55 protein-coding genes and 1 pseudogene (2 of these 56 only partly in view) are annotated in these 56,681 nt (G+C 58.8%); 21 read left to right on the top strand and 35 right to left on the bottom strand.

Annotation, left to right across the window (positions count from 1 at the left end):
* From recJ to ffh, 10 genes are all read right to left on the bottom strand, one after another.
* Nucleotides 1–99 carry the 5' portion of a single-stranded-DNA-specific exonuclease RecJ gene (gene recJ / locus KZO34_RS13975; protein WP_219477462.1) on the bottom strand. The gene continues 1,635 nt to the left of window position 1, outside the view, so only the first 99 of its 1,734 coding nucleotides appear in the window; the start codon lies at nucleotides 97–99; its stop codon lies off the left edge, out of view.
* A 6-nt stretch (nucleotides 100–105) separates the two neighbouring features.
* On the bottom strand, nucleotides 106–1,506 hold the full coding sequence (gene thrC, locus KZO34_RS13970; RefSeq protein WP_219477461.1) for a threonine synthase: 1,401 nt from the start codon (nucleotides 1,504–1,506) through the stop codon (nucleotides 106–108).
* A gap of 11 nt (nucleotides 1,507–1,517) precedes the next feature.
* Nucleotides 1,518–2,819 (bottom strand): homoserine dehydrogenase, encoded by a 1,302-nt coding sequence (locus KZO34_RS13965; RefSeq protein ID WP_219477460.1) that lies wholly within the window; start codon nucleotides 2,817–2,819, stop codon nucleotides 1,518–1,520.
* A gap of 147 nt (nucleotides 2,820–2,966) precedes the next feature.
* Nucleotides 2,967–3,680 (bottom strand): DsbC family protein, encoded by a 714-nt coding sequence (locus KZO34_RS13960; protein WP_374706536.1) that lies wholly within the window; start codon nucleotides 3,678–3,680, stop codon nucleotides 2,967–2,969.
* Nucleotides 3,681–3,837: 157 nt separating this feature from the next.
* A complete protein-coding gene (gene xerD, locus KZO34_RS13955; protein ID WP_219477458.1) occupies nucleotides 3,838–4,740 on the bottom strand; it encodes a site-specific tyrosine recombinase XerD in 903 nt (300 codons plus the stop codon).
* A 117-nt stretch (nucleotides 4,741–4,857) separates the two neighbouring features.
* Complete coding sequence (gene rplS / locus KZO34_RS13950) at nucleotides 4,858–5,214, bottom strand: 50S ribosomal protein L19 (protein ID WP_072677905.1); 357 nt, start codon at nucleotides 5,212–5,214, stop codon at nucleotides 4,858–4,860.
* Nucleotides 5,215–5,239: 25 nt separating this feature from the next.
* Nucleotides 5,240–5,998 carry a tRNA (guanosine(37)-N1)-methyltransferase TrmD gene (gene trmD / locus KZO34_RS13945; protein WP_219477457.1) on the bottom strand — a complete coding sequence of 253 codons (759 nt, stop codon included), beginning with the start codon at nucleotides 5,996–5,998 and terminating at the stop codon, nucleotides 5,240–5,242.
* 3 nt (nucleotides 5,999–6,001) lie between these two features.
* The gene (gene rimM, locus KZO34_RS13940) at nucleotides 6,002–6,529 is read right to left on the bottom strand and encodes a ribosome maturation factor RimM (protein WP_219477456.1); all 528 of its coding nucleotides are present in this window, start codon (nucleotides 6,527–6,529) and stop codon (nucleotides 6,002–6,004) included.
* A gap of 26 nt (nucleotides 6,530–6,555) precedes the next feature.
* The gene (gene rpsP, locus KZO34_RS13935; RefSeq protein ID WP_219477455.1) at nucleotides 6,556–6,795 is read right to left on the bottom strand and encodes a 30S ribosomal protein S16; all 240 of its coding nucleotides are present in this window, start codon (nucleotides 6,793–6,795) and stop codon (nucleotides 6,556–6,558) included.
* A gap of 162 nt (nucleotides 6,796–6,957) precedes the next feature.
* Nucleotides 6,958–8,346 (bottom strand): signal recognition particle protein, encoded by a 1,389-nt coding sequence (gene ffh / locus KZO34_RS13930; RefSeq protein ID WP_219477454.1) that lies wholly within the window; start codon nucleotides 8,344–8,346, stop codon nucleotides 6,958–6,960.
* 181 nt (nucleotides 8,347–8,527) lie between these two features.
* Between ffh and KZO34_RS13925 the strand changes: the two genes are divergently transcribed.
* From KZO34_RS13925 to KZO34_RS13905, 5 genes are all read left to right on the top strand, one after another.
* Nucleotides 8,528–9,334 (top strand): cytochrome C assembly family protein, encoded by an 807-nt coding sequence (locus KZO34_RS13925; protein ID WP_219477453.1) that lies wholly within the window; start codon nucleotides 8,528–8,530, stop codon nucleotides 9,332–9,334.
* An 81-nt stretch (nucleotides 9,335–9,415) separates the two neighbouring features.
* Nucleotides 9,416–10,696, top strand: a complete 1,281-nt coding sequence (locus tag KZO34_RS13920; RefSeq protein WP_219477452.1) for an HlyC/CorC family transporter — start codon at nucleotides 9,416–9,418, stop codon at nucleotides 10,694–10,696.
* A gap of 150 nt (nucleotides 10,697–10,846) precedes the next feature.
* Nucleotides 10,847–11,449, top strand: a complete 603-nt coding sequence (locus KZO34_RS13915; protein ID WP_219477451.1) for a Yip1 family protein — start codon at nucleotides 10,847–10,849, stop codon at nucleotides 11,447–11,449.
* Nucleotides 11,450–11,644: 195 nt separating this feature from the next.
* A complete protein-coding gene (locus KZO34_RS13910; RefSeq protein WP_219477450.1) occupies nucleotides 11,645–13,852 on the top strand; it encodes a DUF1631 domain-containing protein in 2,208 nt (735 codons plus the stop codon).
* A 5-nt stretch (nucleotides 13,853–13,857) separates the two neighbouring features.
* On the top strand, nucleotides 13,858–14,673 hold the full coding sequence (locus KZO34_RS13905) for an energy transducer TonB (RefSeq protein WP_219477449.1): 816 nt from the start codon (nucleotides 13,858–13,860) through the stop codon (nucleotides 14,671–14,673).
* A 10-nt stretch (nucleotides 14,674–14,683) separates the two neighbouring features.
* On the opposite strand, the gene grxD is transcribed toward KZO34_RS13905, so the two are convergent.
* The gene (grxD, locus tag KZO34_RS13900; RefSeq protein ID WP_219477448.1) at nucleotides 14,684–15,010 is read right to left on the bottom strand and encodes a Grx4 family monothiol glutaredoxin; all 327 of its coding nucleotides are present in this window, start codon (nucleotides 15,008–15,010) and stop codon (nucleotides 14,684–14,686) included.
* A gap of 240 nt (nucleotides 15,011–15,250) precedes the next feature.
* Here grxD and argF point away from each other — a divergent pair, with 240 nt between their 5' ends.
* Nucleotides 15,251–16,165, top strand: coding sequence for an ornithine carbamoyltransferase (gene argF, locus KZO34_RS13895; RefSeq protein WP_219477447.1), 915 nt, complete (start codon nucleotides 15,251–15,253; stop codon nucleotides 16,163–16,165).
* 4 nt (nucleotides 16,166–16,169) lie between these two features.
* The gene (locus KZO34_RS13890; protein WP_219477446.1) at nucleotides 16,170–17,243 is read left to right on the top strand and encodes an ABC transporter ATP-binding protein; all 1,074 of its coding nucleotides are present in this window, start codon (nucleotides 16,170–16,172) and stop codon (nucleotides 17,241–17,243) included.
* Between the two features lie 7 nt (nucleotides 17,244–17,250).
* Here the strand turns inward: KZO34_RS13890 and glpK are convergent, their stop codons facing one another.
* From glpK to KZO34_RS13875, 3 genes are all read right to left on the bottom strand, one after another.
* Entirely contained in the window at nucleotides 17,251–18,732 is a 1,482-nt protein-coding gene (gene glpK / locus KZO34_RS13885) for a glycerol kinase GlpK (RefSeq protein ID WP_219477445.1), read from the bottom strand.
* Nucleotides 18,733–18,993: 261 nt separating this feature from the next.
* Nucleotides 18,994–20,571 carry an ATP-binding protein gene (locus KZO34_RS13880; protein ID WP_219477444.1) on the bottom strand — a complete coding sequence of 526 codons (1,578 nt, stop codon included), beginning with the start codon at nucleotides 20,569–20,571 and terminating at the stop codon, nucleotides 18,994–18,996.
* Between the two features lie 68 nt (nucleotides 20,572–20,639).
* Nucleotides 20,640–21,377 carry a response regulator gene (locus KZO34_RS13875; protein ID WP_219477838.1) on the bottom strand — a complete coding sequence of 246 codons (738 nt, stop codon included), beginning with the start codon at nucleotides 21,375–21,377 and terminating at the stop codon, nucleotides 20,640–20,642.
* Nucleotides 21,378–21,624: 247 nt separating this feature from the next.
* On the opposite strand from KZO34_RS13875, the gene KZO34_RS13870 reads away from it, so the two are divergent.
* Together KZO34_RS13870 and KZO34_RS18875 are read left to right on the top strand one after the other, a co-directional pair.
* On the top strand, nucleotides 21,625–22,386 hold the full coding sequence (locus KZO34_RS13870; RefSeq protein ID WP_219477443.1) for a GNAT family N-acetyltransferase: 762 nt from the start codon (nucleotides 21,625–21,627) through the stop codon (nucleotides 22,384–22,386).
* A 24-nt stretch (nucleotides 22,387–22,410) separates the two neighbouring features.
* Complete coding sequence (locus KZO34_RS18875; protein ID WP_219477442.1) at nucleotides 22,411–23,229, top strand: lysophospholipid acyltransferase family protein; 819 nt, start codon at nucleotides 22,411–22,413, stop codon at nucleotides 23,227–23,229.
* Here the strand turns inward: KZO34_RS18875 and KZO34_RS13860 are convergent.
* The 4 genes from KZO34_RS13860 to KZO34_RS13845 all read right to left on the bottom strand — a co-directional run bounded on the left by KZO34_RS13860 (nucleotide 23,189) and on the right by KZO34_RS13845 (nucleotide 27,594).
* Complete coding sequence (locus tag KZO34_RS13860) at nucleotides 23,189–23,659, bottom strand: FKBP-type peptidyl-prolyl cis-trans isomerase (RefSeq protein WP_219477441.1); 471 nt, start codon at nucleotides 23,657–23,659, stop codon at nucleotides 23,189–23,191. The genes KZO34_RS18875 and KZO34_RS13860 overlap by 41 nt on opposite strands.
* Complete coding sequence (locus KZO34_RS13855; RefSeq protein ID WP_219477440.1) at nucleotides 23,659–25,869, bottom strand: acetyl-CoA hydrolase/transferase C-terminal domain-containing protein; 2,211 nt, start codon at nucleotides 25,867–25,869, stop codon at nucleotides 23,659–23,661. Before KZO34_RS13855 ends, KZO34_RS13860 begins: the two co-directional genes overlap by 1 nt.
* A 144-nt stretch (nucleotides 25,870–26,013) precedes the next feature.
* Complete coding sequence (locus KZO34_RS13850) at nucleotides 26,014–26,337, bottom strand: hypothetical protein (protein ID WP_219477439.1); 324 nt, start codon at nucleotides 26,335–26,337, stop codon at nucleotides 26,014–26,016.
* 219 nt (nucleotides 26,338–26,556) lie between these two features.
* Nucleotides 26,557–27,594, bottom strand: a complete 1,038-nt coding sequence (locus KZO34_RS13845; RefSeq protein WP_219477438.1) for an NADP(H)-dependent aldo-keto reductase — start codon at nucleotides 27,592–27,594, stop codon at nucleotides 26,557–26,559.
* 114 nt (nucleotides 27,595–27,708) lie between these two features.
* On the opposite strand from KZO34_RS13845, the gene KZO34_RS13840 reads away from it, so the two are divergent.
* Together KZO34_RS13840 and KZO34_RS13835 are read left to right on the top strand one after the other, a co-directional pair.
* Nucleotides 27,709–28,929, top strand: coding sequence for a glycosyltransferase family 4 protein (locus KZO34_RS13840; RefSeq protein ID WP_219477437.1), 1,221 nt, complete (start codon nucleotides 27,709–27,711; stop codon nucleotides 28,927–28,929).
* Nucleotides 28,895–29,467: a phosphatase PAP2 family protein gene (locus KZO34_RS13835; RefSeq protein ID WP_219477436.1), complete on the top strand. Its 573-nt coding sequence runs from the start codon at nucleotides 28,895–28,897 to the stop codon at nucleotides 29,465–29,467. Before KZO34_RS13840 ends, KZO34_RS13835 begins: the two co-directional genes overlap by 35 nt.
* 2 nt (nucleotides 29,468–29,469) lie before the next feature.
* Here KZO34_RS13835 and dinB read toward each other — a convergent pair whose 3' ends face one another.
* Entirely contained in the window at nucleotides 29,470–30,534 is a 1,065-nt protein-coding gene (gene dinB / locus KZO34_RS13830; protein WP_219477435.1) for a DNA polymerase IV, read from the bottom strand.
* Between the two features lie 117 nt (nucleotides 30,535–30,651).
* Here dinB and KZO34_RS13825 point away from each other — a divergent pair, with 117 nt between their 5' ends.
* The 5 genes from KZO34_RS13825 to minE all read left to right on the top strand — a co-directional run bounded on the left by KZO34_RS13825 (nucleotide 30,652) and on the right by minE (nucleotide 33,221).
* Nucleotides 30,652–30,930, top strand: a complete 279-nt coding sequence (locus KZO34_RS13825; protein ID WP_219477434.1) for a DUF1244 domain-containing protein — start codon at nucleotides 30,652–30,654, stop codon at nucleotides 30,928–30,930.
* A complete protein-coding gene (locus KZO34_RS13820) occupies nucleotides 30,930–31,310 on the top strand; it encodes a HopJ type III effector protein (RefSeq protein ID WP_219477433.1) in 381 nt (126 codons plus the stop codon). Before KZO34_RS13825 ends, KZO34_RS13820 begins: the two co-directional genes overlap by 1 nt.
* Nucleotides 31,307–32,077 (top strand): septum site-determining protein MinC, encoded by a 771-nt coding sequence (gene minC, locus KZO34_RS13815; protein ID WP_219477432.1) that lies wholly within the window; start codon nucleotides 31,307–31,309, stop codon nucleotides 32,075–32,077. Before KZO34_RS13820 ends, minC begins: the two co-directional genes overlap by 4 nt.
* 76 nt (nucleotides 32,078–32,153) lie before the next feature.
* Entirely contained in the window at nucleotides 32,154–32,966 is an 813-nt protein-coding gene (minD, locus tag KZO34_RS13810; RefSeq protein WP_219477431.1) for a septum site-determining protein MinD, read from the top strand.
* A 3-nt stretch (nucleotides 32,967–32,969) separates the two neighbouring features.
* Nucleotides 32,970–33,221: a cell division topological specificity factor MinE gene (minE, locus tag KZO34_RS13805; RefSeq protein ID WP_219477430.1), complete on the top strand. Its 252-nt coding sequence runs from the start codon at nucleotides 32,970–32,972 to the stop codon at nucleotides 33,219–33,221.
* 31 nt (nucleotides 33,222–33,252) lie between these two features.
* On the opposite strand, the gene KZO34_RS13800 is transcribed toward minE, so the two are convergent.
* Nucleotides 33,253–34,260 carry a DUF2804 domain-containing protein gene (locus KZO34_RS13800; RefSeq protein ID WP_219477429.1) on the bottom strand — a complete coding sequence of 336 codons (1,008 nt, stop codon included), beginning with the start codon at nucleotides 34,258–34,260 and terminating at the stop codon, nucleotides 33,253–33,255.
* A gap of 137 nt (nucleotides 34,261–34,397) precedes the next feature.
* Here KZO34_RS13800 and KZO34_RS13795 point away from each other — a divergent pair, with 137 nt between their 5' ends.
* From KZO34_RS13795 to KZO34_RS13785, 3 genes are all read left to right on the top strand, one after another.
* The gene (locus KZO34_RS13795; RefSeq protein ID WP_219477428.1) at nucleotides 34,398–35,135 is read left to right on the top strand and encodes an START domain-containing protein; all 738 of its coding nucleotides are present in this window, start codon (nucleotides 34,398–34,400) and stop codon (nucleotides 35,133–35,135) included.
* Nucleotides 35,136–35,204: 69 nt separating this feature from the next.
* Nucleotides 35,205–35,696: a CBS domain-containing protein gene (locus KZO34_RS13790; protein WP_219477427.1), complete on the top strand. Its 492-nt coding sequence runs from the start codon at nucleotides 35,205–35,207 to the stop codon at nucleotides 35,694–35,696.
* 24 nt (nucleotides 35,697–35,720) lie between these two features.
* Nucleotides 35,721–37,106 (top strand): PhoH family protein, encoded by a 1,386-nt coding sequence (locus KZO34_RS13785; RefSeq protein ID WP_374706534.1) that lies wholly within the window; start codon nucleotides 35,721–35,723, stop codon nucleotides 37,104–37,106.
* A gap of 43 nt (nucleotides 37,107–37,149) precedes the next feature.
* On the opposite strand, the gene KZO34_RS13780 is transcribed toward KZO34_RS13785, so the two are convergent.
* The 11 genes and pseudogenes from KZO34_RS13780 to KZO34_RS13730 all read right to left on the bottom strand — a co-directional run bounded on the left by KZO34_RS13780 (nucleotide 37,150) and on the right by KZO34_RS13730 (nucleotide 50,409).
* On the bottom strand, nucleotides 37,150–38,844 hold the full coding sequence (locus KZO34_RS13780) for a methyl-accepting chemotaxis protein (protein WP_219477426.1): 1,695 nt from the start codon (nucleotides 38,842–38,844) through the stop codon (nucleotides 37,150–37,152).
* 165 nt (nucleotides 38,845–39,009) lie between these two features.
* A complete protein-coding gene (locus KZO34_RS13775; RefSeq protein WP_219477425.1) occupies nucleotides 39,010–40,362 on the bottom strand; it encodes a sigma-54-dependent transcriptional regulator in 1,353 nt (450 codons plus the stop codon).
* Nucleotides 40,359–42,173 (bottom strand): sensor histidine kinase, encoded by a 1,815-nt coding sequence (locus KZO34_RS13770; RefSeq protein ID WP_219477424.1) that lies wholly within the window; start codon nucleotides 42,171–42,173, stop codon nucleotides 40,359–40,361. The genes KZO34_RS13775 and KZO34_RS13770 overlap by 4 nt, the downstream gene beginning before the upstream one ends.
* 95 nt (nucleotides 42,174–42,268) lie before the next feature.
* On the bottom strand, nucleotides 42,269–44,464 hold the full coding sequence (locus KZO34_RS13765) for a TRAP transporter permease (protein WP_219477423.1): 2,196 nt from the start codon (nucleotides 44,462–44,464) through the stop codon (nucleotides 42,269–42,271).
* A gap of 92 nt (nucleotides 44,465–44,556) precedes the next feature.
* Complete coding sequence (locus tag KZO34_RS13760) at nucleotides 44,557–45,534, bottom strand: TAXI family TRAP transporter solute-binding subunit (RefSeq protein WP_219477422.1); 978 nt, start codon at nucleotides 45,532–45,534, stop codon at nucleotides 44,557–44,559.
* Nucleotides 45,535–45,795: 261 nt separating this feature from the next.
* Nucleotides 45,796–46,220, bottom strand: a pseudogene (locus KZO34_RS13755) (secondary thiamine-phosphate synthase enzyme YjbQ).
* Between the two features lie 14 nt (nucleotides 46,221–46,234).
* Nucleotides 46,235–47,302 carry a succinylglutamate desuccinylase/aspartoacylase family protein gene (locus KZO34_RS13750; protein WP_219477421.1) on the bottom strand — a complete coding sequence of 356 codons (1,068 nt, stop codon included), beginning with the start codon at nucleotides 47,300–47,302 and terminating at the stop codon, nucleotides 46,235–46,237.
* A gap of 1 nt (nucleotide 47,303) precedes the next feature.
* Nucleotides 47,304–48,212, bottom strand: a complete 909-nt coding sequence (rimK, locus tag KZO34_RS13745; RefSeq protein WP_219477420.1) for a 30S ribosomal protein S6--L-glutamate ligase — start codon at nucleotides 48,210–48,212, stop codon at nucleotides 47,304–47,306.
* Entirely contained in the window at nucleotides 48,209–48,706 is a 498-nt protein-coding gene (locus KZO34_RS13740) for an ATP-dependent zinc protease family protein (protein ID WP_219477419.1), read from the bottom strand. Before KZO34_RS13740 ends, rimK begins: the two co-directional genes overlap by 4 nt.
* Entirely contained in the window at nucleotides 48,687–49,574 is an 888-nt protein-coding gene (locus KZO34_RS13735) for a mechanosensitive ion channel family protein (protein ID WP_219477418.1), read from the bottom strand. Before KZO34_RS13735 ends, KZO34_RS13740 begins: the two co-directional genes overlap by 20 nt.
* Nucleotides 49,575–49,599: 25 nt before the next feature.
* On the bottom strand, nucleotides 49,600–50,409 hold the full coding sequence (locus KZO34_RS13730; protein WP_219477417.1) for a hypothetical protein: 810 nt from the start codon (nucleotides 50,407–50,409) through the stop codon (nucleotides 49,600–49,602).
* Between the two features lie 154 nt (nucleotides 50,410–50,563).
* On the opposite strand from KZO34_RS13730, the gene phrB reads away from it, so the two are divergent.
* Nucleotides 50,564–51,964, top strand: a complete 1,401-nt coding sequence (gene phrB / locus KZO34_RS13725) for a deoxyribodipyrimidine photo-lyase (protein ID WP_219477416.1) — start codon at nucleotides 50,564–50,566, stop codon at nucleotides 51,962–51,964.
* Nucleotides 51,965–52,010: 46 nt separating this feature from the next.
* Here the strand turns inward: phrB and KZO34_RS13720 are convergent, their stop codons facing one another.
* Genes KZO34_RS13720 through hemA form a run of 4 tightly spaced genes read right to left on the bottom strand, consistent with a single transcriptional unit; the run spans nucleotide 52,011 to nucleotide 56,004 of the window.
* Nucleotides 52,011–52,760, bottom strand: coding sequence for a HesA/MoeB/ThiF family protein (locus KZO34_RS13720; protein ID WP_219477415.1), 750 nt, complete (start codon nucleotides 52,758–52,760; stop codon nucleotides 52,011–52,013).
* Nucleotides 52,750–53,640, bottom strand: coding sequence for a peptide chain release factor N(5)-glutamine methyltransferase (gene prmC / locus KZO34_RS13715; RefSeq protein WP_219477414.1), 891 nt, complete (start codon nucleotides 53,638–53,640; stop codon nucleotides 52,750–52,752). Before prmC ends, KZO34_RS13720 begins: the two co-directional genes overlap by 11 nt.
* Nucleotides 53,630–54,718 (bottom strand): peptide chain release factor 1, encoded by a 1,089-nt coding sequence (gene prfA, locus KZO34_RS13710; RefSeq protein ID WP_219477413.1) that lies wholly within the window; start codon nucleotides 54,716–54,718, stop codon nucleotides 53,630–53,632. Before prfA ends, prmC begins: the two co-directional genes overlap by 11 nt.
* The gene (hemA, locus tag KZO34_RS13705; RefSeq protein ID WP_219477412.1) at nucleotides 54,715–56,004 is read right to left on the bottom strand and encodes a glutamyl-tRNA reductase; all 1,290 of its coding nucleotides are present in this window, start codon (nucleotides 56,002–56,004) and stop codon (nucleotides 54,715–54,717) included. The genes prfA and hemA overlap by 4 nt, the downstream gene beginning before the upstream one ends.
* Nucleotides 56,005–56,240: 236 nt before the next feature.
* On the opposite strand from hemA, the gene KZO34_RS13700 reads away from it, so the two are divergent.
* Nucleotides 56,241–56,681, top strand: partial view of a tetratricopeptide repeat protein gene (locus tag KZO34_RS13700; RefSeq protein ID WP_219477411.1) — the start only. It continues 1,305 nt past the right edge of the window; 441 of the gene's 1,746 nt are visible here — the first part of the coding sequence; its start codon is at nucleotides 56,241–56,243; its stop codon lies beyond the right edge, outside the window.

The raw sequence follows: 56,681 nt of genomic DNA, 5'->3' as shown, positions 1-56,681 counted from the left end.
CCTGGCCGCGTAGAGGCGACGGAGCAGTGGCGGTAGCTGTTGCCCCCAGGCCGGTGCATTATCCGGCTGGGGGCGGCGCAGGATCTTTTTCGGTGTCATACCGGATCAGGCATTTTTCCAGTGCTTGCTTATGAACTCCTGAACACCGGCAATGTTGTTGTCCAGAACGGTGTAACGCTCTTCCCGTTCAAACAGATCCGCCATATGGGCTGGCAGCTGGGGCTTGACCGTCACTCCGGATTCGGCCACCGCATCCGGGAACTTCGCCGGATGAGCAGTCCCCAGGGTGATCATCGGCACCGAGCTGTCTCGCCGGCAATTGCGAGCCGCGCGAACACCAATGGCGGTGTGCGGGTCGAGCAGGTATTCATTCTGCTCATGGATTTCGCGGATGGTGTCGCAGGTCGACTTGTCATCAACCGCATCACTGTCAAACAGCTTGCGCGCATGCCGCCAACGATAATCCTCGATACTCACCGGCCCCTTGGCAGCATCTTCCAGCAGTTTTTTCACCGCTTGGCCATCACGACCATGCAGATCGAACAGCAAACGTTCGAAGTTGCTGGAGACCATGATATCCATGCTCGGCGACAGGGTATGCTCGAGCTGGTGCTGCTCGTATTTATTGCCACTCATGAATCGATGAAGAATGTCGTTGCGATTGGTGGCGATCACTAGCTGAGAGATCGGCAGGCCCATCTTTTTTGCCAGATATCCGGCGAAAATGTCGCCAAAGTTGCCGGTCGGCACCGAAAACGCCATGCTTCGATCAGGGCCACCCAGTGCCAGGGAAGCCTGGAAGTAGTACACAATCTGGGCCATGATCCGGGCCCAGTTAATGGAATTCACCGCCGCCAACTGGGTTTTGCCGCCGAGAAAACTCTGATTACCAAAGCTTTCCTTCACCATGCGCTGGCAATCATCGAAATTGCCCCGCACCGCAATGTTATGGATGTTCTCACCCTTCACCGTCGTCATCTGGCGACGCTGCACCTCCGAGACACGCTCATAGGGATGCAGGATAAAGATATCCACGTGCTCGCATCGCCGACAACCTTCAATGGCGGCCGACCCGGTGTCGCCGGAGGTGGCACCCATGATCACAACGTGCTGCTTACGCTTTTCCAGCACATAATCCAGCAACCGACCCAACAACTGCAGGGCGAAATCCTTGAACGCCAGTGTCGGCCCGCGAAACAGTTCCATGACCCACTCATTGGTGTCCAGTTGCACCAGTGGCGCGACCGCCTTGTGACTGAACACCGAGTAAGTTTCATCGAGCATTTTGCGGAAATCGTCCGCCGGAATGGCATCATCGACGAACGGATACATCACGTTGAACGCGAGCTCGCTGTACGACAATCCACGCCAGCTGCGGATCTCTTCAAGGCTGAAGTGGGGCAACGATTCCGGAACGTACAAGCCACCGTCGGCGGCCAGACCGGTCAGCAGAACATCCTCAAAGCCCAGTGCGGGCGCTTCACCCCGCGTACTGATATATCTCACGAGCGTACCTGTTAGTTAAAGTTTTCGGCGCGGATGCGAACGACCTGACCGTCGGTGTCAGTCAGGGCTTCCAGCTCCTCGATAGCGCGATTGACCTGCCGCTCCTGAACCGTGTGGGTCAGGATGATCACCGGGATACGGCCATCCTTCAGCTCGGATTCCTTCTGCATGATCGACTCGATGTTGATGCCATGCTCGCTCAGGATGGACGCAATCTTCGCCAGCACGCCCGGGCGATCCAGTGCCGTAATCCGCAAATAATAGGCGGACTGGACATCTTCCATGGGCAGAACATCCAGGTCCTCCAGAGCTTCTGGCTCGAAGCCGAGGTAGGGCACGCGCTGCTGGCTACCACTGGCAACAGCGCGAGCCACGTCGACGATATCGGCGATGACCGCGGAGGCTGTCGCCTCATCACCGGCACCCGGACCGTAGTACATGGTCTGACCGACGGCATCACCGTCAACCAACACCGCATTCAGGACACCGTCAACCTGGGCGATGAGGTGACTCTGGGGCACCAGGGTCGGATGCACGCGAAGCTCGATGCCGTCGTCGCGACGACGGGCGATGCCCAGGTGCTTGATGCGATAGCCCAGCAGTTCGGCATGGGCGATGTCGTACGGCGTGATTTTTGAAATGCCTTCGGTGAAGGCCTTTTCAAACTGCAGGGGCACGCCGAAACCGGCGGCGGCCAGAATGGTCAGTTTGTGGGCCGCATCAATGCCTTCTACATCGAACGTCGGGTCGGCTTCCGCATACCCCAGGTCCTGGGCTTCCTTAAGGACTTCTGAGAATTCACGACCGGCCCGCATCTCGGTAAGGATGTAGTTACCGGTGCCGTTGATGATGCCGGCAATCCAGTCAATACGGTTTGCGGCCATCCCCTCACGGATCGCTTTCATGACCGGGATACCACCCGCAACGCCGGCCTCGTAGGCAACCACCACACCGGCCTTTTCCGCCGCTTCAAAAATCTCGTTGCCGTGAACCGCAATCAGGGCCTTGTTGGCCGTAACCACGTGCTTGCCGTTCCGGATCGCTGCCAGCACCAATTCTTTCGCCGTTTCGTAACCGCCGATCAATTCGACGACGACATCCACAGCGGGGTCGTTCACCACGTCAAAAATGTCGGTGGAAAAAGGCACATCCCCGAGATCCATGTCATTCCGGGGACGACGACTGGCAATCCGAGTAATTCGGATGTTGCACCCGGCCCGGCCGGCAATGAGCCTGGCATTGCGGGTCAAGACATTGAACGTACCGCCGCCAACGGTACCCAGTCCGCAGATTCCGACACTGACGTCTTTCAAACTCTCACCTCTGAACCCGAAAGGGTGCTGATGAATTGCAATAAGGGAGGCATAGTATACCGATTCAGGTGCTCGTGAATAAGCCCTGAACCGGAAGGATGTCAAATCCGTGAGCGGTCCGGCAAAGGCACCGGACTCTCAAGACAGTCAGAGCAGACCGAGACCCTTGGCAAGGTTATCGGCAGGAACGTAGCCGCGCACCATGTTGCCGTCCTCCAACACAATAGCCGGCGTCCCGGTTACACCCACTCGACCACCCAACTGGTACTGCTCGAGCACGGGATTCTCGCAGCTTGCCGACTCCACAGAACGCCCGGCTTTGGCTGCATCCATGGCGGCCTGCTGATCCTCTGCGCACCAAACCGAAACATACTTTTTGAACGACGGAGTGCCCGGACCGGAACGCGGGAAGGCATAGTAGTTAACCGTAATGCCGTAGGCGTTGAGCTTTGGCACTTCGTCATGCAACTTCCGGCAATAGGGGCAATCGATGTCGGTGAAAACATCGATCACGGCTTTTTCCTCGCCGTCGGCCGGGAACCGGATCACGCCATCGCCACCAAACGCCGCCATGACCTTTTCACGCTGGCCGGCTCGCGCTTGTTCGGTCACATTGGCAATGCCGTTATCGGTGATTTTCAAAAGGTCGCCAGTCAGCAGATACTGCCCGTCTGCCGTGGTGTAAATCGTGTCGCCATTGTTGCTCTGCACTTCGTACAGGCCCTTGGCTTCGGATTCCGTCACCGACTGCACCTTAAGTCCGGGTACGGCATTGGTCAGACGCTTGGCAATCCCATCCTCAACCTCGCCGGCCGTGGCCGGTAACGCGATCACAGCGCCAACCGCCAGGCCAACCACCATTGCAACTTTCTTCACACTTTCTCTGGCAGACATAGCTACATCCAGTCAGACAATTTTGAGACCCTCGCCGAACGTGGCCGGGCCATAGAAACACGATACTGCGACACAGGACTGCCGCAAAAGTTCAAACCCGACACCTTACCCAAAAAAACCGGGATCAGCCACGAGGATGGTGCGACTGATGCAAGGACTGCAGGCGCTGTCGAGCGACGTGGGTGTAGATTTGTGTGGTGGAAAGATCGGAATGCCCCAACAACATCTGTACCACGCGCAAGTCCGCCCCATGATTCAGCAGGTGAGTCGCAAATGCATGGCGCAGGGTATGCGGCGAGAGATGCTTCCGAATACCGACCCGTGAGGCATAGTGCTTGATGCGATGCCAGAAGGTCTGCCGGGTCATCGCAGCCGGCCGGTTACCCGGAAACAGCGCATCACAGGAACGCCCCCTGAGGAGCTCGGGGCGGGCCTCCTTCATATACTGCAACAGCCAGTCGACCGCCTCTTCCCCCAACGGTACCAGGCGCTCCTTGTCACCCTTGCCGGTGATCCGGACCACGCCCTGGCGCAGATTTACCTGATCAACCCGCAAACCGGTGAGTTCTGAAACCCGCAGACCACAGCCGTACAGGATCTCGAGCATCGCCCGGTCCCTGAGCTCAATCGGCACTTCCGGGTCCGGCTCGGCGAGGAGGGCATCGACCTCTTCTTCAGTCAGCGAATCCGGTAACCGCCGCGGCAGGCGCGGGCTGTCAATTCGCAGGGTAGGGTCCTCAACAATCAGACCTTCCCGCAGCAGGAATCGGAAAAACCGGCGCACTCCCGACAGGCGCCGCGCAGCGGTGGACGTTTTCACACCGTCCGCCAAGCCTCGGGACATCCATGCCAGCAGGTCTGTCCTGCGCGCCGCCAAGAGCAGCGGCTTTCCCGGCTGCTCCTCAAGCCAGGCCGAAAGGCGAGCGAGATCACTGCGATACGCCTGGCGTGTTTTCTCACCCAACCCGTCTTCAAGCCAGATGGCATCGGTAAAACGGGTGATAACGGCCTCATCTTCCGGTCTCACATTATCACTCTCATAGGTTCAGTCTGACTGGAGCATGCCCTAGCGGGGGCGCAGACACAAAAAAAGGCAGCCCCAGGGCTGCCCTTTTTTTGCGTGCACCGTTCAGCGAATAGCTGATCAGCCCAGCTTCTCCTTGATACGAGCTGCCTTACCAGACAGGTCGCGCAGGTAGTAAAGCTTAGCCTGACGCACGTCGCCACGACGCTTCACGCTGACACTGTCGATCAGCTTGGAGAAGGTCTGGAAGGTACGCTCAACACCAACACCGTAGGAGATCTTGCGCACGGTGAAAGAGGAGTTCATGCCACGGTTGCGCTTGCCGATGACAACACCCTCGAACGCCTGCAGACGCTCACGGTTACCCTCGGTTACGCGAACCTGAACGACCACAGTGTCACCCGGCGCAAAGGCAGGGATTTCCTTGGTCATCTGTTCTGCTTCAAGTTGACTGATGATGTTGTTCTTGCCGCTCATCGTAATGCTCCTGATACCCAATCTTTTAATGCCCTGATGATTCAGAGGCACCCGGTTCGTTCAAAATCTCTTCCAGCAGCCGGCGCTCTTCGTCCGTAAACACCCGCTGCTCCAGCAGGTCGGGGCGCCGCTCCAGGGTTCGCCTCAGCGACTGCTTCAGTCGCCAACGCCGGATCTGATCATGGTGACCGCCCAATAAAACATCCGGCACCGCCTGACCTTCGTAAACTTCGGGCCGGGTATAGTGCGGACAATCCAGCAAACCGTCAGCAAAGGAATCCTGCTCTGCCGACTGCGCATGACCCAGCGCTCCGGGGATGAGGCGTGTTACCGCATCAATGACAGCCATGGCTGCCAATTCGCCACCGGACAACACGAAGTCCCCCAGTGACACTTCCCGATCGACTTCCGTCGATATCAGGCGCTCATCCACACCCTCATATCGGCCTGCCACGAGAATCAACCGTTCCTCCGCCGCAAGGGACTCGACAACAGTTTGATTCAGCGTTTCACCCTGGGGCGAAAGATACACCACGCAGGCTTTACCGGGTGCCGACTCCCGCGCCGCATGTATGGCATCCCTGAGAGGCTGAATTTTCATCAACATCCCTGGGCCACCACCATAAGGCCGGTCGTCCACGGTGCGGTGCCGATCCTGGGTAAACTCACGGGGATTCCAACTCTGGAACGTCAGAAGACCATCCCGAACCGCCCTACCCGTAATCCCGTAATCCGTTACCGCACCGAACATCTCCGGGAACAGACTGACTGCGCCAATCCACACCCGTTAAAACTCCGGATCCCAATCAACGACCATGCGAGCCGCGGCAAGATCCACTTCCCTTACCACCTGATCCGGCAGATAGGGAATCAGCCGTTCTCGCTGATCGATAGAGCTTGCCGAGGCGTGCACCACGAGAACGTCGTTGGAACCCGTCTCAATCAGGTGATGCACTGTCCCCAGGCACTCACCGTCGACCGTCAGGACCTCAAGACCCTCGAGCTGGAACCAGTAAAACTCCCCTTCCGGGAGCTCCGGCAGCTCGTCGGTGCCGACTTTGACGTCCGCGCCGCAATACTTGAGAGCGACATCCCGGTCATCAATACCTTTAAGCCTGACGACAATCCCCTGCCCCTGGCGACGACCCTCCTCAAGCTTGGCCGGAATACGCTTGCCGTCCAGATCCAGCGTCCAGTCACGGTAGTTCAGTATTCCTTCCTTGGGGTCAGTGTAGGAGTAGACCTTGAGCCATCCCTTAACCCCAAACACCGAGGTAATTCGGCCGATCACAGTTTCCTGCGAATGCTGTGTCATGCCATAAACCCCGGGTTAAAACGTGATTACTCAGCAGCCTTCAGCAGCTGGGCAACGCGCTCGCTCGGCTGGGCGCCCTGGCCCATCCAGAATTCAACGCGCTCACGATCTACACGCAGACGCTCTTCCTGACCGCGGGCGACCGGGTTGAAGAAACCAACTCGCTCAATAAAACGACCGTCGCGAGATTTGCGGCTGTCGGTAACTGTCAGATGATAGAACGGGCGCTTCTTGGAGCCACCACGAGCCAAACGGATGCTTACCATTTAACCAATATCCTGTTCTGTTGTACGAACTTTGTACGATTCACGCCACCGGAACACGGCTGACGCGAAGACCCATACTCGAAAGGGGCGCTATTCTATGCTAATTGAGCGCCAAAGAAAACAGGGAAACACACTGTTTCCCTGTTTTTGGTGTAAGGCATTTTACATACGGCCAAACGGAGGCATTCCGCCACCACCGCCGCCGGGCGGCATCATACCACCAAGGCCGCGCATCATATTCGCCATACCGCCCTTTTTGCCAAATTTTTTCATCATCTTCTGCATTTGCTTGTGCTGTTTGAGCAGACGATTGACGTCCTGGATCTGGGTACCGGAACCGCCAGCGATACGACGCTTACGGGAGTTATTGATGCTGTCAGGATAGCGGCGCTCCTTCGGCGTCATGGAGCAGATAATCGCCTCCATCTGCCCCATGGACTTGTCGTTGACCTGTTGCTGCGCCATCTGGGCCATCTGCCCCATACCCGGCAACTTGTCCATCAAGCCACCGATGCCACCCATACTCTTCATCTGCTGGAGCTGATCGCGGAAATCCTCCAGATCAAAGCTCTTGCCCTTCTTGATCTTCTTGGTGAGCTTCTGGGCCTTCTTCTGGTCCAGCTTGCGCTCGGCCTCCTCTATAAGGGAGAGCACATCGCCCATACCCAGAATGCGCGAGGCCACGCGGTCGGGATAGAAGGGCTCGAGGGCGTCTGATTTCTCACCGACACCGAGGAACTTGATCGGTTTGCCGGTAATGTGCCGGACAGACAGTGCCGCACCACCACGGGCATCACCGTCAGTCTTGGTGAGGACCACCCCCGTCAGTGGCAGCGCATCGTTGAACGCCTTGGCTGTATTCGCCGCATCCTGACCGGTCATGGCATCCACCACGAACAGGGTTTCAACCGGATTGACCGCTTTATGCAGGCGCCCGATTTCCCCCATCATCTGCTCATCAATGTGCAGACGGCCTGCGGTGTCCAGAATCACAACGTCGACATGTTTCTTTCGGGCCGCGGAAATCGCGCCTTCCGCGATGTCCACCGGGTCCTGATCGGCCGTACTGGGGAAGAATTCGACGCCTACTTCACCGGCCAGGGTCTCGAGCTGCCTGATAGCTGCCGGACGATAGATGTCAGCGCTGACCACCATGACCGACTTTTTCTGACGCTCTTTCAGGAAACGGGAGAGCTTGGCCACTGTGGTGGTTTTACCCGCACCCTGCAGACCAGCCATCATGATGACCGCCGGCGGCTGCACCGACAGGTTGAGGGATTCGTTGCCCTCGCCCATCACCCGTTCCAGCTCCTGCTGGACCACCTTTACAAATACCTGGCCCGGCGTCAGGCTGCGCTGCACTTCCTGTCCGATGGCACGCTTGCGAACACCTTCCACGAAATCCTTCACCACCGGCAGGGCGACGTCCGCTTCCAGCAGCGCCATCCGCACTTCGCGCAGCGTGTCCTTGATGTTGTCGTCGGTTAGCCGCGCCTGACCGGAAATCTTGCGCAGGCTACCGGAAAGTCGGTCTTGGAGGTTCTCAAACATGTTGCTCTTCCGTACCCCGGATAAATTGAGTGCATGGTCCGCAGAGCCGGCCCCGGCTCCTTGATTCCAGTTGCATAATCGCGACATTATAACCAGACTATCGCCCTGAAACGACCAGCCCGGTCAAATCGGTGATTCGAGCCACCGATCCCCAGTAAGAACAGTGGTATATAAGGAAGTCATGGGAACGCTGATTCTCGCGGTCACCTCACTTTTTCTGTACAGCATCGGCACCGCGCTGCAAGCACTCCATTTCAGAGGCCGTGTCACCAGCAATCTTGCCATCACCACCCTGATCGGCGTTCTCGCCCTGACCAGCCATGGCCTGCTCATTGCCCAGAGCGTCCATCACGATGGCGGTTTTGACTTCGGCTTCTTCAAGAGCTCGGTTCTGATCTCCTGGCTGATCGTGCTGCTACTGCTGGGCCTCAACCTGAGAAAACCGGTCCAGAACCTGTTCCTCGGCGTTTACCCACTTGCAGCACTGACCATCATTCTGGCCCTGGTGACCCACACCCCCTCAAGGCTGGTGTCCGATGAAAGCTACGGCATGCTGTCACACATTGCCCTGTCAATAACAGCCTACAGCCTGTTTACCCTTGCCGCCATCCAGGCCACGCTGCTCTATTTCCAGAATCGCCAACTCAAGCACAACTACAACAGCCTGCTGGTGCGCAACCTGCCGCCGCTCCAGACCATGGAGTCGCTGCTGTTCGAGATGGTCTGGGCCGGCGTCGTCATGCTGATCCTTGCGATCGTCACCGGCGCGCTGTTCGTGGAAGACCTGTTCGCCCAGGACCTGGCTCACAAGACCGTCTTTTCACTGCTGTCCCTCGCGGTGTTCGTTGCGCTGTTGATTGGCCGTTACACCAAGGGATGGCGCGGCATGACTGCCAGCCGCTGGACCCTGGCCGGCTGCGCCCTGCTGATGCTGGCATTCTACGGCAGTAAGTTCGTCCTGGAGCTGCTGTTCCAGAAAGGTGGCTGACTGCCCGGACCGCATAACTTGACACCGGGCTCAACCACACCCTATTTTCCCCACTTGTCGGTAATATAAGGACACCTTCTCTTGAACGAAACATCGCTTACCGCGCTGTTTATCCTCCTTGTCGGTCTGATCTTCCTGTCCGGTTTCTTTTCGAGTTCCGAAACCGGGATGATGTCGCTGAACCGGTATCGCCTGAAACACCTCGCAAAGACTGGCCACAAAGGCGCCAAACGGGCCCAGAACCTGCTTCAGAGAACCGACCAGCTGATCGGGGTGATCCTGATCGGCAACAACTTCGTCAACATCTTTGCCTCGTCCATCGCCACGGTCATTGCGATTGAAATCTGGGGCGATGCCGGCATCGCGATCGCGACCATCCTGCTGACGGTGGTCATCCTTATTTTCGCCGAGGTCACCCCGAAGACCCTGGCCGCCCTGTTCCCGGAAAAAATTGCCTTCCCGGCAAGCTACATCCTTGGACCGCTGCTGAAAATCCTTTACCCCATTGTCTGGGCGGTCAACCTGCTTACCGGAGGGATTCTGAAGCTGCTGCGCGTTTCACCCGAAGACGCGGCCAGCGACCACCTCAGCCGCGAGGAACTGAGAACCCTGGTGAATGAGGCCGGCGCCCTGATTCCGGCCAAGCACAAGGACATGCTGGTCAGCATCCTTGACCTGGAAAAGGTTACCGTTAACGACATCATGGTGCCGCGAAACGAAGTAGTAGGCATCGACCTCGACGATGACACCGACACCATTCTCCGGCAGCTCCGGAGCAGCCAGCACACCCGACTGCCGGTTTTCAAAGGTGACATCAACAGCATCCAGGGCATTTTGCACCTGCGCAGCGCCTCCAAACTTCTCCAGCAGGAGGAGATCAACAAGGCGATGATCATGCAGTTGTGCCAGGAACCTTATTTCATTCCGGAAAGCACACCGCTGAACACACAGCTGATCAACTTCCAGAAAGGCAAGCGGCGATTCGGCATTGTCGTGGACGAGTATGGCGATGTACTCGGACTGGCGACGCTCGAAGACATCCTTGAAGAGATCGTCGGCGACTTCACAACGGACTACGCAGCCACGAGCCCCGACATCATCCCCCAGGACGACGGCACGTTTATCATCGACGGCACTGCTGCCGTGCGCACCATCAACAAGACTCTGGGCTGGAAGCTACCCATCGATGGCCCGAAGACCCTGAACGGCCTGATCACGGAAACCCTGGAAAACATCCCCGACACCAACGTATGTCTCAAGGTGGATGGTCACCGGGTTGAGGTCCTGCAAATCAAGGACAACGTGGTAAAAGCCGCCATCGTCCATCCCCGAAAGCGCCGCAAACGCACGCTCGGCCGCTGAAGAATCCTGTCTCAGCTCCGCTATAGACCCCAAAGTTATAGCGGAGCACTTTCTAGAAAGATCACAATTTAACCACTTCCTTGACCCTTATCGAATCGCCACCAACACTCAAGACGGTGCGAGACAAAAACAATGATAAGGAGTACGTCCATGAGCCTGACGCACAGCTTTGGTCTTCTGACCCACCCGGATCAGGAGTGGGAAGCCATTCGCAATGAGTCCGAAACCACCACCCGGCTGTACCTTGGCCACATTCTTCTGCTTGCCCTGATTCCGGCGGCTGCCGGCTTCTACGGCACCACCCAGGTGGGCTGGCAAATCGGGGATGGCCAGATCACGCGACTGTCGAGCGGAAGTGCGCTACAGCTTTCCGTGCTGTTCTATGCCGCCATGCTGGCGGGAATTTTCGTGCTTGGTAAGTTTATCGACTTCTTTGCGGCCACTTACGATGCCGTGGAGCGCGTCCCGAGAGGCGTTGCACTTGCAGCCTACACAGCCACGCCGGTCTTCCTGATTGGTGTGATCGCGGCCTATCCGAACATCTGGGTTAACATGCTCGCGGGACTGGTTGCCATCTCCTACGCCGTCTACCTCTTGTACGAAGGCCTTCCCATACTGATGAAGATCCCGGAAGATCGTGGCTTCATGTTTGCCTCGGCAGTGCTGACCGTTGGCCTGGTGATGTTCGTCGCACTCATGGCAATCAGCGTGGTCATCTGGAGCATGGGCGTTGGTCCTGTTTATGTAAGCTGAACTCGAGCTATCAGCACCAACGCGCTGAAATAACGAAGGGTGCCCGCGCGGGCACCCTTCGTTTTTTGAAGGCGATCCCAGCTTTGATTTTATTCATGTTAAGTTTGCTGAAAATGCGGTAAATTTGACCAATAATTAAAATATAGGATTGTAAGCTCGGTCATGTATCCGGTTGAGGCGTAAAAGGAGTCTGCCATGAACAAGCAGTCCGGCATACATTACCTCCGTGAGCACAGGGAAGCGGGCAACGGTAAACCGGTTCCTGCGGAGGTTACCCGCATCCGTGACACCGTTGTCGCCGGACTGGGCGATCTGATGCAGGGCGCATTTGACGCCGTTGATGATTCGTTGTTCGAGCTGGCCAATAATGCCCGCAGCAACAACGAACAGAACCGCTATTTCGAAGCCATGCGGGAGATCCGCATCAAGCGGAAAGGTGTTGAACGGCATTTCCAGAATGCTGTCGCGCGTTTTTTCTCTCAGCCCCCGCACACCGGGCACAGTCAGGAAGAATCCCTGAACCAGCAGACTGGCGTCGACAGCCTGTCCCTTGTGGGCGACGAGGACCTGGAAGAACAGGTCGCGCTCAACGCCATGATCACCAAAGCCAAAGCGCACTTTCAGGGCCCACTACTGCAATTGCAGGCCCGTTTCAGCCAGGTCTACCCGGAAGCTACTGACGAATCGCCGGTTAACCCGATGGCGCCGGAACACCTGTGCAGCGCCTTTATCGAAGCCATCCAGGCACTTGAAATCCAGATCCGCGAGCGCCTCATCCTACTCAAACAGTTTGACCGTTACGTCGTCTCCAACCTGGGCATGCTGCTGGATGAAGCCAACCGGATACTGATTCAGGCCGGTGTCATTCCCAATTTCCGTTACCACGGAAAATCCGGCAAGCAACACTCATCCGAGGCCGACAGGAGCGCCGGGACTCCTCCGTCCGGGACCGCAGCCAGTCATACCACGGAAGATCTCAGCAACAGTGCAGTCTTCGACCAGATCCGGCAAATGCTGGCACTGCAACGGGCCAATGCCGGCATGCCTCCCCGCACCTCCGATCCCAACATTCGTGTTGTCGGGGATTCGGAGCTCGCCGATCTGCTCAACGCGCTGCCACTACCGGATACCCGCCCGATCAGCGGTAATCTGAGCGATGGCGAACCGATCACCATCGACCTCCGGTATGTGGTGCAGCAGATCCTGGCGAAGGCAGACGCCGGCGATGGCCGCAAACCGGCGCTGAATGAGGCCGACGAGGACCTCATCAACCTGGTATCCATGCTGTTTGAGTTCATCCTTGACGATTACAATCTCTCGGCCCCGATTCAGGTGCTCATCAGCCGGCTTCAGATTCCCATTCTCAAGGTGGTGATCCGGGACAAGACTTTTTTCAGCCAGGCGACCCACCCTGCCCGCCGATTGCTGAACTCATTAGCTCGCGCCGGCATAGGCTGGAGCTCGAGTGATGAAAAGGCCAAGGACAAGCTGTACAGTCAGATCCACAACATCGTTCAACGGATTCTCAATGAATTCAATGGCGATATTTCCCTGTTCGAAACCCTCAACCAGGAGTTCGAACAGTTTCTCGAGAAGGAAAACCGCAAGGCCTCTCTCGTTGAACAACGCACACGTGAATCGGAGCGCGGCCGCATCAAGTCCCAGAAAGCACAGGAAACCGTCGATAACCTGCTGAAGCAGAAAATTGCCCGATATAAGTTACCCGATCCGGTTCACGACATCCTGATGAACGGCTGGAGCCGGGTCATGTTCCTGGCCTATCTTCGGGATGATGTGGAGCACCGCTGGCAGGAAACCGTGCGAGTCGTTGACGACCTGATCTGGTGCCTGCACCCTCACCAGGAAGATGAAGAGCGGGACCAGTGGGTACGAGTGGTCCCGAGCCTGCTGAAATCCCTTCGAACCGGGCTTGAGGAGGTTTCCTACAACTCATCCAAACTGGATGAAATGATGGGCCACCTCAAGCATGAACTGGCTGAAGCGTTTCGAACCAACGCCGCCATCGAGGCGCGCCAGGATTCACCAACTGACCCAGAAGAAGAAATCGCAACGCTCCATCAGACTGCCGTGGAACGACAACAGCAACTGGAAGAAGCGGCGATCTCCGAGTACGTTGCCCAGATTGACAGCATCGAGATCGGAAACTGGGTGGAGTTCCGGCTGGTGAACGGTGCCAGCTTCCGTTGCAAACTATCGGCGATCATCGAAGATGCCGACTGCTTCGTCTTTGTGAACCGAATGGGCCTGAAGGTGATCGAAAAGAACCGGATTGAACTGGCGCACGAGATGCGTCGGGGTCGCCTGACACTGCTCGAGCAAGGTGCCCTGATTGATCGGGCCATGGACGCGGTTGTGGGCAGCTTGCGGAGCAAGACAGCCTGATATTGATGCAGGAGTTACAACGGACGACGCACCACACGCCGGCAAACTACAGGATCGGCCTGGCCCTATCCGCGGCGGTCCTGGTGCATACGCTCCTGCTGTCCGGGTTCCCGTCGCCAATCCAGCAGCCAGACGACACTCGCCATAGCGTTCGTTTTGAACTGGTCTCGCCCGGGGCAACAGTCAGCCCCGCCCTGGCGGCCTCAACCTCGTCGGAAGCTCCCAGCAGTCGCAACCCCAGATTCGAGATGCCCCCCACGACAAACCAGAGCGCCCCTTCAACCTCCGAAACCATCGTCACGAAGTCTGAGAGAAAAATAACCGAATCGGAGCCACCGGCTCGGGAAAAAATCTCTCAGCCGCAGAGAGAACAGGTGCCGGCCGAACCGACGACCTCACCTTCAACCCAGGAGTCACAGGCCCGGCAATCCCCCGCCAGTGTGGCGACTCGATCGGGGAGCCAGGCTCCCAGGATTGAGGCCGAACCTCAAGCCAACGTCACCCAAGTTACCGAATCGCCCAGCGAACAGGATCCCTACCTGATCAGACTGGCCGTCCACCTGAGCCACGAACTACAAAGACTGAGAGTGCCGGCAATCAACCAACTGTCGGAGACGGTGGCGATGGAGATTGAGCTGCAGCTACTGGAAAATGGCGCCCTGACCCGGGCAAGAATTCTGAAATCGACGGGAATCAAGATAATAGACGATGCCGCCTATCGGGCATCGCTGGCGGCCAGCCCCTATCCGGAGCCGCCGGCCAACGACGAGAACCAGAACCGGTTCGAGGTGGAACTGGTGTTCTCCCCGAAACGGCTCTGAAAACTCTAATTCAGGCTTCGGCCTGCTTCGCAGCTTCCTTGACCACTTTGGCCAGTTCGCCGCTTTCGGACATCTCCAGAATGATGTCGCAACCGCCGACGAGCTCGCCATTGATGTAAAGCTGCGGGTAGGTAGGCCAGCTGGAGTAGACTTTCAAGGCCTCGCGAAGCTCCTGGTTGTCCAGAATATTAACGAACGCAAAACGCTCGCCACAGGCCATCAGTGCTTGGACCGTCTTGGCAGAAAACCCGCATTGAGGAGCCTGGGGGCTGCCCTTCATGTACAGAATGATGGGGTTATCTTCGAGCTGGCTCTTGATGGTTTCGTTGATGTCCATGAACACTCACCTCTGAAAGGAAACAAAATTGCCAAAGGGCAACGGACTTGCCGCTATTGTACACGTCACCTGAACACCGCACCAAACCTCTGATCATGACCACCCTTGGCGCCCCGGCCGGCGGCGTTGTCATCCCTGCCCCGAAGGGCTAGACTTGTTGGCCCTTTTTCAGGCAACTTTTTAGCCATCTTTTTCGCCAACCCCGCCTATCCCGGGGTTCGTTGACATAAGGGCCATTGCATGGCGGCAAGACATTTTCTGACATTGAACGACTTGAACACCACCGAGCTCGAAAGCCTGGTGGATCACGCCACCAGACTCCGTAACGAGTGGCGTCAGGGAACGGTGCGGGACTCTCTCAAGAATCGCGTTCTGGCGATGATTTTCGAGAAGTCCTCCACCCGGACCCGGGTATCGTTCGAAGCCGGCATGGCCCAACTTGGCGGTTCAGCCCTGTTCCTGTCGCCGCGGGACACCCAACTGGGCCGCGGCGAGCCGATCGAAGATTCGGCCATTGTGATTTCGAGCATGGTCGACGCCGTGATGATCCGGACCTTTGCCCACGACACGGTCGAGCGCTTCGCCGCGGCATCGAGGGTGCCTGTGATCAACGCCCTGACGGACGATTTTCATCCCTGCCAGTTGCTCGCGGACATGCAAACCTACCGCGAACATCGTGGCAGCATTCGCGGCGCCACCGTGGCGTGGATTGGCGACGGCAATAATATGTGCCATTCCTACGTGAACGCCGCCTCACAGTTCGACTTCCACCTGAACGTCGCCTGTCCGGAAGGTTACGAGCCCGATGCCTCGCTACTCGAAGCCCATGGCGACCGGGTCACGGTATTCCGTGAGCCCGCGGAGGCCGCCCGCCATGCCAATCTGCTGGTTACCGATGTCTGGGCATCAATGGGCCAGGAAGAAGAACAGAAAACCCGTGAGCGGGCCTTCCGGGATTACCAGATCAACCCGGATCTGATGAAAGTCGCGGACAAAGACGCCCTGTTCATGCACTGCCTGCCGGCACATCGTGGCGAAGAAATTTCAACAGACATGATGGAACACCCGGGTTCCGTAGTCTGGGACGAAGCCGAAAACAGGCTGCACGCCCAGAAAGCGTTGCTGGAATTCCTCATCCTGAACCGTCTGGACTGAGCCCATGGTTATGACCGCGAATTCCCCGGGAGACTGGCTGCTCGAGGTCAACAACCTGTCCTGCGGTTATGGCGGAGATTCCGTTGTTCGGGACGTGAGCTTTGCACTCAGCCACGGCGATATCGGCTGCCTGCTCGGACCCAGCGGCTGCGGCAAAAGCACCATTCTCCGGGCACTAGCCGGTTTTCTCCCTCTCAACAGTGGCGAGATCTGCCTGCAATCCCAGGCCATCAGCCTGCCCGGACGCACACTCCCCCCGGAGAAGCGTCGAATTGGCATGGTGTTCCAGGACTACGCCCTGTTCCCCCACCTGACCATCGCCGACAACGTTGGCTTCGGTCTGCGGAAAATGCCCAGGGCCGAGAGGCGCCAGAAAGTGATGGAACTGCTCAACGTGGTGCACCTGCAGGACCTTGCCGACAACTATCCCCATGAGCTGTCAGGCGGCCAGCAACAGCGGGTTGCGCTGGCCCGGGCACTGGCGCCCGAGCCGACCCTGATTCTGTTGGACGAACCTTTCTCCAACCTTGATGCAGACCTGCGCCGACGCCTGAGCCTGGATGTACGTGACATTCTCAAGACCCTGGGCATCAGTGCCATTCTGGTCACACACGACCAACAGGAAGCCTTTGCCATGTGCGACCAGGTTGCAGTGCTGCGCGACGGGCAAATCCAGCAGTGGGACGTCCCCTATAACCTCTACCACGAGCCTTCGAACCGTTTCGTTGCGAGCTTTGTCGGCCAGGGCGGATTCGTACCCGGGAAGGCACTGGGGCCGGACACCATTGAATCCGAGCTGGGCGTTATTCGTGGTAACCGGGCGTACAAATGGTCACCGGGCACACTGGTCGATGTCCTGATCCGACCGGACGACATTCTTTACGATCCGGACTCCGAGCTGCGCCCCAAGGTGGTTGAGAAAACCTTCGCGGGCACGTCCACGCTGTACCGCTTCCGATGCTCGGAGGAAACCGAGTTCGAAGCCCTGTTCCGAAGCCACCTCGATTTCCACCTGGGCGAAACCGTGCCTGTGCGCGTCGAAGCAGATCACCTCATTGCGTTCGAGCGCACAGCCTGAGCCAGACTCAGTTGTTGCAGACGCGCTCTACCGCGTCGAGCCAACCCGCATACAGCGATTCCCGCAGCGCTGGCCCCATGTCCGGGTGGAATTGACGCTCGCACTCCCAGAGACGGGCAATTTCATCCAGGCTCTCGTATACCCCGGTCTGCAGACCTGCCAGGAATGCGGCACCCAACGCTGTGGTTTCGGTCACTCTGGGGCGGTCCACCGTGACATTGAGAATGTCTGCGAGGAACTGCATAACCCAATCATTGACCACCATGCCACCGTCCACCCGCAATGACTCCAGCCGGGCGCCATCGTTCTGGATCGCCCGGACCAGATCCTTGGTCTGGTAACAGACCGACTGGAGTCCGGCAGTCACGATTTCCGCGATACCGGTGTCACGGGTCAACCCCATGATCGCGCCACGGGCGTGGGGGTCCCAATGGGGTGCGCCCAGACCAGTGAAGGCGGGCACCAGGTACACGGAATTGTCGACGCCAACAGACTCGGCATGAGCGGTCGATTCGCCAGCATGACTGATCAGCCTCAGACCATCCCGCAACCACTGCATGGCGGCCCCGGCCACAAAGATACTGCCTTCCATGGCGTAGCAGGGTTTTCCGTTCAATCGGTACGCCATGGTGGTCAGCAATCGGTTTTCAGATCGTAACGCCTGATCACCGGTGTTGAGAATCAGGAAACAGCCGGTCCCGTAGGTGCTTTTCGCCATGCCGGGATCAAAACAGGCCTGGCCTATCAATGCCGCATGCTGATCACCGGCAATACCGGCAACGGCGACCGGAGCGCCCAGCCATTGGGCCTCGGTGCTGCCAAAGTCGGCGGCACTGTCCAGCACTTCCGGCAGCAGGTCTCGAGGCACCCGGAACAGCTTGAGAAGCTCTTCGTCCCAATCCTGGCTGTGAATATTGAACAGCGCGGTCCGGGATGCGTTGGTTGCGTCGGTGTAGTGAGAGCTGCCACCGGTCAGGTTCCACAGCAACCAGCTGTCCACGGTACCGAACGCGAGTTCCCCGGCCTCGGCCCTCGCCCTCGCACCCTCAACATTGTCCAGGATCCAGGCAATCTTGGTCGCCGAAAAGTAGGGATCGATCAACAGACCGGTTCGTTCGACCACGGTATCTTCATGGCCATCCGTCTTGAGTTTGGTACACAGGGAGGCCGTCCGTCGGTCCTGCCAGACAATGGCATGGTGAATCGGCTTCCCGGTGGCGCGCTCCCAGATCACGGTGGTCTCGCGTTGGTTGGTGATGCCGATCCCGGACAGCCTGTCCGCGGCTACCCCGGCTTTTTCCAGCGCACCTCGGCAAACCGTCAGCGTACTGTCCCAGATTTCCAGCGCATCGTGCTCCACCCAGCCATCCTTGGGGAAATACTGGTGGAACTCCTGCTGGTCAGCAGCGACGCTGCTGCCGCTCTCGTCGAATACGATGGCACGGGAACTGGTGGTGCCCTGGTCAATGGCAAGCAGATAGCGGGTCATGGAGATCTCCGGTTATTTTTTCCGGATTCTAGCAGCAGAGCGAAGGCGGTAAGAGTAACCAGAACAAAAAACGGAAGGAAAGGCATAAAAAAAGGGCCGGAAAAACCGGCCCTCAAATGACGAATGAAACAAGGAAAGTTCGTAAGAACTACAACCTCAAAAGTCATCCCTTACGCTTGCTATTATTGGCAATACCGGCGGGATCTTCAGTAGCGGTTGTGTAGCAGCTTTGTTACATCAGGTGAGAGGGTGAGGCGCAGTTCACACAATGGCCTCAACGGGCTTCTTGCGCGGCCATACCAGACTGAATCGGGCACCCCCCAGGGCCTCGCTGCGGCCGACAAACGCCTGGCCACCGTGCCAATAAAGAATCCGCCGAACTATGGAGAGCCCCAGGCCGTAGCCGCCGGAGGTACGAGTCCGACTGTCATCGAGCCGGGCAAACGCGGTAAACACTTTTTCCCAATCCTCTTCCGGCACCCCGGGACCATCATCCTCAACGTCGATACGACAATTGTCCTCATCGATGTGACAGCGCACCAGGACCCGACCGTCGGCGTACCGACCGGCGTTACCCACAAGGTTTTGGATGGCCCGATGAATATACCGGGGTTCGACATCCGACATTGCCCATTGCTCAGAGCCTTTCTCGATGTCCGCCTCGATGACCAGCGCCGGACGAATAATCTGCTGTTCGGAAACCACCTGCCGGACCAGGTCCGTCACCGAGGCCTCCTGCAAAGAAAAAACCGGACCGCCCTGCTCAAGGCGTGCATACGTCAGGATCTCGTCAATGAGTTCGTCCAGTTCCTGGATATCCCCATCGATGTCGTCGAGCTGTTTCTGCAGCCGTTCCTCATCCTGGCAGGACTCAATCATCTGAACACCGAACCGGATCCGCGCAACCGGCGTACGCAGCTCGTGGGATACGGCGTGAATCATCTCCCGCTGGACCTGTACCAGGCGCTGGATATGTTCCGCCATGCCGTTAAAAGAAGCCGCCAGCCTCGACACAAGAGTGCCGGAGCCCGCTTCGACCCTTGCCCCCATCTCGCCCCTGGCAATGCGAATCGCGACCGACTCAACCTTACGAAGATTGCTGTCGACTTCACGGAGCCCAAGGTAAAGCGCCACTGCAAGCACGCCACCGATCACCAATACCAGCAATAGAATGACCGGCCAGGCCCAAGGATCGAACGGGGCCGCCACATCAATACGCAACAGCTCACCGTCTTCCAGCCTTACCAGGACATGCCCCGGTCCGGTCGTGCCGTCGCGGAAAAAAACCATGCCGTGCCTGGCCACCCGGTCAAGCACCTCGGCGGAAGGCAGGAGAGTGGCTCTGTCGATCCACCGGACCCCGACATTCAGTGCCTCCGCCATCCCGGAGGCCAGTTCGGCACGCTCGTCAGATCCGGGCGAATCGAGGTGCCAGCGGAAGATCAGTGCCACGGCTTCGGCCACCTGCTGATAGGTGTCGCCCAGACGCATCTGCAGAACTTCATGCCCAGGCGCGCCCACGAGAACCCGATAGCCGGTGGAACCTTCCACAGCGACGACCTGCTGGTAACCGAGACGCTCACGAGTGATCGGGGACAATGATTCAAGCTCAGCCGAATCCAGGATCGAGAAGTCGTAAAGGGAACGGAGCCAATGATAACGCTCGGAGGCAGCAGGATCGGATTGCAGCCAACGCATCAGTGGCTCGGGGAAACGCTCATGCCAGAACTGTGACCGGACAGAATTGACGCCGGAAAACAACCCGACACAGAGCAGAAGCACCAGCGCTGTCAGGCCGGCAAAGCGGGCATAGAGCTTGAGAAAAAACATCAGGGGCATGTCACAAACCCTGGCACGGAATGCCGGTGTGACGAAAGCAGTTCACACCGGCTCCAGAGGCTGAATCGTCAGGCTTCCTTAACGAACAGATAGCCTTTGCTACGAACGGTCTTGATCCGACGGGGATGGATGGGATCATCGCCGATTTTTGGACGAATCCGCGAAACCCGGACATCAATAGAGCGATCCTGACCGTCGTACTCAATGCCACGCAGCGCCGTGAAGATTTCCTCCCGGCTGAGCACGCGACCGGCATTGCTGGCAAGCAGCCAGAGCAAGTCAAATTCCGCGCTGGTCAGATCAATGCTCTCGTCATTCAACCAGGCTTCCCGCATTGAGCGATCAACCACCAGATCATTGAACTGAAGCCGCACCGGCTCTTCGCCGCTCGGCTCTTCGCCACTACTCTGGCCGGTCTCGGTGACCCGCCGCAACATCGCCCGGATCCGGGCCAGCAGGACACGGGGCTTGACCGGTTTACCGATGTAGTCATCCGCACCCATTTCCAGACCCAGCACCTGATCCAGGTCGTCAGTGCGAGCGGTTAGCATGATGATGGGGCCGGAGTAATAGGGACGTACCCGGCGACAGATGGACAGCCCATCCTCACCCGGCAGCATCAGGTCCAGAACTACCAGATCAGGCTGTTCGTTGCGGATGCGCTCGACCGCCGGACCACCGTGGGTTTCGAGGGAGACCTGCAGCCCGTTGCTTTCCAGATACTCACGGGTCAGCTCTGCCAGCCGCTCGTCATCCTCGACAATGAGAATTCGCCAACTTTCGTTTGTCTGTTCCACGCCATCCATCTCTGGTTTTGTTATTCCGGTTTTGGGTAACACTGTTTGCCTGACCATACAGGCAACCTGCTGTAACAGCAATTATACATGCTATTCAGAAATATACATGGAACGACGGCTCTGTTACAGCCCGTGACAAAGGTCGTGCCTGGCCCAAATTATCAGCCACTGTCACGGACACGTCACCTCGCGGTCACCCGTGTGTCATACCGGCTTCATAGGCTTGTCGGGAAATGGACACAAAAGAGACCATGCCATGACCGCACAATCCGTGAGACCCCGTCGCAGCGCCCGTCGACTGAAAACCGATATTACTCGCAACCCAGTCCTGATCGAAGAGGCGCAGCGTTTGCGCTACCGGGTGTTTTCCAAAGAATACGACAGCGATCTTGGCGCGGACATTCCTGGCCTGGATGCCGACAGCTTCGATACTGCCTGCGATCATCTTGTTGTCACTGACAGCGACACCGGTGAACTGGTGGCCACCACCCGAATACTGCACCAGGCAGACACCTCCCGAGTCGGCGGTTTCTACTCCGCCGGAGAGTTTGACCTCTCGACCCTGAACCATTTGCCGGGCGCCGTTGCCGAGTTGGGACGTACCTGTGTGCACCCGGACTACCGCAATGGCGCAACGATCAGCCTGCTCTGGTCTGCCGTGGCCGAATACCTGGTGGCCCACAACGTTGACTACCTGATCGGCTGTGCAAGTATCAGCATGTCCGATGGTGGACTCAAGGCCTGGCGGATTGCCCGCCATCTGCAACGGGAATACCTGGCGGACGACAGCTTTCGGGTGTATCCCCTGCGGGATCTGCCGCACCTGACTCATATTGTCGACGAGGAACGCCCCGTGGACGTACCGCCACTCCTGAAAGCCTATATGCGTCTTGGCGCACGGGTCTGCGGCGAACCCTGCTGGGATCCGGATTTCCGGTGCGCTGACCTACTGGTCCTTCTTGAGGTCGACAAACTGGCCAGCCGTTACAGTCGACACTTTCTGGGCAAGGCGTCCTGAAGCAGAAACCCGGAGGAAGCTCCCATGGAATGGCTCAGACTGACTTTCCGGCTGACAACCTTCAGCCTGTTCCTGGCAGCCATTGCCTTGCTGACGGCGACCCTTCTGACCGCTGAAACCCTGACGCGCCGCCCTATCAATCGCACGCCCTGGGCCCGGCGCAGCTTCCTCGGCGCCTGCCGGTGCCTCGGCCTCGACCTTCATGTTCACGGTGCTCCACCGGAGCATAACGTGCTCTATGCCAGCAACCATATCAGCTGGACGGATATCCCGATTCTCGGCAGCCTTACCCCGATCCTGTTTCTGTCAAAGGCCGAGGTTGGACAATGGCCGGTCATTGGCTGGCTGGCGCGGGAAGCCGGCACCCTGTTCATCAAACGTGGCGGCGGCAAGGCCCGGCGCATCCGACGAGCAATTGCCGACAGGCTGGACGCGGGCGAATCCATACTGATTTTCCCGGAAGCAACCACCAGCCGCGGGCTGACCGTTCTGCCCTTTCACGGCTTGCTACTGGGCGCCGCCGAGGACTCGGATGTTGCCATACAGCCGGTGACCATCAGTTACCGTCGCAATGGACGCCCAGACCATCTGGCGCCCTTTGTCGGCGAGGACGCCTTCCACAGCCATATCGTGACGATGCTGAAACAGCCGCCCGCAAGGGTGGATGTGCTCTTTCACCCCCCGATCGAGGTACAGCCGGAAACGAGCACAGCGGAGTTGGCGGATGAGCTGAGGACGACAGTGCAGGCGGGCCTGACCAGAATCCAGCAGGGTGAGCTGGACGATCGCCGCGGCCCGGGCATCAGAACAGCGGGCGCCCCTGGGCTACCTCGTCTTCGGTAGCTTCCCGTCGACCCACGATTTCCAGATCAAAGTAGAGCGTAAAGCCCGCCAGGGGATGGTTCGCGTCAACCTTGACCAGGTTGCCGTCGATGCCGACGACCTGAACAATCTTTGCCTCATCGCCAGTGTTGGTCTGGAACTTCATACCGATCTGAAGATCTTCCACACCTTCGAACATCGAACGGGGCACTTTGCGAATCAGCTCCGGGTTGTGTTCACCGTATGCCATTGCAGGCGGAACGGTGACTTCCAGGCAATCGCCAACGTTGCGATCTTTCACCGCTTTCTGGATACCCTCGATGATATCGGGGCTGCCGTAAATAAAGTGCAGAGGCTCGCTACCTTCGGAGGTATCAACGAGTTCGCCAATCTTGTTCTTCAGGACATAGTGGACGGTGAAAACATCGGGTTTGGCTTGTGAAACATCCATCAGGCTTCTGGCTTTCCTGTATCGGTTGGTGTGTCAATCAGTTGCAGACCGTGAATAACCAGACGCTGGTCCAGTTTCTCCCGAAACCCGGAGGGATTGCCCAGCCCCATGCGCTCGAGCAATGAACCGTAGCGGCCCTGATCATCCCGGGCCCGGAAGGCCTGCCACAACGTCGACAGTTTACCACGACGGGTTGCCGTTGCGGCCTTCAGGGTTTTAAGGGCTTTCCCTAACGTCAGCTCCTCGTCGGTAAAATCCCGGCCGAACGGGAAAGCCGGGAACCACTCCTGATCTCCGCCAACTGAAATCGCCTCGCGAACAGCCTGGGGCGTGTTATCGCACCAGTCGGCCGGCAGCCGGAAGGCCGGATCCACCTTGCCCGCTTTTTGCGCCTGCTTGAGCAGGTCCTGCTGAAAGCGGGAGTCGGCAATGCGGATGAGCCGCAGGTAAACCTGCTCATCGGATTGGCCGCGCAGATCGGCGATACCGTACTCGGTAATCACAATATCCCGGAGATGACGGGGAATCGTGCAGTGGCCGTAATTGAAAACAATGTTGGAGAGCGTCTTGCCGGCCGAGTGGCGAGTGGCTCGTAATGTAAGGATGGATCGCGCGCCCGGTAGCTCGTGGGCCATGGCCACGAAGTTGTACTGACCGCCAACACCGCTGACAACCCGGCCATCGTCCAGGCCATCCGACACCGCGGCGCCGTTAAGCGTGTACATCATGGCGGAATTGATGAACCGGCTATCCACCCGCTGCGCGGCTTTGAGTCGCTGGTTTCCGAAGCGATGATCGTATAGTTGGTTGATGTAATTCACGCTGGTCATGCAGATCTGATTACGCTGTTCATCGCTCAGATCCCGCAAAGCCTGGTAAAACCGCTCCGGCCCAACGTAAAAGCCACCGTGCATGGCAATCCCACCCTTGAGCCGACGGCCCAGCGCCAAGGTTTCGATAGCCTCCCGCGCCTCCGGATTGTCAAGGTCACCGTCAACGGATTGCTCACCGATCAGCAGACGCCCGCCCTTGAATGCGACCGTCTCTTTCAGGATACCCAACTTCACCAGCCAGCTGACGTCCCTCGCGCGCATGGGTGAATCAATCAGCTGTTCACGGCGGAGCACGTCCAACGATGCCATGGAAACAGCCTCAGTCAGATCACCCTGATTGATGAGCGTCTGGAGGTCGGCATTATCGAAGACTTCGCGCCGGAGAATGCCCGCCTGCATCAGGTACAGGAAGCCATCCACCATCATTTCACTACAGCCATACAGGCCCCGCTCGAACGGCCCGGTGCCACCGTCGCTTTCTACCACCGGGAAACGTTCGTCGACCCTGAGATGATCAAATACGGCACGCCATGCGTCGTTGTGCTGGTGCCGGAGAATGGCACTGTGAACCAGGGCGGCCCCCAGGGATCCGATGCCGACCTGTAAGGTGCCGCCATCCCGGAGCAGAGAACTGGCGTAGAAACCGATCAGGTGGTCTTCGGGACTCACCGCCATTTCCGGGGCTGAGAACAGCGGGTGATCGGTGGCCGCGTGATCAAACACCACGTCGAAATCGGCTTCCTCCACCGCCGCATGATGATCCATCCAGGGCAGATGACGGTTCGTCTCGGCCACCAGCGCAACGGGGGTTCCGTGCGCCTCTCGCTCCCGCATCAGGGGTAACAGATCCAGCGTCAGGTCTGGATTACAGCTGAGGCTGACCATACCGGATCGGCCCTCCCCCTCACCCGGGGAGACCATCTGCGCCACCACGTTGATCCCCTGGGCCATCAGATCGCGCACGGCATGAGTGTAATTGCTGCAAACGTAATGCCGCTGCTGAGACTGGTTGTTGAGGTAACTGCCGGCTTTGAAGAAAAACTCAGAGACCTGAACGTTGGCGGGAAGACGGTTGGAAGAAACAGCCCGCGCGTATGCCAGTTCTGGAATCCGGCCATAGAGGCGCTCGGTAAAGGGCTCCAGAAAACGCTTCTCGAGGGAGGAACCACCCAGGGGCGCCAGAAGCGAGAGGGCGGTAACGATATGCAACTCGATTTCGGGATCGTCGACAGCACGCTGATATAACGCGTTGACGAACCGGACCGGTTTACCCAGGCCCAGTGGCAAACCCAGTGTAATATTTTTCCCAACCCGACGAATCACTTCATCGACACAGGCGTTCACATCGTTTGAGCGACGACCGTTTTCGTCCGCCATCACCAAGCTCCTTATGGGTCATATCAGGCTGTTCGGCGATGATCACACGACACAAAGGCACTGGCAATGCGCCAGATCATGATTCGGAGGGATTTCGGGGGAGACAAAAAGGCAGAAGGTTGACGGGCGTAGAGGAGAAAGGCGTCAGAAGTTCCACTTCAGGTTAAGGCAGGCTCCTTCGTTGAGCAGGGCGATGCCATGGTCGGGTCTGGCCGGTTCGGACGCGTAGCGCTTACCGTCGTCATCGGCCCGGGACAGTGTCAGCGTCAGGAGGCGGGAACCCAGCTCGCTGAAAGCCTCGGCAGAATCCTCGTCAAAATCGCCGGACATCTGCTCCTGGAGCTCGTACACGTCCTCGGCAGTAACGATCTCGCCTACCTCATCGAATACGCGCTCGCCGGCTTCGGCGCGCACGACGAAAGCGACCAGATTGAGAGCGAGTAATGCGACAAAAATGCGAATAATCATGACACTTCAGAGACCTTTGACCGGAACGGAATTCTAAGGATAGTTAAGGCTAAAGTCTAATGATTGAGCGCTGAAAAGCTGTGAATTTGGACACAATTTAGTCGATTATTTGTCAGTATTTCACAATGTTTTTGTCAAAAAATAATCACGAATATTTCCGTTTGTAACTGCCAATGAACCCTCCGGCAATTGCCGGGGGTTCGGGGCCGGCTGGCACGGTTACGGACAAGGGTATGTGAACTCCCCATGAATGACTTCGATGGCTTCCAACACCTCCGTATCCAATTCCACAGCAGCCGAACCAAGATTCTCCCGCAGCTGCTCCATGGTGGTGGCGCCAATGATATTGCTGGTGACAAAGCCGCGGCTGTTGACGTAGGCCAGGGCCATCTGCACCGGGGAAAGACCATGCTTGCGGGCCAGATCCACATACGCCCTGGTGGCTTCCATACCCCGACCACTGGTGTAACGGCTGAACCGCTCGTACAGGGTCAGCCGTCCTTTCTCCGGCCAGGTCTCGCCCAGGTATTTTCCGGACAGCATGCCAAAGGCCAGCGGTGAATAGGCCAGCAGCCCCACCTGCTCCCGATACGCAACTTCCGCCGTACCTACCTCGAACGTTCGGTTCAGCAGGTTATAGGGATTCTGGATACTGACCGGGCGAGGCCATCCCTTTTCTTTGGCGAGGCGCAGATACTCCATCGTTCCCCACGGCGTCTCATTCGACAGCCCGATGTGTCGGATTTTGCCCTCTCGGACCAGCTCGTCCAGGGCACCGAGGGTTTCCTCGATAGGCGTAAAATTCTCATCCGGATTGTGCTCATACCCGAGTTTGCCAAAGAAATTGGCGTTACGGTCCGGCCAATGCACCTGATACAGATCGATATAGTCGGTCTTCAGGCGTTGCAGGCTGGCATCACAGGCTTCCCGGATGTGCGCCCGGGTCAGTCTCGGGCCGTTACGAAGGTAAGTCAGGCCATTACCCGGTCCGGCAACCTTGGAGGCAATCACCAGATCATCCCGGCGCCCGCGCTTCGCGAGCCAATTACCCAGACAGGTTTCGGTCATCCCCTGGGTTTCGGCACGGGGCGGTACCGGGTACATCTCCGCCGCGTCAATGAAATTCACCCCCTGCGACGTGGCGTAATCCAGCTGTTCAAAAGCATCCTGCTCGGTATTCTGCTCACCCCAGGTCATGGTGCCGAGGCAGATCAGACTGACATCAATGTCGGTATTTCCAAGCTTTCGCGTTTGCATAATATCTCCGAATCCGTTTGTCCGACGGGTAAAGGGAATGTCACGGGACTGTCGCAGAACTGTCATGCCCGCTTTCCACACTGGGGGCATGTCAGAGGAACCACAGGAAACAGCGTGACCGAGACCAACCAGGCCAAGCGACGCCAACAACACATTACCATTGTTTCTGAGACCTTTCCGCCGGAAATCAATGGGGTGGCGAATACCCTGAGGCATCTTTGTCAGGGGCTGATGCAGCGCGGACATCGAGTCACCGTGATACGCCCACGGCAGCGTCACGAAAACAAGGGGACGGTAGCCGGCGCCGGCCTCGCTCTTTTTAGTCACGAGCATGTGGTTGCCGGTCTGCCCCTGCCAGGCTATGCCGACCTTCGCTTCGGCCTGACGCGAAGCGGCCACCTCAGGTCGCTGTGGCAGAAAGATCGCCCGGACGCCGTCTATGTGGCAACCCAGGGACCGCTGGGTGTCGCAGCCGTATCGGCCGCACGCTGCTTGGGCCTTGCCGTCAGCTCAGGTTTCCACACCAACTTCCACAGTTACAGCCGCTATTATGGGGTTGGCGTTCTGGAACACCTGCTGTGCGCCTACGGTCGCTGGTTCCACAATCGCACGGCCATTACTCTGGTACCGACTCGGAAGATGGAACAAACCACGGCAACCATGGGCATCAAACCTACCGGCCTCTGGAGCCGCGGCGTCGATTGCGGCCGATTCAGCCCCTACAAGCGGGACGACGCATTGCGGTCACAGTGGGGCCTGAAAGCCAAGGACCGGGCGGTGCTCTATGTCGGCCGACTGGCTCCCGAGAAAAATCTGCGCATGGCCGTGGCCTGCTACGAACGCATCCGCGGCCTGCATCCCCAGACCCGATTCATTCTGGTGGGCGACGGTCCACTGCGGCGGCACCTGGCCGAACGGCATCCGGATTACATTTTTTGCGGCACCCGGCGCGGTGAGGACCTCGCCCGACACTACGCCTCGGGTGACCTGTTCCTGTTTCCAAGCAAAACAGACACCTTTGGCAACGTGGTTCTGGAAGCCATGGCGAGCGGGCTCGCTGTTGTGGCCTATGACGATGGAGCGGCGAGCGAGCATCTGCGCCACGAAGAAAATGGCATGAAAGCCGCCCTGCCCCGGGATGAAGACTTTGTCGACGGTGCCCTGCGCCTGGCCGACCAGCCAACCCTTCTCAATCGCATCCGCGCCCAGGCTCGCCTGGATGCCCTTGAAATGAATTGGAATTCGCAGATCGAACAGTTCGAACAACTGGTTCTCAACCAACCTTCTCGGGTCCGATACCATGGCATTAACAAGCAAAGCATGTCGCTTCTTTAATCAAGCGGATCAGCGGGAATTCGCGTTCTGCCAGGCCATCAACCGGGTGGCACGGTTCCCGACCGTGCTGGGCTATTTCCAACTGGTCAGTCGTCTGGGCGACGGCTGGTTCTGGTATGCACTGATTCTTGCCATCCCCCTGATCATGCCGGATCAGGGTCCGGCATTGGCTCTGCTGATGGCATTGACCGGGCTGACCTGCACCGTGACCTACAAACTGCTGAAACGCCGCCTGATAAGGGAGCGGCCGTTCATTTCCTTTCCTTCGATCAACTGCGGCACACCGCCTCTTGATCGTTACAGCTTCCCGTCCGGCCACACCCTGCACGCTGTCTGCTTCCAGACCATGCTGCTGACCGCCTCGCCGGGCCTGGCACTGGTGATCCTGCCGTTTACGCTGAGCGTCGCCGCCTCACGGGTCGTACTGGGCCTGCACTATCCCACCGACGTTGCCGCAGGCGCGGTGATCGGCGGTCTGATGGGCTACGCCTCTGCCCGGTACCTGCTCACCGAGATGCTGGTGGTATTGCCCGGCTAAGCTCAGTCGAACAGTCGCAGCTGGGTGACCGGCGCGTCATCATTGCGAAACCGCACGCCCAGCCCCAGCAAGCGCACGGGACGATCCTTCTCGCCAGCCAACTCCTTGAAGAGCGGCAGGTAATCCTCAAAATCCGGCTCCTTGACGTGCTCACGAACCCGCTCAAGCGTATGGGTGGAGAAGTCGCTATAACGTATCTTGATGAACAGCTTGTGGATTGGCTTCCGGCGGGCCTTACGAGTAAGGCGAAGGTTCAGGTCCGCCACCAGGGCAGCCATAACGGTCTCACATGCCGACCGGTCGGGCAGATCCTGGGAAAAGGTACGCTCAACACTGATCGACTTGGCAACGCGGGAGACCACGACCGGGCGCTCGTCCCGACCGTGGGCCATTTCGTGCAGGCGATATCCCTGTTTGCCAAAACGATCTACGAGCACCTCCGGCCCCACGGCCTGGAGATCCCCGCAGGTCTCGACGCCAAGCGCATGCAGCTTGGCAGCCGTCACCTGGCCAACGCCGAACAGCTTTTCCACCGATAACCCGCGGACAAAGTGATCGACATCCTCCGGGCGGATCACAAACAGGCCGTCCGGTTTTTCCCAGTCACTGGCAATCTTGGCCAGGAACTTGTTGGGGGCGACGCCAGCAGAGACCGTGATTCCGACCTCCCGCCGGATGCGTTCCCGCAGGTAGCGGGCCATCAGCGTGGCGCTGCCCTTGTGATCGGTAATTTCGGAGACATCGAGGAAGGCTTCATCCAGCGACAGGGGTTCCACGAGATCGGTCATCTCCCGCAGAATGGCCATCACCTGTTGCGATGCCGCCCGGTAGCGGGCCATGTCCGTCGGAACGGTCACCAGACCGGGACACAACCTCCGGGCCTCGCTGCCCGGCATCGCAGATCGCACGCCGAAGGCCCGCGCCCGGTAGTTGCAGGTGGTCACCACCCCCCGGCCACCATCACCGCCCACCGCCAGCGGCACGTCCCGAAGGCTGGGATCGTCTCGCATCTCCACGGCCGCGTAGAAGCAGTCACAATCCAGATGGATAATCTTGCGCTGATGCATGGTAAGGAGCAGCTCGCGTCAACAATCTGTACATTTATACAGCCTTGTATCTTAAGCTATCATGCAGAGAATGTCAGGAACCCCAATACGACAAGTCGAAATCATCGCGAGGCCCCCATGAGCAACCCTATTCCCGAGTCCAACCGCACTGAAATCGAGGCTGCTGCCTTCCGGCGCCTGGTGCAGCACCTGCAAAACAATACCGATGTCCAGAATATTGATCTGATGAACCTGGCTGGCTTCTGCCGGAACTGCCTGTCCAAATGGTATCGCGCTGAAGCCGAAGAACGCGGGTTCGACATTTCGGATCCGGACGCCCGGGAAGAGATCTACGGCATGCCTTACGAGGAATGGAAATCCCGCTACCAGACCGGTGCCAAGCAGGAACACAAATAATGAACGTCAATGATGCGGTGCGCATTCATCTTGCGTCCCTTGCGGCAGGCCATGCCGATTTCGACGACACGCTGGCACTGATCGACCGCCACTTTGAATACCGGCCGACCGAATTCCACAATGGCCCGCTGCACAACCCTCCGGGCGAGAATGCCGGATCCTGCCGGGTCTTCGGGCTTGGCCGCTACTGCAATCTGCCGGAGGCGGAAACCCTGCAACTGTTCGCACAACACTATCAGCAGGTCATGGGCGACCCCGCCGGCGACAGTCACGGCAACATCCGCCAGTTCATCAGTACCGGTTGGTCCGGCATTCGCTTTGACAACGAACCCCTGCGACCACGCCCTGCGACCAACACCATGGAAGAGACCCGTTCATGACCGATACCGCCACCCCCGGGGTTACACAGGTTTTTCAGCTGAAAAGCGCCAGCGTGTCCATGACAGCGCTCGAGCTTCACTACTTCGACAACGACGATTTTGAAGCAACACTGAAGGACAAGATCAGTCAGGCACCGGGCTTCTTCAAGGACATCCCCATCATTGTCAGCCTGGAAAAATACGAGGGCCTCGACAGCGAGCTGGATTTCTTCAAGATCATTGGCACCTGTCGCCGCCACAACATTCATGTCGTTGGGGTCCGTGGCGGCAATGATGACCAGCGAAGACTCGCCCGGGGCGCGGCGCTGGCGCTACTGCCCGGGAACAGTCAGCGGGATCGCGTCCACGAGCAGGATCGCGAACCGGAGGTTTCCGCCGCCAGCGAGTCGCCAGTAGCTGCCGAAGCCACCGCGGCCACCCCCACCGAACCTGCCCCGGCCCGGGTGATCAACCAGCCGGTCCGGTCGGGCCAGCAGGTGTATGCTCCGGACGGGGATCTGATCATACTGGCACCGGTACAGGCCGGCGCCGAAGTGCTCGCGGCCGGCAACATCCACGTTTATGGTCCCTTGCGGGGCCGGGCCCTTGCGGGCATTCACGGGGCCGAATCGGCCCGGGTTTTCTGCCAATCTCTCGAAGCGGAGCTTGTGTCCATCGCCGGACACTATAAAATCTCCGAAGATCTTCAGGACAATGGCTGGAAAAGCGCTGTACAGATCCAGCTCAGGGACGACCTGCTGGTGGTAACGCCACTGGACAAGGCCTGATATCAAGAGGACTACAACAACTTGACCGGATAATTCGGCATACACGACGAATCCACCGCGAAACAGGAATCTAACCTTGGCTAGAATCATTGTCGTTACTTCAGGAAAAGGCGGCGTTGGCAAAACCACCACCAGCGCTTCAATCAGCACCGGCCTCGCCAAACGCGGCCACAAAACCGTTGTCATCGATTTCGACGTGGGCCTGCGCAATCTTGACCTGATCATGAATTGCGAACGACGGGTCGTGTACGACTTCGTCAACGTCATTCAGGGTGAAGCCACCCTGAATCAGGCGCTTATCCGTGACAAGCGCGTCGATACCCTGTACATCCTGCCCGCCTCCCAGACCCGCGAGAAGGAAGCGCTGACCAAGGATGGCGTCGAAAAAGTCATCAACGAGCTGTCCGAGACCTTTGATTACATCGTCTGCGATTCACCCGCTGGCATAGAACACGGCGCCCTGATGGCCCTGTACTATGCTGATGAAGCGGTTGTGGTCACCAACCCGGAGGTCTCTTCGGTTCGGGATTCCGATCGCATTCTGGGTATTCTGCAAAGCAAGTCCCGCCGCGCGGAGATGGGCCAGGATCCGGTCAAGGAGCACCTGTTGTTGACCCGATACAACCCGGCCCGGGTCGAGAAAGGCGAAATGCTGTCGGTGGGTGACGTCGAGGAAATCCTGGCCATTCCACTGTTGGGCTTGATTCCGGAAAGCCAGGTGGTGTTGAACGCCTCCAACCAGGGCCTCCCCGTTATTCTTGAGGAAGACAGCGACGCCGGCCAGGCGTATGACGACGCCGTCGCACGACTGCTGGGTGAGGACCGGGAACACCGGTTCATGACCGCCCAGAAGAAGGGTTTTTTCTCACGGATGTTCAAGGGAGGCTAAGGGATGAGTTTCCTCGACTACTTCAAGGGTAAGAAAACGAACACCGCAAACGTGGCCAAGGAGCGACTGCAAATCATCGTCGCCCATGAACGCGGCCAGCGTGACCAGCCGGACTACCTGCCGAAACTGCAGCAGGAACTGCTGGCGGTCATCCGTAAATACGTCCAGATCAGCGACGACATGGTGCAGGTCGAGGTGGATCGCAACGAAAGTTGCTCCGTACTCGAATTGAACGTGACCCTGCCTGAGCGATGATCGTACCCGCTGGTAGCCACGTTCAGCGGGGCTACCAGCGGGCGAAATGATCTTCCATCAATCCCCGTAGGCCGTCTACGGGGATTTTTGTTCCCGCCTCATCGACCACATGGCCAGTAAAGGTGCCAATGAACTGGCGGAAATTGGACGCCAGCACCAGGGCATTCAGCTTCTCCTTGCGCACGCCGGCCGGTATGAACTGCAACTCCACCCGGCCGTCGTCCGTCGTTACCCGCCAGTCAGCACCCGGCCGAAAGCGGTCGAACTCGAACCGGGCAGCACCAAGTTTCATGCACCGACCGTCCAACCACAGGGCGTTTTCGGTCATCCCGGTTTCGTTGACCCCGGCCGCCAGGTTCAGCCCGAGAGAGCGCCCGTCCGCCAGCTTTCCCGCCAGGCAGGCCCAGTTCCAGGCGGTCTCCCGACGCATAAAGCCACAACTCCAATCGATTGATGCTCGGGTATCGGCGTCGCAGCGCCAGATCCGATGGTCCCAGCGCACTTCTCCCTCGACCGGCAAACCGGCCGATTTCCGGGTAAACACCCAGCCGTTGTAGCCGGCGGGGCAGACCAATCGAAGCGGATCATTGTCCTCTTTGAGTTCCAGATCGACCCGGATGCCTCCGGGGGCCGTCACCGTAATATTGCGCCCCCCGGCGGACGCGACGATCCGAAGCGCGGCCTCGCCCTTGATAAACGTTGCCATGCCGCGCTCGGGCTGTGGTTCAATCCGGGCGCCACGGCCAAAGGGCTGCAGAAACGACTGTTCATACAGGGTGCCGGTTTCAAAGTCGAAGAGGTAAAAGAAACCGTTCGCCACCAGTTTGAGGTCTACCAGAGCCATGCCAAAGACCCACCCGGGGCTCATGGCGCTTACAAACTGGAACTGGTTGAACCGCCACTGGCGGGCAAGGCGGGAGCGCGGCCGGTCCATAACCGTACGCAGGTCATAATCGAGGTAATTAATCTCATCCACCGGGCCATCGAGCAAGCCGGGGGTGATTTTCCCGTATTCATCAATCAGCTTTCGTGTGCTCATGGTTATCGTCACTTCGGGCCATTTGACGGGAGCAGCGGCCCAGGTAGTTACCTGGTTCACAATCCCTTGTTTCCGTGGCCTTATCCGTTACCGCCTCATGCTAGACTCGGGCCACCATCGTCAAGGAAGTTTACCCTATGAGAAAGACCGGAGCCCATCGATTTACGGGCCTGGCTTCAGTCATCAGCGGAGGCCTCTGCGCCCTGCTGGTTACCGCCCTCGCAGCAGCCCATGCCCGGGCGGAACTGCCTACCGAGGATGCGGAGGGCTGGAGCCTGCGCAAGGAAGCCGACAACATTCGCGTCTACACGATCGATCGGGACGATTCCAGCTTCAAGGCATTCAAGGCCGAAGCTGTTCTGGACGCGCCTATCGAGAATCTGATGGCCGTGATGATAAACCCCCAGTCCTGCATTGAATGGGTCTACAACTGCACCGAATCCTATGCCTTCGGCAAAGGCGACTTTCACGACCGCTACGCCTACTCGGTCAACGATATGCCCTGGCCCGTTACCGACCGCGACTACGTGCTGCACATCCGGACCCACGGTAACCAGGCCTCCGGCGAGATCATCATGGATCTGAACGCCACCCCGAACCAGCGCGCCGAATTCGACACGCGAGTCCGGGTAGATCGCTCGGACACGCTTTACCGTTTCATCCCGGAAGGCGACAAGACCCGCATGATCTGGTTGCAGCACACCGATCCAAACGGCGCGTTGCCCGGCTGGCTGGTCAATTCTCTGCTGGTGGACATTCCGGTCCGCTCGTTACAGGCGCTGGAGCAGGTTGCCACCAAGGACCGTTACCAGGACTTTGAACTCGTCTATGATGAAACCGGCCAACTTGTGGATGTGCGCCAATCTGGCAACTGAAGGGATGACGCACACCCACTGACAGGCTAAGCTTGAGCAAAAGAACTCTTCAGAGGCAGGCGCTATTCGATGACCGTTCTCGCTTACGAGATCATGACCCCGAGTATCAAGGCAGTTCCCCAATCCTGGACCATGGACCGTCTGGCCCGCTTCCTCACCGACAATGAAATCACCGGCAGCCCGGTTACCGACGAGAACGGGGACATTGTCGGTATCGCCACCCTCAAGGACATCACCGAATTCCGGTGGAACGCCAACCGTTCCGATAACGATGCCCGACTCACCCCCGAGGAAGAAGAAGAAGCCCGTCGCCTCCGGATGGTCATTTTCGAGGAAATGGGCAAGGTCCCGGTTGAAGTCCGGGATATTATGACCCCCAGCGTTTTATCGGTTGACGAGCAGACGCCCGTGCGCGACATTGCGGATATCATGATGCGCGAGCACCTGCACCGGATCTTTGTCACCCGGGATTCAAAAATTACCGGCATCATAACGACTTACGATATGCTGAAGCTGATCTCGGACACGGAACTCACGCAACGCTGTACCCGTAACGACTGAGCCACCAGAGAGGTAGCGCTACCTATGCCCAGAGCACCGCAAGCTCGCAAAAAGATGTACGTCCTCGACACCAACGTCCTGATTCACGACCCCAACGCCCTCCTCAACTTTGAAGAACACGATGTCATCATTCCGATGACCGTCCTCGAAGAACTCGATAGCCTGAAATCCGGCAAGCAGGCGGTGGCTGCGGACTGCCGGCAGGCCATCCGGAACATCGACAAGTTGCTTGGCGATTCCAGCCCGAAAGAGATCGAGAAAGGCGTGCCCATCGTGCGGGGCAAGAAAGCGGATCCCCTGGGCAAACTGCTCATCCTGATGAGCACCGAGCATGTGGAATCCCACTCCCTGCCGGAGCACCTGAACGACAACAAAATCATCAACACCCTGGCGGCACTTCAGAACAAGCACAAGGCCCGGGACATCATCCTGGTGAGCAAAGACATCAACATGCGCCTCAAGGCCCGTGGCTTTGGTGTCGAAGCCCAGGACTACCACAACGACCAGCTCCTTGATGACATCGATCTGCTGCCCAAGGGCTACCGGGAATTCCCCAACTCTTTCTGGGACACCATAGAAAAGGTCGAAACCATCCAGCGGGAAGGGATTACCGAGCATATTCTCAAACGCGAAGGGGAACTGGCCAGGCTCAACATCAACGAGTTTGTCATTGATCAACAGGGGTTCGTTGGCAAGGTTTCGGATCTTTCAGACACCCAGATAGTGATCCGGGACCTGCATCAGCACGACCTGATGAACGAAGAGGTATGGGGACTGGTGCCGAGGGATGTGTATCAGGCCCTGGCCCTGAACCTGTTGCTGGATCCGGACGTCCACCTCGTGAATCTGACCGGCTCCGCGGGCTCGGGTAAAACCATCCTCGCCCTGGCCGCCTGCATCGAGATGACGGTCGCCTCCAAGCTTTACAAGCGCATTATTGCCACTCGCTCCACCCAGGGGCTGGACGAGGACATCGGCTTCCTGCCTGGCACCGAAGCCGAGAAGATGGAACCCTGGCTGGGCGCCATCGTCGATAACCTCGAGGCTCTGCACGAGGACGACGAGAACATGACCGCCAGCGTGGACTACATCCTCAGCAAGGTCCCGCTGCACTTCAAATCCATGAACTACATCCGGGGTCGCAGCTTCCAGCACAGCCTGATCATCATCGATGAGTCCCAGAACCTGACACCGCACCAGATCAAGACCATCATCACCCGTGCCGGCAACGGCTCCAAGGTGATCTGTCTGGGCAACCTGGCGCAGATCGACACTCCCTATCTGAGCGCCCTGAGCTCAGGCCTCACCTACATGACCGAACGCTTCAAGAGTTTCCGCCACGGCGCGCACATCCACCTTCAGGGTGTACCCCGCTCCGTCCTGGCCGAGTTCGCCGAAGCCAACCTCTAACCAAAAAAAACCGGGGTTAACGCCCCGGTTTTTTATCAGTCCGTCATACGCGATACCGACTCACCTGGTCGGACATCTCTGAGGCCAGCGCCTTCAGCCGCTGTGTGGCGGTCCCTGCCCGGCGCGTTCCCTGGGCTGTCTGCTCGGTAATTGCAACAATCTCATGAACATTCTGATTGATCGTCTCGGAGACACTGGTCTGCTCTTCCGCGGCACTGGCAATCTGGGTGTTCATCTCATTGATCGTTCCAACCGCCTGGTTAATCCGCTGGAGGGCATCATCCACCTGCCGGGTCTCTGCTACAGTCGCCTCACTTCGATCACTGATCGAACCGATAAGAGTTACCGCCTGACTGGCTCCAGTCTGCAAGCGCTCAATGGTCTCCTGGATTTCCTGGGTGCTTTGCTGGGTTCTGCTCGCCAACGTACGCACCTCATCTGCGACCACCGCAAATCCACGGCCCGCTTCACCGGCACGGGCCGCCTCAATGGCGGCATTCAAAGCCAGCAGGTTGGTCTGATCCGCAATCTCGCGGATGACCTCAAGAACGTTGTCGATCTTGCGAGAATCCGAGCCCAGCTTCTCAATGACCTTAACCCCCTCTTCGACCTGCTCGGACAGGCCCCCGATCACGTCGATCGTCTGATAAACCAACCCCTGGGCGTCGCACACCTGGCCATTGGCATGGTCCGCCGCCTCTGACGCTTCGCTGGCGTTGTTGGCCACCTCCTGCGCGGCGGCAGTCATCTCGTTCATGGCGGTGGCGACCTGGTCGCTCTCTGATTTCTGACGTTCCACGCCCTCTTCAGCCTCGGCCATTACCTCGCTGAGTTCAGCCGACGCATCATTCAGAGTTCGGGTGGATGAAAGTACCCGCTCGACCAGGCCATGTACCTGATCGGCGAAACTGTTAAACGCCGTCGCCAACTGACTCAGCTCATCTTTACCGTCAACCTCCAGTCGACGGGTCAGATCACCGTCACCGCTGGCGATGTCATCCATGGCCGAAACCGCAGACTTCAAGGGGCGAATAATGCTGCGAACCACTATCAGGGCAAGGAACACGATGATCGCCAGGGCCACCAGAGACGTGGTGACCGACCCGATCACCGCATCGGCCAGAGAGTCCCCGACTTTTTCATCCATGGCCGCGACCTGCTGTTCCAGGCCGTCCACCCAGAAGCCCGTCCCAATCATGATGCCCCACTTCGGCAACATCTCGGCGTACCCGAGTTTCGGGGCCACCCGCCCGGTCTCGCCGTTCTGCCAGCCATAAGAGACATAACCACCGCCAGCGCGGGCGGCCTTAACGAGTTCACGAATCAGGTAGGTGCCATTGGGATCCTGAAAGCCCCAGAGATTCTTGCCTTCCAGTGCCGGTTTGACGCCATGCATGACGTTGACACCGTCAGTGTCGTAGGCAAAGAAATAACCGGCACTACCGGAATCATCGAAACGCAGTTGGCGCAGTATGTCCCAGGCCTGCTCACGCACCTCGGGATCGTCCGCCGAGCCGGGCTGGTTGTACAGGTGGGCAATCGAGGTGCGCGCCAGTTCCAGGTAGTTTTTCAGCTCCTGGCGCTTGCTAGCCTCCATGTCAGACGAAAAACCGGCAACCGCTTCGTCGCCAATTTCCCCCGCCTGGTTCAGGTTGTAGGTGGTCAAAAAAGCCGTCAGCACAATGACAGGCACAAGGGCCAGCAACAGCACCCGCGTCTGGATAGTCAGGTTTTTCATGATGGAAACGTCTTCTGGTCGGTACGGGAGGAGTGTAGCCGGAGGCTCCGGCCTTACAGGAAGGTAAGGTTACCGAAGCGCTATTCCCGACGTCATTGAGAGTACTGCGTATTTCAGAAACAATCAGTAACCGGAGAAGGCCGCCGCAGCGAAAGAGGACAAGGCTCAGTCCTTGAACTGGGCCTTGTCCAGGCCATGCTTCTTCATCTTGTCGTAGAGGGTCTTGCGGGCAATGCCCAGCTGGACCATGGTGTCTTTGATACTGCCGTGGCAGGCGTTCAGGGCACTGACGATGGCGGACCGCTCGAAACCGTCCATCATTTCGGTCAGGGTTTGCCGACCCGCAACATTGGCGGGGCCATCGGCGGCATTACCATCCAGGGCGGCCGGCCCCAGCAATACATACCGTTCGGCCAGATTTCGCAACTCCCTGACGTTACCGGGCCACGAGTGCTGCATCAGCCGCGCTGCCTGACTGGCGTCCAGAGGAATGCTCTCTCGGTCATAACGCGCGGCGGCAATCAGCACGAAGTGATGGAACAGCAGGGGAATATCCTCCTTTCGCTCGCGCAACGGCGGTATATCCACCCTGACCACGTTCAGCCGGTAATACAGATCCGAGCGAAACTCCCCCTGGTCGCTGAGTGCTTTCAGGTCCGCCTTGGTGGCGGCGATGATGCGAACATCCACATCCAGCACCTGATTACTGCCCAGCCGCTCGACCTTTTGTTCCTCAAGCACCCGGAGCAGCTTGACCTGCAACTGCATCGGCATGCTCTCCAGTTCATCCAGGAACAGCGTGCCCTGGTGAGCGTGTTCGATCTTTCCGATCCTGCGTTTGTCGGCGCCGGTGAAGGCCCCCGCCTCATGACCGAAGAGCTCGCTTTCAATCAGGTTTTCCGGAACCGCGCCGCAATTGATGGCGACGAAGTTGTGGGCACTTCGGCGGCTGTTCTCATGAATGTAACGAGCCAGGGCATCCTTACCCGCCCCGGTCTCGCCGTGGAGCAGAATGTTGGCTGAGATATCCAGAACCGGGTCAACCGTTGCCATCACCTTCTGCATGGTCGGCGAGTCCCCCAGTATCCGGGGACCGGGCCGCGCCAGATGGCGCAACTGCGCCTTCAGGCGACGGTTTTCGAGTGCCAGATGCCGCTTCTCAAGGGCATGGCGCAACAGCTCGATCAGCTCCTCGTGATCAAAGGGCTTCTCGATGAAATCGTAAGCGCCCTGCTGCATCGCGGATACGGCGGTGCTGATATCACCCTGCCCGGTGAGGATGATAACCGGGATCGCCTCATCCACGCCCCGGACCTGGTCCATCATTTCAAGGCCGTCCATTCCCGGCATGTTGTAATCGCACAGCACCACGCCCTCATACTCCGGCGATATCAGCTCCAGTGCCGATGCCGCGTCCTCGAAACAGGCAACGGGCAACTCCTCCAGCGCGAACGTCTGACTGACGGCCTGACGAATGTGCGGATCATCGTCGACAAAGATTACCGAAGGGTCTGTCATTCCATGGCCTCCCGTTTTTTCAGGCTTAATACGAATTCCGCGCCCGGTCCGTCGGTCCGATTATGGCCCGTCAGTCGACCGCCGAGGGCATCGACAATCTGCCGGGATATGGACAGCCCCAGGCCCAGTCCCTGTTTCACGGATTTGGTGGTGAAGAAGGGCTCAAAGATCTGCTCGGTATTGCCCGGCAACCCGGAGCCATTATCCCGGACAATGCACTGCCAGCTGTCCTCGTGTTCCTTTATTTCAATGCTGACGCGGGGCTCGTCCCGCCCCTCGACGGCCTGTACCGCGTTAGCCATCAGATTCACCATCACCTGCTCGATACGAATCAGGTCACCGTGACACATTATCGCCTCTTCCGGGCGCTGCCAGTCCAGATCAATACCCGTGCTGTTTTTCTGGGCAGTGATGATCTTCAACGCTGCATCCACCGGCAAGCGCATATCCACCATCGACGGTGGCCCCTCCGATTTGCGGGCGAACACTTTGAACTGCCGGGTCAGCTCCGCCATCTTGTCGCACAGAGTCACGATTTCCTGCAGGTTGGCATCCACCATCTCGGCCGCGCCCTTCTCCAGGAACTTGCGGCTATTTCGGGCGTAGGTCTGGATTGCCGTGAGCGGCTGGTTCATCTCATGGTTCAGGCCCGCCGACATCTGCCCCAGGACCGCCAGCTTGGCCGCCTGAATCAGCTCCTGCTGGGTTTCCCTCAGCTCGGTCTGAGTCCGCTCCCGCTCACGAATCTCCTCAAGCAGCTGTTCATTGGAGCGTTCCAGGTCAGCGGTTCGCTCCGCTACACGCCGTTCCAGCTGCTCCCCCCTGAGCGCCAGCTCGGCTTCCCGACGGTAACGTTCCCGCAGATAGAGCCAGGTAAGAAACCCGCCGAAGAAGATGGCAAGACCGCCCAGCACGAACCCCAGCCGGGTCCAGACCACCGGCCGTGTGCTGACCATGACCTGAAGGGTCCAGTCCAGACGAGGCAATGCGGTGCGAACGCTGAGGTAATCACCGCCCCTGACTTCCCCCTCAATCCGGATCTTTTCCGACTGTTCGGAAAGCCCCCAGGGTCGGCCGAGCCGCTCAACCTGAATCGGTGCGAGGTCCCGGTCAGGGTAGCGTTGTCGGGTTTCCTGATTGGTCCCCCCAGTGGTTTCATGCTCGAAATCCCGATACAGCCAGCTTGGTTTGCTGGCCAGGAAACTCACCCCCGATGGATCCAGTACGACCATTTCCGCTTCACTCAGGGAAGCGGGCCGGTGCCACTGGGATTCCAGTTCATGAACCAGCACCTTGACCGCGATCACACCCAGCATCGTCCCTTTTTCATCCCGGATCGGGTGGGAAAAATACAGGCCGCGCACACCCGACATCATACCGAGCGCAAAATAGATCGCAGAATCACCCGTCGCCACCGCCTCGGAAAAGTAAGGGCGGAAGGCGTAGTTGCTGCCCACGAAACTGTCTTCCTGCTGGTAATTGTTGGCGGCAATCGTCAGGCCGGTGATATCCATCAGATAAACGTCGGAGCTGCCGACAATGGTCGCCATCCGTTGCATTTCTTCATTGGCCTGGAGGATGACCGCACTGTCGTCCGGGTTTTCCAGAGCCTCGCCAAGCAAGGGGTGCTCGGCCATCAGTTCGGGAATGGGCAGGTAACGGTTCAGCTCGTTGGCCACGAGCTGTCGATAGCGAAAGGATTCTTCGAGGCTTTCCTGTTCAACCTGACGATAGCCAACCCAGCCGCCCAACGTCCAGGATACGACCAGGGTGATAACCAACAATGCGAAAACGCCAATCCGGTAGGGCATGAAAACCGGTTCCTGCAAAAGCCGCTAGAGTAGCGCCCGGAATCGGGCGGGACAACCGCAGCGGTTGCGATTGCCCTGCCCGATCGGGCTTCGGGTCAGGCTGTCGCCATTCCCAGGGCCCGCTGGCGCTGCATGAAGAAGGCAAGTACCGCCAACCCAATGCCGCCAAGGTCGGTCCAGCCTCCGCCCTCAATCATCATCAGGGCGGCAACGATCAGCAGGATACGGGTGGCCCAGGGCGCGGAAACCCGGGCAAACCAGCCGAGGACCCCGCCAGACAGGATGTACACTCCGAAGGTGGCGGTCACCAGTGCCCGCGCGATCTCCAGCCACTCGGCCTCCATCAGCAGCGCCCCGTTGTAGAAGAACATGAAGGGAACAATGAAGGCCGCGATGCCGATGCGGAAAGAGGCCACCGACGTCTCCATGGCATTGGCACCGGAAATACCCGCGGCCGCGTAGGAAGCCAGGGCTACCGGCGGCGTGATGGCAGACACAACGGCGAAGTAGAACACGAAGAAATGGGCCGTCAGTGGCTCAATGCCCAACTGGACCAGGCCCGGCGCAACCACGGATGCGGCCACTGCATAGGCGGCGGTTGTCGGCATGCCCATACCCAGAAGGATGGAAATGAACATGGCGAACACCAGCGCCAGCAAATTACTGGCGGCGGCGACATCCAGCAGCAGAACCGAGAAACGTGCACCGACACCCGTCAGGGAAATCACCCCGACAATCACCCCGGCGGCCGCACACACCACGATGATCTGAATGGCCATGTAAGAGGCGATTTCCAGAGCCTTCAGAATGGCTCCGATGCCCATCTTGTGCGGTGAAATCCAGCTCACCACCGCCGCAGACACGGTAGCCAGGGTGCCCGCCCGAATCACGGAGTAACCCTGGAACAGCGCCACAATCAGGATCACGATTGGAACAAACAGGTAAGCCTGTTTCGCCAGCCGTTTCAGATTCGGCAGCTCGTCGTCTCGCATGCCCCGCATGCCCAGCTTCTTGGCTTCGAAATCCACCATGAAATACACCGAGGCGAAGTACAGGATCGCCGGAATAATCGCGGCAATGGCGATTTCGGTGTAGGGGATGCCGGTGATCTCGGCCATGATGAAGGCGCCCGCACCCATGATCGGGGGCATGATCTGGCCACCGGTCGATGCGGCCGCCTCGACGGCACCCGCGGATTTCTTGCTGTAGCCCACCTTCTTCATCAGCGGGATGGTCAGCGAACCGGTGGACACGACGTTGCCGGCACTGGTGCCGTTGATCATGCCCATCAGACCGGACGCGAAGATCGCCACTTTGGCGGGTCCACCCCGGGACCGGCCGGCTGCCGCAAATGCGAAATTCACGAAGTAATCGCCCACCTTGGAGGCCTGCAGGAAGGCCGCGAAGATGATGAACAGGATGATGTAGGTGGACGACACCGCCGTGGTCGGACCAAGAATACCCGCGTCGGTATAGACCTGGCTGAAGAAGCGCTGGATCGAAAGCCCCGGATAGCCAAGAAAGCCCGGCAGGTAGGGTCCGGCAAACACGTAGGCCAGGAAGACCAGCCCGATCACCACCAGCGCCATACCGGCAACGCGGCGGGTCAGCTCCATGATCAGTGCGGTACCGGCAATGGCGGCAAAGGAAATGCCAATCGGAGCAAACGATGTCCCCGTGGACATCCGCATGGTGGTGTTATAAACCACCAGGAAATAGGCCGCCACCGCCACGGAACAGACCATCAGCACCAGGTCGGGCACGCTGAACCGGGCTCGCTGGCGCTGGTGGAACCAGCTCATGATGATGCCGGTAGCGGTCGCCGCCAGCAGTGGCCAGCCGAACTGCCAGGTTTCCAGTTCGGCAGGAATCCGCATGGTGCCGCTCTGCACCATCTGGTAGAAGGAGAACGTCTGGTACAGCGCATAGAGCGCTGGCAACAGGGCAATCGCGCCAATCCAGGTGGTCCAGCGGTGACGGGCCGGGCCTTCCTCGGCAGACACAAAGCGGGCACCGGCATACAGGATAAAACCGAGCACCAGGGCACCGGCAATATGCACGATACGGAACGACCAGGTCTCAAGCGGCGCGATGTTCAGGGTGTAAAGGTGGAACGCTGAATAGGCGATGGCCAGCAGCGTCACGAATTTCAGGAGCCCGCCCTCAAAGACCCTGCGGTTAGCTTCAACGGGTTCCTCGTCCACATCGTGGGCAAGCATGTGATCGTCATCGGGCAAGACGCCGTCGGACGATTGGGTGGAGCCGTCTTTGGGATATTGTTCTGTGGTCATGATAAACCCTGCTTACAGAAAAACCGGAGTCGGCCAATGACCGACTGCACCGAGGAGGGCCGCAGGGGCGACCCTCCTCAACGCGATGGTTACTACTTGATCATGCTGTCTTCGATCGGGTAACCGTTCTCGTTGAACCAGCGGGCTGCACCTGGATGCCAAGGCAGCACGTTGTTTTTGCTGTAGTTTTCGGGAACGGAGTTCTGCGCAGCCTTGTGGATGGAGACCATCTTGTCGTTGTTCTCCATGGTCAGCTTGGTGATTTCGTACACAAAGCTTTCCGGCATGTCGCAGTTCACCATGGCGAAGTTCCACATCGACACCACACGAGAAGGCTCGTTCAGGGACTGATAGGTACTGGCCGGGATAACGAACTCGGCGACGGGGAAGTTATCAATGACCTTCTTCGCTTGGGCATCGTTCATGCTGATGATGTTCACGTCGGTCTGCACCTCCAGCTGGCTGACCGCCGGAATCGGAATACCCGCCGCAAACGCCACCACGTCGATCAGGCCATCCTGCAGCTGACCACCCAGGTCGGACCAGCTGCCGTTGCGACGCTCAAAGTCCACGCCCAGGGTTTCCATCATGCGTGGGAAGTAGGTGTCGGAGGTCGAACCCGCCGGGCCGAAACCGATGGTGGCGCCATCAGGAATATCCTCGATGGAGGTAATGCCGGAACTGGACAGCGCGGTCACCGAGAACGGCGTTTCGTACATCGGGAACATGGCGCAGACATTGTCCATGTTCATTCCCGGGGCGAGTGGACTGTTGCCTTCCATGGATTCGCGGGCCGGTCCCATCGTGGTCAGGCCGAACTTCAGATCACCCGTGTGGACCAGAGCCATGTTCTGCATCGGTCCGCCCGTGATTTCGGCACCGCCCGAGACATTCAGGTTTTCCGCGACGAAGTTGGCCCACCCTGAGCCATAGGCGAAGTAGGTTCCCCCCTGGCTTGCGGTGCCAACGGTGAAATTGTCCGGCCATTCAGAACGGTCCTGGGCAACTGCAGGGTTTGCAACAACGAGAGTAGAGGCGAACGCCGCCGCCATTACAGCTTGGGTTTTCATAGAGAGTGCTCCCCGTTTCATTTTGTTTGTTGGGTGCTACTAGACGGAGCCATCAGAAACTCCGGTGATTCTCTAGCAGCAAGGAGCAGACCACATTGAAAAAGTTCTTTTAAAACAGCGCCCTTCTGAAAAGCACTGACCTTTCCCACTAAAAAATGGGTGCATTCTCACCCATCCTTTTCGGGTAATGGGTGGAACTTCACACTCAGCTTGGTCGGCGAACAGGGCTTGCGGGAAAGGAAGGGTTGGGACCGGGGCTGATCAACGCCCCTGCAGAGTGGCCACCAGCCGGCGACCACTGGCGTGATCCCGGTGTTCACAGAGGTAGATGCCCTGCCAGGTACCGAGCGCCAGCCGACCGTGGTTAATCGGCAGGGTCAGGGACGGGCCAATCAGGATGTTCTTGATGTGAGCCGGCATATCGTCCGGCCCTTCCATGATATGCGCATAGTGCAGGGCACATTCTCCGGCACCATCACATTGAAATGTCGTTCCAGATCACCGCGAACGTCCGGATCGGCGTTCTCGTTGATCGCCAACGAGGCCGACGTGTGCTGGATGAACAGGTGCAGCAGGCCAACCTCGCAGTCGGTCAGGTCGGGCGCCTGCGCCAGAACGTCGCGAGTCACCAGATGGAAGCCGCGGGGCAGCGGCGGGAGATCGACAAACGTTTGTTCCCAGATCATGGCCTGCCCTCCCCTTATTTCTGGTTTTCATCCCACGGATGAACTGGCACCACTTCATCGCCCACGTCTGACTCGTAACTGCTGCGGAAATACTGCATGGCCTTTTCGGCCTCGTTCAACTCGTCAAAACGGGCAACGTGGTAAATGGCTTCGCCCTCGTTCACCAACGGCAGATTGTTCACACAGATGACAATGCCCGAACAGGGGGAAAGCACCGCGCTTTCCGATTCCCCGAAGGGATCCGCCACCATGGCCAGCCTCTGCCCCTTACGAACCTTCTGGCCCAGCCTTGCCACCGGGCGCATGATGCCATCGATGTCAGTACGCACCCATTGTGAATTGGCGGCGGTTTCCGACCGCTTTTTCGGAGCCTTTGGCCCTTTCTTCGCGGGTATCATTTCCAGCTCGCGCATGACCCGGACCACCCCTTTCACGCCACTGGAAATCACCACGTCGTCAAAGCGCAGGGCCTCACCACCCTCGAAGGTGATGACCGGAATATCCTGGGAATCTGCATAAGCACGCAGGCTGCCCTCCCGCAGACTGGCATTGATAATGATGGGCGCCCCAAACGCCTCAGCCATACGGATCGTTTCCGGGTTCTTCAGCTCTGCCCTTATCTGCGGAAGATTGAATCGGTGGATTGCCCCCGTGTGCAGGTCGATGATATGGGACACGTTTTCCATGATCTGGGTGCGCAACAGGTAAGCGATGCGACCGCCCAGCGATCCACTCTCGGTACCCGGGAAACAACGATTCAAGTCCCGACGGTCCGGTAGATAGCGGGTGCGTTGCACGAAGCCGAAGATGTTTACAATCGGCACCGCCACCAGCGTGCCGCGCAGGTGACGCAGCGCGGAGTTCTTGAGCACACGGCGGACGATTTCCACTCCATTGATCTCGTCCCCATGAATGGCTCCACAGACCATCAACACCGGGCCTGCGCGTCGACCATGCACCACCTCCACCGGAATATGCAGCGGCGTGTGGGTATACAGCTTGGCAACCGGCACTTCGACCGTCTGACGGGTGCCTGCTGGAATTTCGTGATCGGCAATGACAAAAGGAGCCCTTGCGGCCATATCAGCCGCCCCCGCCTTTGGTGCGGGTTTTCCAGGGCTTCTGGTTCTTCTCGGTCCAGTTGATGATCATGCCGGCAATGTTCTTGCCGGTGGCGTTTTCAATGCCTTCCAGCCCCGGCGAGGAGTTCACTTCCATCACCAGCGGCCCCCGGCTCGAGCGCAATAGGTCAACCCCGGCCACGTTCAACCCCATCGCCTTGGCGGCGGCAATCGCCGTGCGGCGCTCCTCCGGGGTAATCCGCACAAGCGAAGCACTGCCGCCACGATGCAGGTTCGACCGAAACTCACCTTCCGCACCCTGACGTTTCATCGCCGCAATCACCTTGTCACCAATAACGAAACAGCGAATGTCCGCACCGCCCGCTTCCTTGATGAATTCCTGCACCAGAATGTCGGCTTTCAGACCCATGAACGCCTCGATCACGCTCTCGGCGGCCTTGCGGGTTTCCGCCAGCACCACACCAATGCCCTGGGTGCCCTGCAACAATTTGATCACCACCGGCGCCCCACCCACCATTTTCAGCAGTTCGGGGACGTTATCCGGCTTGTTGGCAAACCCGGTCACCGGCATTCCCACACCCTTGCGGGCCAGCAGTTGCAGCGAACGCAGCTTGTCCCGGGAACGGGTTATAGCCACGGATTCGTTCAGTGGGAATACGCCCATCATTTCGAACTGGCGCAACACCGCTGTCCCGTAGAAGGTAACCGAAGCGCCGATACGAGGAATGACCACGTCATACGCTTCCAGTACCTCTTCGTGGTAATGGATCTTGGGTTGAGCAGAGGTGATGTTCATGGAGCAGTGTAGGCAGTCAATGACTCTGACCTCATGGCCACGATTGATGCCCTCCTCTACCAGGCGGCGAGTGGAATACAGGTTCTTGTTACGGGATAAGACCGCAATTCTCATTTTTCAGTCCTTAGGGCCGGTTCACCGGCAAGATAAGAAGCTTCGGGGTATACCACCGAGCGACCAGACATCGCGGTGCGCCCCAGTAACATCCGAAACCGCATCGAGTCCCGGTTGGTCAGTGTCATTTCAATCGGCCAGCTCTGGTCACCCACCACGAGGGTGGTCTCGATCACGAGGCGTATCTCCTTATGCCCCCCGGAATCCGACACATTGCGCTCGTCCAGCACTTTGGCATCGCACTCCACCATGTTGTGCATGTCGTTCTGCACCGGATGGACCCAGAACCGGACGCGGCGCTCGCCGTTCTCAGTGTAGGGCTCTGTGCGGAAGGTATGCAGACAGGAGGTGCGGGCACCGGTGTCCACCTTGGCCTTGATGCGGCTGATATCCAGATCCGGCAACGCCACCCACTCCCGCCAGCCCAGTCCGACCTTGTTATCGTTGGCTTTGGGGGGGATGGGTTTGATCACTTCAACGGTCTTCGTCGACATCCAGGGTTTCCTTGTTAGCATGTGTCTCCGGTCCCAGCAGCTGCACGCGGAAGGGTTCGGAATGGCTACCCGCGTAGACACTGGTGTGCGGGAAAGGTATCTCGACGCCTTCCCGATCCAGAGCCTTCTTGATCGCGACCATGATACTGCTGCGCCCATCCAGGACTTTGTCCTTGGGCACCCAGAAAGAGAACTGAAGATCCACAGACGATGGTCCGAACGCGGTTACCAGCACAAATGGCTTGGGCTCTTCCAGGCAAACAGGGTTCTTTTCGGCCAGCCTCAACAGAAGAGCTTCAACTCGTTCCACATCTTCAGCGTAGGCAATACCCACCGTGAGGTCGAGCCTACGAATGGGAAAACGGGAGCGATTCACCACCCGTGTTTTGATCAGGGTCTCATTGGGAATCCGCACATAAAGGTTATCTGGCGTTCGCAACTTTACGCTCAGCATATCAATGCCGACCACTTCACCGACGGTCGCATCAACTTCGATCACATCGCCAATTTCGAAGGGCTTCTCCACCAGCAGGAACAAGCCGCTGATCATGTTGGACGCGGAGGTCTGGGATGCAAAGCCAATGGCTATGGTCAGAATACCCGCTGCTCCAAGCACCACATCAAGCGAGAACCCCGCCTCCCGGAGGGCGGCAATGGCAAACAGTAGCGCAATGAGATAAAACACCAGGCGGCGAACCATAACAGTGTGGTGCCGCGTGCTTCTCTGCTCCATGAAGCGGGAGACGCTGCGCGCTGCCAGCGAGGCCAGCACCACCCCCAGAACCAGCAGAAAGATCGAACTGACCCACTTTCCCCAGGCAACACCGTTGAAGACCGACACGACGCCGGCTTGTATTTGCTCCAGCAAAACTTCGACTCCCTAAACTGGGCGGTTAACCAAACATCCGATCAAAGGCACGGACCAGCCGGCCCCGGGTCATGTTTTCACGGGCCGGCCCGACAGGCTGACACTCGCCGGCCGCCGCCAGCAGCGTCTGCTCCACGTGCAGGCTGGCCGAGTTCATTTCGGTTTCACACTCCACCGTCACACCCGGCGTCCATAACTGTCCCCGCTCATTCAGGTGCAGTGATAGCAACGGCGTCGGCAAGCTGAACCGTTCCAGCAGCAAAGGCTCCTCCCGTCGGTTGACGATGGTCACCGGCGTCACTGCACGCCAGGGCCGCTTGGGCACGGCTTCGAGAACCAGGCGGGCGTAGCTGGAGGAGGAGTAGCACAACTCGCCTTCCATGGTGTTCCGTCCGACCCAGGTCAGTGACGGCGCACCGAGAGGAATCTCGGTCAGCACCGTCTGCTGGTCCCCCACGCAGACCTTCATCCAGACCACGGTGCCGACATAGATCACGCAGCGACCGCCCGCGGGAATGGTGAGCGACTGATAGGGGCGAATCACGGTGGGCAGGGCGGCAACGGCGGGAATAAAGGTGACCGTTTCGGCTTCACCGGAGCGAATAAAGCGCTGGAGCGGCACGTCGGATGACGGCAGAGTGTGGCTGATGGTCTCTGTCCAGGTGACGGGATCGGTATCCGGTTCCATGGTCTGGGAACGCACCTGCCACTCCTTATCCAGCAAGGTCACCCAGAGGCGCACCTGCCCCAACTGGTGAGACTGGGTCTGCCCGGAAGCCAGGTTATAGGGTTTAGCCCAAACGCCATCGCGCCGGCCGTCGGTTTCGGAATCCATCTGCGCCACGTATCTCCTTGCAGTCCGGGGGCAATTTCAACTTACTATAATCCAATCATGGCACCTCAGCGAATATCCAAGTCTGTGATTTTATTGAAACACCGGCATGTATTTACCCCTATGCCCGGAAGCACAACGTGACACAGGAATTTCCATGAAACATCTGGTCTGGTTCCGGAATGACCTCCGGATAGCTGACAACCCTGCCCTAACCGCCGCCTGCAAGGAAACGTCGGCGGTACACGCCTGTTTTGTCGTCTCCCCGGAGCAATGGCTGGAGCACGACTGGTCGCCCGCCCGGGTGCATTTCGTCATCGCCCACGCGAACGCGCTTTCGGAGGAACTGGCGAAGCTGGGTATTCCGCTCACCTTCATCATGGCCAGCCGATTCGATGACAGCGTCGACAGGGTTGAGCAGTTCTGCCGCGACCACGACATTTCCCGGGTGCACTTTAACGAAGAGTATGGCGTCAACGAGCGACGCCGGGACAAGGCACTGAAACACCGACTGGACAAGCTGGATATCGGGGTCAGCAAGTACCGGGATCAGACCGTCGCGCCGGTGGGCGAAATCCTCACCCAGCAGCAGGAGCCCTATTCCGTTTTCACCCCCTTTTCACGACGCTGGCGCAGCTGGGTCGAAGAAACCCAGCCAGTCGCATTCCCGATTCCGCCAGCCCAGGGTGACCCCATCACCCCGGACCGGATGGACGACCTCCCGGAGCCGTTCCGGCACGCACCAACGGCCCTGGTGGAAACGGGTGAAGACGCGGCCCACAGACAACTGGAGGCTTTCCTGGGCGAACATGCCGGCGCGTACAAAGACGCACGCGACTTCCCCGCCATAGACGGCACCAGCCGGCTGTCGCCCTATCTGGCCAACGGGGTTCTTTCCGGCCGCCAATGCCTGCTGGCAGCGCGCCAGGCCCAGGGCATGGGCGGCAACCAGGAAGGCCTGATGACCTGGGTAAACGAAATTGCCTGGCGGGATTTCTACGTCAACATTCTGTACCACTATCCTCGGGTCAGCATGCACCGGGCGTTCAAGCCGGAAACCGAAGCGCTGGTATGGAATGAACCGGGAGAAAAGTTTGAAGCCTGGAAGGCAGGGCATACCGGCATTCCCATCGTTGATGCCGCCATGCGTCAACTGAACGAAACCGGCTGGATGCACAACCGCCTGCGCATGGTTACCGCCATGTTCCTGACCAAGAACCTGTTCATCGACTGGCGTCTGGGCGAAGCCTATTTCATGTCGAAACTGGTGGACGGTTTCCTCGCTTCGAACAACGGCGGCTGGCAATGGAGCGCCTCAACGGGCACCGACGCCGCACCGTATTTCAGAGTCTTCAATCCAGTGACCCAGAGTGAGCGGTTCGATCCAAAGGGAGAGTTTATCCGCCAGTGGGTGCCTGAGCTGGCAAAGCTTGACGGCAAACGCATTCACGATCCCGGCAAAGGCGGCGTGATTCCCGGAGGGTATCCAAGACCGATTGTCGATCTGAAGGAAAGTCGGAAGGACGCGATAGCCCAGTTTCAGGCGCTCAAAGACTGAATTCAGGTTTGGTGCGGCAGCGGACTGGAAGGCCACTGCCATCCGATTACGAGGGTTTGCAGACAGGGCACTCCGGATCCCGCGCCAGTTTCATTTCGCGCCACTGCATGTCCCAGGCATCAAGAATCAGAAGCCGACCGATCAGTGGCTTACCAACACCGGAGATCACTTTGATCGCCTCCATCGCCTGTGCGGCGCCGATCATACCCACGAGGGGCGCAATTACCCCGGCTTCCGAGCAGGTCAGATCCTCGTTGCCTTGTTCAGGGTAGAGGCAGTGGTAACAGGGACTGCCTTTCACCCTTGAATCGTAAACCGACAGTTGGCCCTCACCGCGGATGGCGGCACCGGATACCAGCGGCACCCTGGCCGCCACACAGGCACGATTGAGAGTAAAGCGGGTGTTGAAGTTGTCGCTGCAATCCACCACCAGGCTGGCTTCATTAACGCGTCGCGTCAGCGCGTCACCCTCGAGGCGCTGGTTCAGAGCAGTTACCGAAACCAGCGGATTGATTCGCCGTACTCGCTCGGCCAGTGCTTCGGCCTTGGATTGGCCCAGCTGACCCTGCTCAAAGCCGATCTGGCGCTGCAGGTTGGCCAGCTCAATGTCGTCGTCATCCACCAGCGTGAGCTGCCCCACTCCCGCTGCGCCGAGATACAGCGCCACAGGGCAACCCAGACCGCCGGCCCCGATAACCAGTACACGGGCCCCCTTGAGCCTTTCCTGGCCCGCGACATCGAACTTCGGCATCAGTATCTGCCGGCTGTAGCGTAACAGTTCGTCATCACTGAGCATGTTGATCTCCTGTGGTCTTGCGCCTGAATTCGGGGGAACCGGTCCACTGTCCCAGCGTCATCCGGTCGCGATTACCGTAGTCTCTCCGGCTCTCTACCGCCACAAATCCTCTGGTCTCAAACAGTGAACGGACCGCCCCGGCCTGATCGAAGCCATGCTCTACCAGCAGCCAGCCGCCCGGCTCCAGCCAATCCGGAGCCTGCTCGACAATCAGCCGCAGATCATCCAGGCCATCAGCCCCGGACACCAGCGCAGACGTAGGTTCGAACCGGACATCGCCCAGCCCGAGGTGATGGTCGGCACTGGCGATGTAGGGAGGGTTAGACACGATCAGATCGAACTTTCCGGCATTCAAGCCGGAAAACCAGGAACTTTGCACCACCTGGACCAGCAGCTTCAGGTCGACGGCATTACGCCTTGCCAGTTTGACGGCCTCAGCCACACAGTCACATGCACTCACCTGCCAGCCGGCATGCTCACTGGCCAGGGCCAGGGCAATGGCTCCCGTGCCCGTGCCCAAATCCAGAACCCGGGCGTCGGTCGGCAGCGACAAGGACAGCGCAGTTTCCACCAGGCACTCGGTGTCCGGCCGGGGAATCAATGTCGAGGGGCTGACATGTAAAGGAAGAGACCAGAATTCCTGATGCCCGAGCAGATAGGCAACCGGCTTGCCACTCCCCCGCTCGGATACCAGCTCGTCGAATCGGGCGGCATCGGTGGGGGAAACCTCCCGCTCCGGCCAGGCCCGGAAGCTGGTTCGGCCAAGCCCGGTCACATGGCTCAACAGCAATTCCGCATCCAGTCTCGGAGAGTCACTGGCAATACGCTCCGCCGCTTGCTGCAACAGGCTCTCACAGGTCAGTGAGGGTTTACTGGTCATCGGCGAGTGAGGCCAGCAGCTCGGCTTGATGCTCCTGCTGCAATGGCACAATGACCGCGTCCAGATCGCCGGACACGACCTCATCAAGCTTGTAAAGGGTCAGGTTGATTCGGTGATCGGTAACCCGCCCCTGGGGAAAGTTATAGGTACGGATGCGCTCGGAGCGGTCGCCGCTGCCAACCAGACTCTTGCGGGTCTCGGCCACGGATTTTTGCTGGCGCTCCACCTCGGCGTTCTGCAACCGGGACGCCAGAAAGCTCATGGCCTTGGCGCGGTTCTTGTGCTGGGAACGCTCTTCCTGACACTCCACCACAATGCCGGTGGGCAGGTGCGTGATCCGGATGGCGGAGTCGGTCTTGTTAACGTGCTGACCACCCGCACCGGAGGCCCGGAAGGTATCGACCCGAAGATCACCCTTGTTGATTTCCACCGCCTCGGCCTCATCCGCTTCCGGCATGACCGCTACCGTGCAGGCCGAAGTGTGGATCCGGCCCTGGGATTCGGTTTCCGGGACCCTCTGGACCCGATGGGCACCGGATTCGAATTTCAGCGCCCCGTAGACACCGTCGCCCACTACCCGGGCGATGATTTCCTTGTAGCCTCCGTGCTCACCCTCGCTTTCACTGAGCACTTCCACCTGCCAGCGGCGACGTTCCGCATAGCGGCTGTACATCCGGAACAGATCGCCGGCAAAAATGGCGGCTTCATCGCCACCGGTTCCCGCACGCACTTCCAGGAAAACGTTCTTGCCGTCATTGGGATCCTTGGGCAGCATCAGACGCTGCAATTCCTCGTCCAGCTCCTCGCTCTTTTGCTCTGCGGCCTCCAGCTCATCGGCCGCCATCTCGCGCATGTCCGCGTCGCTGTCTTTCGACAGCTCCCTGGCCTCTTCAATATCTGCCAGCGACTGGCGCCAGGCCTCGAAGCAATGCACGATCGGTTCGATCTCTGCAAACTCGCGGGACAGGTCGCGAAACTGGTTCTGATTGGCAATTACGGAGGCATCGCTGAGCAATGCGCTGACCTCCTCGAAACGATCAACAAGCTGTTCGAGGCGGGATTGAATCGATGGTTTCATAGTTTTTCCGGGGTGGTCGGCTCGTCTGCTTCCAGAACATCCAGCTGGTGCAACTCACGCAGCCATTCGGTCACCTCGGGACGCCCTTCGGTGGTCGCCTTGCGAACCTGAACCGATGGTTCATGCAGAAGTTTGTTGGTCAGGCCTCGAGCCAGGCTGCGCAGTACCGTTTCCGGATCGCCGCCGTTACGAAGCGTGCGCAGGGCTTTTTCGGTTTCCGTATCGCGCAGGATCTCGGCTCGCTGACGGAACTGCTTCAGGGTAGATACGGCGTCCAACGCACGGAGCTGGTTCAGGAAGTCCTGCACGCCCGCTGCCACCAGATTTTCAGCCTCGCGGGCCGCCCCCTCGCGAGACCGGATATTCTCCTCGATGACCTGGCGCAGGTCGTCCACGGTATAGAGATAGACATCGGCCAGGGAGGCCACTTCCGGTTCGATATCCCGGGGTACAGCAATATCCACCATGAAATACGGCCTGTGCTTGCGCTTCTTCAGCGCACGTTCGACAGCGCCCTTACCCAAAATTGGCAAAGGACTGGCGGTCGAGGAAATAATAATGTCGACGTCGGTCAGGTGGTCGGGGATTTCCGACAACAGAATACCCTTGCCGCCGTATGACTCCGCCAGTCCCTGCGCCCGCTCCAGTGTACGGTTGGCAACGAGGAAATCCTTCACCCCGGCGTCGGCCAGGTGCCGCGCTACCAGCTCGATGGTCTTCCCGGCTCCGATCAGCAACGCCTTGTTGCGGCCCATGTCCGCAAAGATATGGTGAGCCATGCTGACAGCGGCGTAGGCCACCGACACCGGGTTTTCACCGATGGCGGTCTGGGTGCGCACGCGTTTGGCCACGGAAAAGGTCTGCTCGAACAGCCGGGACAGAAACGAGCCGCTGGCCTCGTTTTCCCTGGCGAGGGCATAGGCGTCCTTTAACTGCCCGAGAATTTGCGGCTCTCCCAGAACCATCGAATCCAGCCCCGCGGCAACCCGCATCACATGCCGGACCGCGTCGGCATCGCGATGCACGTACAGAGAGTGCTCAAGCTCGGCAGCGTCCAGATCGTGAAAACCGGCCAGCCAGCGTAAAACCGAAGGCGCGCAATCGTCATCTCCGGCCAGATAGAGCTCGGTGCGGTTGCAGGTGGAGAGAATGGCTGCTTCAGAGGCACCCGAAGCGGCCCGCAACTCGGCAAACGCTTCGGCCATGCGCTCGGGCGTGAACGCGACGCGCTCACGCAACTCCACCGGAGCGGTGCGATGATTGATTCCGAGCGTTACCAGTGCCATCTCGTGGGTGAACAACCTTATGCAAACAGGGGTTAATTGTCGCCATTTTAACGGTCAGCGTCCTCCGCTGCCACCCAAATGCCACAGCGCTTCGGCAAGTGCGGACAGGTTGGGCAAGATCAGACGCTTATGCCATTATAGGGAACCGGCCGAGGCCGAGAGCCGATCCAGCTCAAATAAAGCCGCTGATTGGCGCTTATTTCTGATGCGTTGTCGACAGATTCACGGGAAGTTGCATGCACAAATCCGCACCGTTTTTGGTTAGCTGCCTGATTGGCCTCTCTCTGGCAGGCTGTGCCGGTCTCACGGGCCCCAAGGAAGAAACCGATACTCAGGAGCCCGCGCCCACGAAGGCTGAAACTTCCAGAGAAGACAGCATCGAGTACGCTGACTTCGAACCGGACGTCCTCTACCTCCTTTTATCCGGGGAGATTGCCGCCCAGCGAGGCCGCTTCGACGTCACCCTAGTCAATTATCTGAAGGCGGCCCAGAAATCCCGGGACGCCGGCGTCATCGAGCGCGCCATGCGCATTGCCCAATCGCTGAACGGGGATAACGCCCAGAAGCAACTCGCCGATCTCTGGCTCGAAGTCGATCCTGACAACCTGCAGGCACTTCGGGTATCAGCCATTCAGGCCGTGAAACGAAACGAACTGGACGTTGCGCTCGGCTACATG

Source organism: Marinobacter sp. F4206, assembly GCF_019392195.1.
Taxonomy (GTDB): domain Bacteria; phylum Pseudomonadota; class Gammaproteobacteria; order Pseudomonadales; family Oleiphilaceae; genus Marinobacter.
The sequence above is the reverse complement of the archived record's forward strand: the minus strand, read 5'-3'. Positions and strand labels throughout refer to the sequence as shown.

What these genes read in the sequence shown, in the direction of transcription:
- KZO34_RS13905 (WP_219477449.1), top strand. Translation starts at nt 13,858, where the DNA reads ATGCAGGAGTTACAACGGACGACGCACCACACGCCGGCAAACTACAGG.
- KZO34_RS13730 (WP_219477417.1), bottom strand. Translation starts at nt 50,409, where the DNA reads ATGGATTCCGAAACCGACGGCCGGCGCGATGGCGTTTGGGCTAAACCC.
- KZO34_RS18875 (WP_219477442.1), top strand. Translation starts at nt 22,411, where the DNA reads ATGGAATGGCTCAGACTGACTTTCCGGCTGACAACCTTCAGCCTGTTC.
- KZO34_RS13820 (WP_219477433.1), top strand. Translation starts at nt 30,930, where the DNA reads ATGAACGTCAATGATGCGGTGCGCATTCATCTTGCGTCCCTTGCGGCA.
- phrB (WP_219477416.1), top strand. Translation starts at nt 50,564, where the DNA reads ATGAAACATCTGGTCTGGTTCCGGAATGACCTCCGGATAGCTGACAAC.
- KZO34_RS13915 (WP_219477451.1), top strand. Translation starts at nt 10,847, where the DNA reads ATGAGCCTGACGCACAGCTTTGGTCTTCTGACCCACCCGGATCAGGAG.
- minC (WP_219477432.1), top strand. Translation starts at nt 31,307, where the DNA reads ATGACCGATACCGCCACCCCCGGGGTTACACAGGTTTTTCAGCTGAAA.
- argF (WP_219477447.1), top strand. Translation starts at nt 15,251, where the DNA reads ATGGCGGCAAGACATTTTCTGACATTGAACGACTTGAACACCACCGAG.
- KZO34_RS13960 (WP_374706536.1), bottom strand. Translation starts at nt 3,680, where the DNA reads ATGGTGGTTGGCCTGGCGGTTGGCGCTGTGATCGCGTTACCGGCCACG.
- rimM (WP_219477456.1), bottom strand. Translation starts at nt 6,529, where the DNA reads ATGACACAGCATTCGCAGGAAACTGTGATCGGCCGAATTACCTCGGTG.
- KZO34_RS13750 (WP_219477421.1), bottom strand. Translation starts at nt 47,302, where the DNA reads ATGGCCGCAAGGGCTCCTTTTGTCATTGCCGATCACGAAATTCCAGCA.
- KZO34_RS13880 (WP_219477444.1), bottom strand. Translation starts at nt 20,571, where the DNA reads ATGCCCCTGATGTTTTTTCTCAAGCTCTATGCCCGCTTTGCCGGCCTG.
- KZO34_RS13850 (WP_219477439.1), bottom strand. Translation starts at nt 26,337, where the DNA reads ATGATTATTCGCATTTTTGTCGCATTACTCGCTCTCAATCTGGTCGCT.
- dinB (WP_219477435.1), bottom strand. Translation starts at nt 30,534, where the DNA reads ATGCATCAGCGCAAGATTATCCATCTGGATTGTGACTGCTTCTACGCG.
- rimK (WP_219477420.1), bottom strand. Translation starts at nt 48,212, where the DNA reads ATGAGAATTGCGGTCTTATCCCGTAACAAGAACCTGTATTCCACTCGC.
- KZO34_RS13860 (WP_219477441.1), bottom strand. Translation starts at nt 23,659, where the DNA reads ATGGATGTTTCACAAGCCAAACCCGATGTTTTCACCGTCCACTATGTC.
- rplS (WP_072677905.1), bottom strand. Translation starts at nt 5,214, where the DNA reads ATGAGCGGCAAGAACAACATCATCAGTCAACTTGAAGCAGAACAGATG.
- KZO34_RS13890 (WP_219477446.1), top strand. Translation starts at nt 16,170, where the DNA reads ATGGTTATGACCGCGAATTCCCCGGGAGACTGGCTGCTCGAGGTCAAC.
- KZO34_RS13835 (WP_219477436.1), top strand. Translation starts at nt 28,895, where the DNA reads ATGGCATTAACAAGCAAAGCATGTCGCTTCTTTAATCAAGCGGATCAG.
- KZO34_RS13800 (WP_219477429.1), bottom strand. Translation starts at nt 34,260, where the DNA reads ATGAGCACACGAAAGCTGATTGATGAATACGGGAAAATCACCCCCGGC.
- KZO34_RS13770 (WP_219477424.1), bottom strand. Translation starts at nt 42,173, where the DNA reads ATGCCCTACCGGATTGGCGTTTTCGCATTGTTGGTTATCACCCTGGTC.
- KZO34_RS13790 (WP_219477427.1), top strand. Translation starts at nt 35,205, where the DNA reads ATGACCGTTCTCGCTTACGAGATCATGACCCCGAGTATCAAGGCAGTT.
- prfA (WP_219477413.1), bottom strand. Translation starts at nt 54,718, where the DNA reads ATGAAACCATCGATTCAATCCCGCCTCGAACAGCTTGTTGATCGTTTC.
- KZO34_RS13845 (WP_219477438.1), bottom strand. Translation starts at nt 27,594, where the DNA reads ATGCAAACGCGAAAGCTTGGAAATACCGACATTGATGTCAGTCTGATC.
- KZO34_RS13740 (WP_219477419.1), bottom strand. Translation starts at nt 48,706, where the DNA reads ATGTCGACGAAGACCGTTGAAGTGATCAAACCCATCCCCCCCAAAGCC.
- KZO34_RS13765 (WP_219477423.1), bottom strand. Translation starts at nt 44,464, where the DNA reads ATGACCACAGAACAATATCCCAAAGACGGCTCCACCCAATCGTCCGAC.
- KZO34_RS13825 (WP_219477434.1), top strand. Translation starts at nt 30,652, where the DNA reads ATGAGCAACCCTATTCCCGAGTCCAACCGCACTGAAATCGAGGCTGCT.
- KZO34_RS13870 (WP_219477443.1), top strand. Translation starts at nt 21,625, where the DNA reads ATGACCGCACAATCCGTGAGACCCCGTCGCAGCGCCCGTCGACTGAAA.
- KZO34_RS13720 (WP_219477415.1), bottom strand. Translation starts at nt 52,760, where the DNA reads ATGCTCAGTGATGACGAACTGTTACGCTACAGCCGGCAGATACTGATG.
- prmC (WP_219477414.1), bottom strand. Translation starts at nt 53,640, where the DNA reads ATGACCAGTAAACCCTCACTGACCTGTGAGAGCCTGTTGCAGCAAGCG.
- KZO34_RS13785 (WP_374706534.1), top strand. Translation starts at nt 35,721, where the DNA reads ATGCCCAGAGCACCGCAAGCTCGCAAAAAGATGTACGTCCTCGACACC.
- grxD (WP_219477448.1), bottom strand. Translation starts at nt 15,010, where the DNA reads ATGGACATCAACGAAACCATCAAGAGCCAGCTCGAAGATAACCCCATC.
- minE (WP_219477430.1), top strand. Translation starts at nt 32,970, where the DNA reads ATGAGTTTCCTCGACTACTTCAAGGGTAAGAAAACGAACACCGCAAAC.
- KZO34_RS13775 (WP_219477425.1), bottom strand. Translation starts at nt 40,362, where the DNA reads ATGACAGACCCTTCGGTAATCTTTGTCGACGATGATCCGCACATTCGT.
- KZO34_RS13760 (WP_219477422.1), bottom strand. Translation starts at nt 45,534, where the DNA reads ATGAAAACCCAAGCTGTAATGGCGGCGGCGTTCGCCTCTACTCTCGTT.
- KZO34_RS13925 (WP_219477453.1), top strand. Translation starts at nt 8,528, where the DNA reads ATGGGAACGCTGATTCTCGCGGTCACCTCACTTTTTCTGTACAGCATC.
- ffh (WP_219477454.1), bottom strand. Translation starts at nt 8,346, where the DNA reads ATGTTTGAGAACCTCCAAGACCGACTTTCCGGTAGCCTGCGCAAGATT.
- glpK (WP_219477445.1), bottom strand. Translation starts at nt 18,732, where the DNA reads ATGACCCGCTATCTGCTTGCCATTGACCAGGGCACCACCAGTTCCCGT.
- rpsP (WP_219477455.1), bottom strand. Translation starts at nt 6,795, where the DNA reads ATGGTAAGCATCCGTTTGGCTCGTGGTGGCTCCAAGAAGCGCCCGTTC.
- KZO34_RS13875 (WP_219477838.1), bottom strand. Translation starts at nt 21,377, where the DNA reads ATGGATGGCGTGGAACAGACAAACGAAAGTTGGCGAATTCTCATTGTC.
- hemA (WP_219477412.1), bottom strand. Translation starts at nt 56,004, where the DNA reads ATGGCACTGGTAACGCTCGGAATCAATCATCGCACCGCTCCGGTGGAG.
- KZO34_RS13855 (WP_219477440.1), bottom strand. Translation starts at nt 25,869, where the DNA reads ATGGCGGACGAAAACGGTCGTCGCTCAAACGATGTGAACGCCTGTGTC.
- KZO34_RS13910 (WP_219477450.1), top strand. Translation starts at nt 11,645, where the DNA reads ATGAACAAGCAGTCCGGCATACATTACCTCCGTGAGCACAGGGAAGCG.
- KZO34_RS13795 (WP_219477428.1), top strand. Translation starts at nt 34,398, where the DNA reads ATGAGAAAGACCGGAGCCCATCGATTTACGGGCCTGGCTTCAGTCATC.
- KZO34_RS13780 (WP_219477426.1), bottom strand. Translation starts at nt 38,844, where the DNA reads ATGAAAAACCTGACTATCCAGACGCGGGTGCTGTTGCTGGCCCTTGTG.